At 69.8% G+C, this 55,137-nt stretch carries 55 protein-coding genes and 2 pseudogenes (2 of these 57 only partly in view); 25 read left to right on the top strand and 32 right to left on the bottom strand.

The annotated features are described in order from the left end of the window. The 3 genes from A3CQ_RS0102760 to A3CQ_RS0102770 all read right to left on the bottom strand — a co-directional run. A protein-coding gene (locus tag A3CQ_RS0102760; protein ID WP_040431259.1) for a glycoside hydrolase family 36 protein crosses the window boundary here: on the bottom strand, positions 1–1,655 show its 5' portion. The gene continues 427 nt to the left of window position 1, outside the view; the window shows 1,655 of its 2,082 coding nt (coding positions 1–1,655); the start codon lies at positions 1,653–1,655; its stop codon lies beyond the left edge, outside the window. Between the two features lie 18 nt (positions 1,656–1,673). After that, on the bottom strand, positions 1,674–3,830 hold the full coding sequence (locus A3CQ_RS0102765; protein WP_020509381.1) for a carbohydrate-binding protein: 2,157 nt from the start codon (positions 3,828–3,830) through the stop codon (positions 1,674–1,676). A gap of 219 nt (positions 3,831–4,049) precedes the next feature. Beyond that, positions 4,050–5,135, bottom strand: a complete 1,086-nt coding sequence (locus A3CQ_RS0102770; RefSeq protein WP_342663635.1) for a LacI family DNA-binding transcriptional regulator — start codon at positions 5,133–5,135, stop codon at positions 4,050–4,052. A 479-nt stretch (positions 5,136–5,614) separates the two neighbouring features. Between A3CQ_RS0102770 and A3CQ_RS0102775 the strand changes: the two genes are divergently transcribed. Beyond that, positions 5,615–5,947: a hypothetical protein gene (locus A3CQ_RS0102775; RefSeq protein ID WP_020509383.1), complete on the top strand. Its 333-nt coding sequence runs from the start codon at positions 5,615–5,617 to the stop codon at positions 5,945–5,947. Between the two features lie 328 nt (positions 5,948–6,275). On the opposite strand, the gene A3CQ_RS0102780 is transcribed toward A3CQ_RS0102775, so the two are convergent. From A3CQ_RS0102780 to A3CQ_RS0102795, 4 genes are read right to left on the bottom strand one after another with little or no spacing between them, the layout of a single operon-like run. Next, positions 6,276–6,737, bottom strand: a complete 462-nt coding sequence (locus tag A3CQ_RS0102780) for a DUF3291 domain-containing protein (RefSeq protein WP_020509384.1) — start codon at positions 6,735–6,737, stop codon at positions 6,276–6,278. A gap of 40 nt (positions 6,738–6,777) precedes the next feature. After that, positions 6,778–7,425, bottom strand: a complete 648-nt coding sequence (locus A3CQ_RS0102785) for a helix-turn-helix transcriptional regulator (protein WP_020509385.1) — start codon at positions 7,423–7,425, stop codon at positions 6,778–6,780. 37 nt (positions 7,426–7,462) lie between these two features. Continuing rightward, positions 7,463–8,023: a dihydrofolate reductase family protein gene (locus A3CQ_RS0102790; RefSeq protein WP_020509386.1), complete on the bottom strand. Its 561-nt coding sequence runs from the start codon at positions 8,021–8,023 to the stop codon at positions 7,463–7,465. 56 nt (positions 8,024–8,079) lie between these two features. Then, positions 8,080–9,015, bottom strand: a complete 936-nt coding sequence (locus tag A3CQ_RS0102795) for a sigma-70 family RNA polymerase sigma factor (RefSeq protein WP_020509387.1) — start codon at positions 9,013–9,015, stop codon at positions 8,080–8,082. A gap of 112 nt (positions 9,016–9,127) precedes the next feature. Between A3CQ_RS0102795 and A3CQ_RS0102800 the strand changes: the two genes are divergently transcribed. Genes A3CQ_RS0102800 through A3CQ_RS0102820 form a run of 5 tightly spaced genes read left to right on the top strand, consistent with a single transcriptional unit; the run spans position 9,128 to position 14,551 of the window. Continuing rightward, positions 9,128–10,000 (top strand): nucleoside hydrolase, encoded by an 873-nt coding sequence (locus A3CQ_RS0102800; protein ID WP_020509388.1) that lies wholly within the window; start codon positions 9,128–9,130, stop codon positions 9,998–10,000. Continuing rightward, positions 10,001–11,281: an ABC transporter substrate-binding protein gene (locus A3CQ_RS0102805; protein ID WP_020509389.1), complete on the top strand. Its 1,281-nt coding sequence runs from the start codon at positions 10,001–10,003 to the stop codon at positions 11,279–11,281. Then, on the top strand, positions 11,278–12,153 hold the full coding sequence (locus A3CQ_RS0102810) for a carbohydrate ABC transporter permease (protein ID WP_026205226.1): 876 nt from the start codon (positions 11,278–11,280) through the stop codon (positions 12,151–12,153). Before A3CQ_RS0102805 ends, A3CQ_RS0102810 begins: the two co-directional genes overlap by 4 nt. Next, positions 12,150–13,037, top strand: a complete 888-nt coding sequence (locus tag A3CQ_RS0102815) for a carbohydrate ABC transporter permease (RefSeq protein ID WP_020509391.1) — start codon at positions 12,150–12,152, stop codon at positions 13,035–13,037. Before A3CQ_RS0102810 ends, A3CQ_RS0102815 begins: the two co-directional genes overlap by 4 nt. After that, positions 13,034–14,551, top strand: coding sequence for a glycoside hydrolase family 140 protein (locus A3CQ_RS0102820; protein ID WP_020509392.1), 1,518 nt, complete (start codon positions 13,034–13,036; stop codon positions 14,549–14,551). The genes A3CQ_RS0102815 and A3CQ_RS0102820 overlap by 4 nt, the downstream gene beginning before the upstream one ends. Before the next feature lie 3 nt (positions 14,552–14,554). Here the strand turns inward: A3CQ_RS0102820 and A3CQ_RS51195 are convergent, their stop codons facing one another. Further along, the gene (locus A3CQ_RS51195; protein ID WP_020509393.1) at positions 14,555–15,220 is read right to left on the bottom strand and encodes a DNA-3-methyladenine glycosylase family protein; all 666 of its coding nucleotides are present in this window, start codon (positions 15,218–15,220) and stop codon (positions 14,555–14,557) included. 70 nt (positions 15,221–15,290) lie between these two features. Between A3CQ_RS51195 and A3CQ_RS0102830 the strand changes: the two genes are divergently transcribed. The 3 genes and pseudogenes from A3CQ_RS0102830 to A3CQ_RS63985 form a co-directional block, all read left to right on the top strand. Then, positions 15,291–16,307 carry an NADPH:quinone reductase gene (locus A3CQ_RS0102830; protein ID WP_020509394.1) on the top strand — a complete coding sequence of 339 codons (1,017 nt, stop codon included), beginning with the start codon at positions 15,291–15,293 and terminating at the stop codon, positions 16,305–16,307. Positions 16,308–16,396: 89 nt separating this feature from the next. Continuing rightward, positions 16,397–16,606, top strand: coding sequence for a hypothetical protein (locus A3CQ_RS60440; protein ID WP_370657603.1), 210 nt, complete (start codon positions 16,397–16,399; stop codon positions 16,604–16,606). A 772-nt stretch (positions 16,607–17,378) separates the two neighbouring features. Next, a pseudogene (locus tag A3CQ_RS63985) lies at positions 17,379–17,540 on the top strand (cation-transporting P-type ATPase); the annotation flags it as partial. A gap of 52 nt (positions 17,541–17,592) precedes the next feature. Here the strand turns inward: A3CQ_RS63985 and A3CQ_RS63990 are convergent. From A3CQ_RS63990 to A3CQ_RS58670, 7 genes and pseudogenes are all read right to left on the bottom strand, one after another. Next, entirely contained in the window at positions 17,593–17,682 is a 90-nt protein-coding gene (locus A3CQ_RS63990) for a universal stress protein (RefSeq protein ID WP_369076485.1), read from the bottom strand. Continuing rightward, a complete protein-coding gene (locus A3CQ_RS60010; protein ID WP_020509396.1) occupies positions 17,679–18,047 on the bottom strand; it encodes a universal stress protein in 369 nt (122 codons plus the stop codon). Before A3CQ_RS60010 ends, A3CQ_RS63990 begins: the two co-directional genes overlap by 4 nt. A 335-nt stretch (positions 18,048–18,382) precedes the next feature. After that, on the bottom strand, positions 18,383–18,727 hold the full coding sequence (locus A3CQ_RS62495) for an oxidoreductase C-terminal domain-containing protein (RefSeq protein WP_281171438.1): 345 nt from the start codon (positions 18,725–18,727) through the stop codon (positions 18,383–18,385). A gap of 30 nt (positions 18,728–18,757) precedes the next feature. Next, positions 18,758–19,654 (bottom strand): annotated as a pseudogene (locus A3CQ_RS51200) (NAD(P)/FAD-dependent oxidoreductase); the annotation flags it as partial. A 61-nt stretch (positions 19,655–19,715) separates the two neighbouring features. After that, entirely contained in the window at positions 19,716–20,150 is a 435-nt protein-coding gene (locus A3CQ_RS0102850; protein WP_040431577.1) for a cupin domain-containing protein, read from the bottom strand. A gap of 198 nt (positions 20,151–20,348) precedes the next feature. After that, complete coding sequence (locus A3CQ_RS0102855) at positions 20,349–20,669, bottom strand: TraR/DksA family transcriptional regulator (protein ID WP_245576977.1); 321 nt, start codon at positions 20,667–20,669, stop codon at positions 20,349–20,351. 741 nt (positions 20,670–21,410) lie between these two features. Further along, positions 21,411–21,680 (bottom strand): OsmC family peroxiredoxin, encoded by a 270-nt coding sequence (locus tag A3CQ_RS58670; RefSeq protein ID WP_084698873.1) that lies wholly within the window; start codon positions 21,678–21,680, stop codon positions 21,411–21,413. Positions 21,681–22,064: 384 nt separating this feature from the next. Between A3CQ_RS58670 and A3CQ_RS51205 the strand changes: the two genes are divergently transcribed. Both A3CQ_RS51205 and A3CQ_RS0102875 read left to right on the top strand, forming a co-directional pair. Then, on the top strand, positions 22,065–22,529 hold the full coding sequence (locus A3CQ_RS51205) for a DUF488 domain-containing protein (protein ID WP_020509402.1): 465 nt from the start codon (positions 22,065–22,067) through the stop codon (positions 22,527–22,529). Continuing rightward, positions 22,526–23,560, top strand: coding sequence for an Acg family FMN-binding oxidoreductase (locus A3CQ_RS0102875; protein WP_370657601.1), 1,035 nt, complete (start codon positions 22,526–22,528; stop codon positions 23,558–23,560). The genes A3CQ_RS51205 and A3CQ_RS0102875 overlap by 4 nt, the downstream gene beginning before the upstream one ends. A 935-nt stretch (positions 23,561–24,495) precedes the next feature. Here the strand turns inward: A3CQ_RS0102875 and A3CQ_RS60015 are convergent. Then, the gene (locus A3CQ_RS60015; RefSeq protein ID WP_157295213.1) at positions 24,496–25,467 is read right to left on the bottom strand and encodes a DNA-3-methyladenine glycosylase family protein; all 972 of its coding nucleotides are present in this window, start codon (positions 25,465–25,467) and stop codon (positions 24,496–24,498) included. 296 nt (positions 25,468–25,763) lie between these two features. Between A3CQ_RS60015 and A3CQ_RS0102885 the strand changes: the two genes are divergently transcribed. The 4 genes from A3CQ_RS0102885 to A3CQ_RS60450 all read left to right on the top strand — a co-directional run bounded on the left by A3CQ_RS0102885 (position 25,764) and on the right by A3CQ_RS60450 (position 28,414). Next, positions 25,764–26,636, top strand: a complete 873-nt coding sequence (locus A3CQ_RS0102885; protein ID WP_026205228.1) for a universal stress protein — start codon at positions 25,764–25,766, stop codon at positions 26,634–26,636. 314 nt (positions 26,637–26,950) lie between these two features. Further along, the gene (locus A3CQ_RS51210; protein ID WP_157295215.1) at positions 26,951–27,442 is read left to right on the top strand and encodes a TraR/DksA family transcriptional regulator; all 492 of its coding nucleotides are present in this window, start codon (positions 26,951–26,953) and stop codon (positions 27,440–27,442) included. Between the two features lie 7 nt (positions 27,443–27,449). Next, positions 27,450–28,271, top strand: a complete 822-nt coding sequence (locus A3CQ_RS51215) for a rod shape-determining protein (protein ID WP_020509407.1) — start codon at positions 27,450–27,452, stop codon at positions 28,269–28,271. Next, positions 28,268–28,414 (top strand): hypothetical protein, encoded by a 147-nt coding sequence (locus tag A3CQ_RS60450; protein ID WP_020509408.1) that lies wholly within the window; start codon positions 28,268–28,270, stop codon positions 28,412–28,414. Before A3CQ_RS51215 ends, A3CQ_RS60450 begins: the two co-directional genes overlap by 4 nt. Positions 28,415–28,644: 230 nt before the next feature. Here the strand turns inward: A3CQ_RS60450 and A3CQ_RS0102905 are convergent, their stop codons facing one another. Next, positions 28,645–29,319: a helix-turn-helix transcriptional regulator gene (locus A3CQ_RS0102905; protein WP_020509409.1), complete on the bottom strand. Its 675-nt coding sequence runs from the start codon at positions 29,317–29,319 to the stop codon at positions 28,645–28,647. A gap of 99 nt (positions 29,320–29,418) precedes the next feature. On the opposite strand from A3CQ_RS0102905, the gene A3CQ_RS0102910 reads away from it, so the two are divergent. Then, on the top strand, positions 29,419–29,859 hold the full coding sequence (locus A3CQ_RS0102910) for a DoxX family membrane protein (protein ID WP_020509410.1): 441 nt from the start codon (positions 29,419–29,421) through the stop codon (positions 29,857–29,859). Positions 29,860–29,915: 56 nt separating this feature from the next. Continuing rightward, positions 29,916–31,022, top strand: coding sequence for a transaldolase (gene tal / locus A3CQ_RS0102915; RefSeq protein WP_020509411.1), 1,107 nt, complete (start codon positions 29,916–29,918; stop codon positions 31,020–31,022). 477 nt (positions 31,023–31,499) lie between these two features. Here the strand turns inward: tal and fdxA are convergent, their stop codons facing one another. Further along, entirely contained in the window at positions 31,500–31,838 is a 339-nt protein-coding gene (gene fdxA, locus A3CQ_RS0102920) for a ferredoxin (protein ID WP_020509412.1), read from the bottom strand. A gap of 77 nt (positions 31,839–31,915) precedes the next feature. On the opposite strand from fdxA, the gene A3CQ_RS51220 reads away from it, so the two are divergent. Then, complete coding sequence (locus A3CQ_RS51220) at positions 31,916–32,650, top strand: helix-turn-helix transcriptional regulator (RefSeq protein ID WP_084698875.1); 735 nt, start codon at positions 31,916–31,918, stop codon at positions 32,648–32,650. Positions 32,651–33,076: 426 nt separating this feature from the next. After that, positions 33,077–35,821: a pyruvate dehydrogenase (acetyl-transferring), homodimeric type gene (gene aceE / locus A3CQ_RS0102930; protein WP_020509414.1), complete on the top strand. Its 2,745-nt coding sequence runs from the start codon at positions 33,077–33,079 to the stop codon at positions 35,819–35,821. Positions 35,822–36,539: 718 nt separating this feature from the next. On the opposite strand, the gene A3CQ_RS51225 is transcribed toward aceE, so the two are convergent. Next, complete coding sequence (locus A3CQ_RS51225) at positions 36,540–37,349, bottom strand: CBS domain-containing protein (RefSeq protein ID WP_084698876.1); 810 nt, start codon at positions 37,347–37,349, stop codon at positions 36,540–36,542. Between the two features lie 536 nt (positions 37,350–37,885). Between A3CQ_RS51225 and A3CQ_RS0102950 the strand changes: the two genes are divergently transcribed. The 3 genes from A3CQ_RS0102950 (at position 37,886) to A3CQ_RS51230 (ending at position 40,663) form a co-directional block, all read left to right on the top strand. After that, positions 37,886–39,130, top strand: coding sequence for a PucR family transcriptional regulator (locus A3CQ_RS0102950; RefSeq protein ID WP_026205229.1), 1,245 nt, complete (start codon positions 37,886–37,888; stop codon positions 39,128–39,130). Positions 39,131–39,433: 303 nt separating this feature from the next. After that, the gene (locus tag A3CQ_RS0102955; protein WP_020509419.1) at positions 39,434–40,135 is read left to right on the top strand and encodes a CBS domain-containing protein; all 702 of its coding nucleotides are present in this window, start codon (positions 39,434–39,436) and stop codon (positions 40,133–40,135) included. A gap of 60 nt (positions 40,136–40,195) precedes the next feature. Further along, positions 40,196–40,663 (top strand): ATP dependent DNA ligase, encoded by a 468-nt coding sequence (locus tag A3CQ_RS51230; protein ID WP_245576978.1) that lies wholly within the window; start codon positions 40,196–40,198, stop codon positions 40,661–40,663. Here A3CQ_RS51230 and A3CQ_RS0102965 read toward each other — a convergent pair. Both A3CQ_RS0102965 and A3CQ_RS0102970 read right to left on the bottom strand, forming a co-directional pair. Next, a complete protein-coding gene (locus tag A3CQ_RS0102965; RefSeq protein WP_020509421.1) occupies positions 40,660–41,454 on the bottom strand; it encodes an alpha/beta fold hydrolase in 795 nt (264 codons plus the stop codon). The two genes, A3CQ_RS51230 and A3CQ_RS0102965, sit on opposite strands and share 4 nt — an antisense overlap. 181 nt (positions 41,455–41,635) lie before the next feature. Then, complete coding sequence (locus tag A3CQ_RS0102970) at positions 41,636–42,415, bottom strand: enoyl-CoA hydratase/isomerase family protein (RefSeq protein WP_020509422.1); 780 nt, start codon at positions 42,413–42,415, stop codon at positions 41,636–41,638. Positions 42,416–42,525: 110 nt separating this feature from the next. On the opposite strand from A3CQ_RS0102970, the gene A3CQ_RS56985 reads away from it, so the two are divergent. Beyond that, positions 42,526–42,993 carry an allene oxide cyclase barrel-like domain-containing protein gene (locus A3CQ_RS56985; protein ID WP_020509423.1) on the top strand — a complete coding sequence of 156 codons (468 nt, stop codon included), beginning with the start codon at positions 42,526–42,528 and terminating at the stop codon, positions 42,991–42,993. 19 nt (positions 42,994–43,012) lie between these two features. Here A3CQ_RS56985 and A3CQ_RS0102980 read toward each other — a convergent pair whose 3' ends face one another. From A3CQ_RS0102980 to A3CQ_RS0103020, 9 genes are all read right to left on the bottom strand, one after another. Continuing rightward, complete coding sequence (locus A3CQ_RS0102980; RefSeq protein WP_020509424.1) at positions 43,013–43,768, bottom strand: phosphotransferase; 756 nt, start codon at positions 43,766–43,768, stop codon at positions 43,013–43,015. Positions 43,769–43,943: 175 nt separating this feature from the next. Continuing rightward, a complete protein-coding gene (locus A3CQ_RS0102985; protein ID WP_020509425.1) occupies positions 43,944–44,930 on the bottom strand; it encodes a Gfo/Idh/MocA family protein in 987 nt (328 codons plus the stop codon). Beyond that, entirely contained in the window at positions 44,927–45,871 is a 945-nt protein-coding gene (locus A3CQ_RS0102990; RefSeq protein ID WP_026205230.1) for an aldo/keto reductase, read from the bottom strand. The genes A3CQ_RS0102985 and A3CQ_RS0102990 overlap by 4 nt, the downstream gene beginning before the upstream one ends. Continuing rightward, on the bottom strand, positions 45,868–46,875 hold the full coding sequence (locus tag A3CQ_RS0102995; protein WP_020509427.1) for an NAD-dependent epimerase/dehydratase family protein: 1,008 nt from the start codon (positions 46,873–46,875) through the stop codon (positions 45,868–45,870). Before A3CQ_RS0102995 ends, A3CQ_RS0102990 begins: the two co-directional genes overlap by 4 nt. A 10-nt stretch (positions 46,876–46,885) precedes the next feature. Next, on the bottom strand, positions 46,886–47,245 hold the full coding sequence (locus A3CQ_RS0103000; protein WP_020509428.1) for a tautomerase family protein: 360 nt from the start codon (positions 47,243–47,245) through the stop codon (positions 46,886–46,888). A 17-nt stretch (positions 47,246–47,262) separates the two neighbouring features. Further along, positions 47,263–48,051 (bottom strand): carbohydrate ABC transporter permease, encoded by a 789-nt coding sequence (locus A3CQ_RS0103005; protein ID WP_020509429.1) that lies wholly within the window; start codon positions 48,049–48,051, stop codon positions 47,263–47,265. Next, a complete protein-coding gene (locus A3CQ_RS0103010; RefSeq protein ID WP_020509430.1) occupies positions 48,051–48,977 on the bottom strand; it encodes a carbohydrate ABC transporter permease in 927 nt (308 codons plus the stop codon). The genes A3CQ_RS0103005 and A3CQ_RS0103010 overlap by 1 nt, the downstream gene beginning before the upstream one ends. After that, entirely contained in the window at positions 48,974–50,344 is a 1,371-nt protein-coding gene (locus A3CQ_RS51240) for an ABC transporter substrate-binding protein (RefSeq protein ID WP_020509431.1), read from the bottom strand. Before A3CQ_RS51240 ends, A3CQ_RS0103010 begins: the two co-directional genes overlap by 4 nt. Positions 50,345–50,466: 122 nt before the next feature. Next, entirely contained in the window at positions 50,467–51,492 is a 1,026-nt protein-coding gene (locus A3CQ_RS0103020) for a LacI family DNA-binding transcriptional regulator (RefSeq protein WP_040431592.1), read from the bottom strand. Positions 51,493–51,599: 107 nt separating this feature from the next. Here A3CQ_RS0103020 and A3CQ_RS51245 point away from each other — a divergent pair, with 107 nt between their 5' ends. Further along, positions 51,600–52,835 carry an endo-1,4-beta-xylanase gene (locus A3CQ_RS51245; RefSeq protein WP_040431263.1) on the top strand — a complete coding sequence of 412 codons (1,236 nt, stop codon included), beginning with the start codon at positions 51,600–51,602 and terminating at the stop codon, positions 52,833–52,835. A 49-nt stretch (positions 52,836–52,884) separates the two neighbouring features. Here A3CQ_RS51245 and A3CQ_RS0103030 read toward each other — a convergent pair whose 3' ends face one another. Both A3CQ_RS0103030 and A3CQ_RS0103035 read right to left on the bottom strand, forming a co-directional pair. Continuing rightward, the gene (locus tag A3CQ_RS0103030) at positions 52,885–53,283 is read right to left on the bottom strand and encodes a hypothetical protein (RefSeq protein ID WP_020509434.1); all 399 of its coding nucleotides are present in this window, start codon (positions 53,281–53,283) and stop codon (positions 52,885–52,887) included. Positions 53,284–53,388: 105 nt separating this feature from the next. Further along, positions 53,389–54,621 (bottom strand): carbohydrate-binding protein, encoded by a 1,233-nt coding sequence (locus A3CQ_RS0103035; RefSeq protein ID WP_084698880.1) that lies wholly within the window; start codon positions 54,619–54,621, stop codon positions 53,389–53,391. Between the two features lie 291 nt (positions 54,622–54,912). Here A3CQ_RS0103035 and A3CQ_RS51250 point away from each other — a divergent pair, with 291 nt between their 5' ends. Beyond that, on the top strand, positions 54,913–55,137 hold the 5' end (the start) of the coding sequence (locus tag A3CQ_RS51250) for a DMT family transporter (RefSeq protein WP_020509436.1). It continues 678 nt past the right edge of the window; the window shows 225 of its 903 coding nt (coding positions 1–225); the start codon lies at positions 54,913–54,915; its stop codon lies off the right edge, out of view.

The following is a 55,137-nucleotide window of genomic DNA, read 5'->3' on the forward strand; positions in this document are numbered from 1 at the left end:
ATCTCCTCGTCGGACATGCCGGGCTGCGGGTACGCCCAGCTCGCCGCCTGCTCCGGCACGATCGACATCGGCGCCGCCACCGCGATCGGCGGGTAGAGGCGGTGGTCCTGCTGGTCGCTGGTCGACTGCAGTTGCATCCGGGCGAGCAGCGCGTAGTCGGCACGCATCCCGCCCGAGGCACAGTTCTCGAGGATCAGGTCTGGGTGTCGGTCCAACAGACGGTCCAGCCATTCCAGGTGTGCGCGGTTGTGCCCGAGCAGGCCCGCCCCGGCACTGGACGAGTCAATATCCGTACCGGCGCCGGGGTCGATGTTGTAATCGAGCTTCAGATAGCCGACGCCCAGCTCCTCGACGAGCCGGTTCACGACGTCGTCCAGGTGCTCGACGGCGGCCGGATGGCGCAGGTCCAGGTGGTAGCGGCCGTGCTCGACCAGGCGTACGCCGCCGCGCCGCAGGAACGCCTCGTCGGGCAGCTTTTCGGCCATCGGGCTGCGCACGCCGATCACCTCGGGCTCCAGCCACAGCCCGGCCACCAGCCCCCGCTCGCGGATGTGGGCGAGGACCTCCTCGATGCCGCGGGGGAAGCGGGTCTGCGACGGCTGCCATTCGCCGACGCTGTCCCACCAAGCGGCGCCGTTGTCGTACCAGCCGGCGTCGATGCAGAAGACCTCGGCGCCGGCGTTCGCGGCCGCGTCGATCAGCGGCAGCAGTTTGGCCGTGGTCGGGTCGCCCATCAGCGTGTTCATGTAGTCGTTGAAGATCACCGGCCGCGTCGCATTGTCGGGGTGCGGGCGGCGCAGGGCCCGGCGGTGCGCGGTGAGCACGGCCACCGCGCCCTCCAGGCCGTCGCGGGAGACCGCAAGCGACGCCGGCACGGTGGTGAACGACTCCCCCGGCCGCAGCTCGTGACTCCACTGGTGGTCGATGTCGGTGGGGCCGAGCAGGCCGACATACGCGTCGTCGACCCGCTCGCCGACCTCCCACCGCCACGGTCCGTTGTGCTCGACCTGCCACAGCCACGCGTGCCCGCGCTCCCGATCGGTCAGTCCACCGACCGGGAGATGGGTGCCCGTCGACCAGGTGCCGGTGCTGCGCAGGGCGTACTGGCCGCGGCCGTCCTGTCCGTGCATCCGCAGGTTGATGTCGGGGACGAGAGCGCGCAGGGGCCGCCGGGTCCAGCGGTTCTCGCCGAGCCACTCGCTGTCGGCCGAGATCAGGTCGAGGTCGCCGACCGGATGCCCGGGCAGGCCGAGGGCGAGCGAGGTGACGCCGAGCAGCAGGATCGGCTCGGCGCCCTCGTTGGTGACGGTCGTGCTGACCTGGAACGCGGGCACGCCGTCCGACGACCGGAGCCGCACCTCGGCGACCAGGCCGGTCTCCCGGTCACTTTCGGTGAGCCGCAGCTCGTGCCAGGAGCCGTCGATCGAGCGCTCGCTTCCGGTCAGCCGCAGGCGCCGGCCGACGACCGTCTCGGAGAAGCGGTGTGAGACGTGGCCGCGGCCTTCCCGGGCGGTGAGGATCTCCACCAGGGGCTGGCCGTCCGCCGCGTCGCCGTCGGCGAAGGTCCGCAGGGTGGCGGGCCCGTCCTTCGGCGCGGTGATCTCCAGTTGCAGCCCCGAGTGGCCCCACACCAGGCTGGTGCCTGCTGAATTCACTTGTGCTCCCTTGCCTGGTTATGCGGTCGGGGCCGCGATGTGAATACGGTCGATGTTCGGCGCGTATCCGCTGGAGGAATTGCCGAAGGTGATCGTGTTGGCGCCGGCGGCCAGATCCACGTCGACGACGGTGGTCCAATAGTTCGACCATCCGAGCGTGTTACGGAAGAACACCTTTTTCGCTGCGCCGCCGTTGACGCTGATCTGCGCGTACCGGTCGACGATGTTGCTGTTGTAGTTGGTGGCGCCGGCGCCGAGCTCGCCGTTCGCGTAGCCGACGATCATCCGGTAACGCCCGGCCGCCGCGACATTCACGCCGTTGAATCGCAGCGTGTTGGCGGCGCCGGCGCCGATCCAGCCGACGTACTTGCCGCCCGAGGCGGCGGAATCATTGACCACCACGGCGGTTCCGCTGAGCGTGTTTCCCGAGCCTTCTCCCTCGTACGCCGTGACGGCGCCGGTCGAGGCCGCGACGTCGAGGTAGTCGAGGTTGACCGCGTCCCGGTCGTCGGAGGCATAGGCGTTGTACTCCACTCGGCTGATGCCGGCCGGGAGATAGACCTTTGTGGTGGCGGTCTTCCAGGTGTTCCAGTCGGCGGTGCCGGGCAATGTCACGGTGGTCAGGTCGGAGCCGTTGAGCCGCAGCCGGATCGACCGGTCGGCCGGCGCGCCGGTGTAGGGCCCGGCCGCATAGCGCAGGCTGAGGTTGTAGTAACCGTCGCTCGGCACCGTGACGACGAAGCGGGTGCTCGCCGTCGTGCTCGCGCCGTAGCCCTCGACGAAATAGGTCCCGGAATAGCCGGTGTTGCCGCCGTAGGTCACCTTGGCGGTGCCGCCGAGGGCGGCGTACTCCGCCTCGTAGCGGTTGGCCGAGGCCGCGGTCAGGTCGCTGTTTGGTGTGACGATTATCTGGTACGCCGATTGGCCCTTCAGCCCGGTAAGTGGCACGGTGATCTGGCCATTGGCCGCGCTGTAGTCGCCCTCCTTGACGACATACGGGCCGGAGGAGGCGTTGAGCCCGGAGTTGTCGACGCCCCAGACCGTGGCGTGCACCGTGCTGCCGATCGCGGCAATGCCCTTGACCACGACGTTGGTGTCGTAGGTCCCGGTCGCAGGGTTGTTGCCGCCGAAGACGACCCGCGCCTGGTGCTTGCCGGTGTCGAGGGCGGCCAGGCCCTGCAGCGAGCCGCTCGCCGAGGGCGGCGTGACCGCGACGGTGTTACCGGTCAGCTCGCCATACCATTTGTAGAGCCACCACCCGCCGGTCGCCTGATTGTTGTGGGTGACCAGGTCGTTGAGCCCGCCGGCCGTCGTCCAGTACGCGAGGCAGCCGTCCACCTTGCTGTTCTCGAACTTGGCGACGTACTGCACGAGGTTGCCCGGCACGCCGAGATCGCCGGAGGAGCGCCCGTACTCGTTGATGGTGATCGGCCGGGCGCTGACGCCGACACTCGTTTCGATGGACCGATAGTCGTTGTAATGGTCCTGCCAGCTCGAGTAGAAGTCGTTGCCCAGCTCGTGCCAGGTCATGACGTCCGGGAGCACGCCGTTGGCCTTGGCGTAGGTGAGGAACGAGCGCAGGTCGGCGGAGCGGTACGAGGAGAAGTTCGGACCGGCGATCCGGGCCGTGGAGTCGATCGAGCGAATCTTCTGAACGACTGTCTTCCAGTCCGTTTCCAGGCCGGCGAGGTTGCCCGCGTACCAGATCTGGTCGGGCTCGTTGAACGGCACGTAGACGTAGGAGCTGCGGTACGGGTCGGCGACCACCTTTCGGGTCATCGTGTCGACCTTGGCGAGGTAGTCCGCGATCCCGTTGTTCTCGTACGGCCACTGCTGGTAGACGTCCTGCATGTAGATCTGGATGTCGCGGCCACCGGTGCGCTTGAACATCGGGGCGATCTTCAGCGCGTCGCCGTTGGGGTGCTGCAGGCCGTCGGGGGCCTTCTGGGCGGTGACCTGCGGCTTGAGCGCGGCGAGCATCGTTTCGTTGGGGATTCCCTCGTCGCCGAGCCCGTAGAGGAAGCCGGTCGCGCCGTAGCGCAGGGCGCCGGTGCCGGTCGCGAGGTCGACGGTCAGCTGGGAGGCCGCGGCCTGGGCGGGCAGGCTCGGCAGCAGGGCGCTGCAAGCCACCACCGCGATGGCGCCGCCCAGGACTTTTCGAACCGGGGATCTCATGTCAGGGGAACCTCCTTTTCGGCCGGTGGCCGACTGGCGTTGGGGGCGGCCGCCGAGGGAGGAGCTCGGCGACCCGCACAGAGCGGGTGAATGTGACCGGTCACATTCGGCGTCGCACGAGCAGTGTTACCGGTCACACCGGCCTAGGAAAAGAGTGCGTTACGGTTTTGTTACCTCCGGCGGGCGTCACCGCCGTCGCATATCGCCCGCGCCGCTGTGTCACTCGCGCCGCGTTGTCACCCTCGCTGTGGATTCCCGCACGATCAGCCGCGGGGCCTCCAGTGCTGGGAATTCGCCACCGACGACAGCGGCCACGCAGGCGCGCCCCAGCGCCGCGAAGTCCATCCGCACCGTGGTCAGCGCGGGCGTCCAATACGCGGCGCCGGGCACGTCATCGAAACCGACGATGCTCACGTCGCCGGGCACGTCACGGCCGGCCTCGTACAGGGCCCGGCGTACCGCCAGGGCGGTGTCGTCGTTGCCGCAGAGGATCGCCGTCACCGAGGGGTCCGCGGCCAGCCGCCGGCCGGCCTCGTGCGCGGACCGGGCGTCCCAGCCGGCCGACACCACCTCGGGCACCGCGGCACCCGCCGCCAGCAAAGCGTCCCGCCAGCCACTTTGGCGTGCGCTGGCCGGCGCCTCCGAGGGAATCGCCACGTGGTGCACGGTCGCGTGCCCGAGCCCGAGCAAATGGCGGGTGGCGTCGGCGGCCGCCTCCCGCTCGTCCAGGTAGATCATCGGCCGGTCCACCCCGGCCAGCCCACCGGCCTCGGTCGCCGCCACCACCGGCACGACCTCCGGCAATGCTCGCAGCACCCCCGTGCCCGCCGGGTCGAAGGCCACGACGACGACCCACCCCGCGCTGGGATCGCCGAGATACTCCACGGTCTCGCGAATCTCGTCGGCGCTGTCCGACTTGACCACCCGGATGCCGACCGTGAGCCCCTGAACCCGGGCCGCCTCCTCGACGCCCTGCAGCAGGCTCGCGTACCCGTAAAGCACCGTATCGGCGGTCACCACCGTGATGCCCCCGGCCCGCCCCGACCCCAATGCCCGCGCGGCCCGGTTGGGCCGATACCGCAGCCGCTCCATCGCCTCGAGCACCAGCTGCCGGGTGGCGGGCCGCACCTTGGGCGAATTGTTCAACACCCGCGACACCGTCTGATGGGACACGCCCGCCGCCACCGCGACATCACGGATCTGCGGACCCGACTCACCCCGGGCCCGCCCCCGCCGATCCTCCTGTCCCACGTCACTAGTTGTATACGAACCGCCCCAGCACCGGCGGCCCGGCCCAGCTCGCACAGCCCAACCCGAGCGGCATGCACCCCCGCCACCTGCGCACCCGAGCCACCCCCCGCACCCGAGCCACCCCCGCGCCGCCGGCGCACCCGATCCGCCCGCGCCGCCCGCACCGCCCCCCGCACCCGTGCCACCCGTGCCACCCGCGCCACCCGCGCCACCCGCGCCACCCGCGCCACCCGCGCCGCCCCCGCACCCGTGCCACCCGCGCTGCCCGCGCCACCCGCGCTGCCCGCGCTGCCCGCGCCACCCGCGCTGCCCGCGCTGCCCGCGCCGCCCGGGCCGCGACGCCTCCGCGGCCTTACGCGTGCAGCCATGTCCGCGATTGGCCAACGTTGAAGAGAAAACGCGCGGAGCGAACAGGAAGTCGCCTTCGTTGCGCCACCCCTTGCCGACCTAGCAGAGGAACTGTCCGGAGCGAACGGAAGCTCTCCATCCGTCGCCGGCGGAAAATGTCAGAGGCCGTTGCTACGGTGCGGCGCATGGACGTGGAGGAACGCTTCGAGCTCCTGGTGGACGAGTTCGTCAAGGTCGACGGCGTCGCCCCGCCCTCACCCGGCCGCGGTTTCGGCTCGTCGGCGCTGAGATACCGCGGCAAGATCTTCGCCATGCTGGTCCGCGGTCACCTCGTCGTCAAGCTGCCCAAAGCCCGCGTGACCGCCCTGGTCGAGGCCGGCGAGGGCATTCATTTCGACGCCAACAAGGGCACCCCGATGAAGGAGTGGTTCACCCTCGGCGAACCCTCCGGCCTCGACTGGTCGCCCCTGACTCAGGAGGCGCTCGACCACGCCACCGGCGCCCCGCCCACCCGCTGAGCGACGACAAGCACCGCCAGCACCCGGGACTTTTGCGACCTCGTCGAAATGTGCAGGCAGGGAGCGCACGCGGCGCGGGTGAGGTGCGCATGCGGAGCAGGCAGCGCAGGCAAGGCGCGCTAGCGGCGCGCCGGTGAGGTGCACACGCGGCACGGGTGGGGGCGCGTGCACACGCGGCACAGGTGGGGGCGCGTGCACACGCGACACAGGTGGGGGCGCGTGCACACGCGGCACGGGTGGGAGCGCGCCGAGGCGCGGGCACGAAGCGCAGGCAAGGGGCGGCCGACTCGCGCTTGACCCCGTGAGCCGGCGACCGAGCCGTGCCCGGTCAGCGGCGGGTCAGTTCGGGGGCGGGAAAGAGCTGGCGAAACGTGAAGGCCTCCGCCGTGGGTCCACCCGCGTTGAGCCGGCCCAGCCGCGAAATACCCTGCCGCAAGGTGGGAATCGTGCCGGCCGGGATCCACCACAGGACCAGCGCGGCCTGCTGCCCGTGCGGGAAGAACCAGTCGCGGCGGCGGCGCAAATACTCCAAGTGCTCGGACTGGTAGACGAAGGCCCGCAGATGCTCGGGCGACTCCCAGACCGAGAGCGTGTAGATGTGGCTGGGATCGGACGGGGCGGCGATCGTGCCGTCGCCGCTGTCGCCGACCAGACGCCAGACGAAGCCGGGCGAACGGTCGGCCAGCGCGTTCATCAGTGAGATGCCCTCGGCGAAATCGATCATCGAGGGGTCTTCCAGCGGGGCTCGGAGGCGGGCGGAGTTCATCTGGGCCAGGTGGAAGTCGCTCATGACGTCAGCTCACCAGCTCCGCCTTCTATTGTCAATCGAATTACTTTTTAGAGAGCGTCACGCAGCAGCGGCCGGGAGCGGCGTCCATGCGCGCGGCCCACGTCTCGTCCAGGCCGGCGCCCGAGAGCAGGCCGCTGACCAGGGCGTGGTTCATGCCGCAGATCACCGGCGGGAACTGCTCGGCCAGCAGGTGGAACGGGCAGTTGCGCAGCTCGATCCGGTCGGGGCCGTCGGCCACCGGCGCGTAGCCCTGCCCGGCCAGCAACGCGGTCACGTCGGAGCTGGCCGGCGCGCCCCGGCCGTGCCGCGCGGCCACCCTGTACAGGGTCTCCTCGGCGCCGGCCTGCTCCAGCGCCTCCGCCAGCAACTCGGCCGCCGCGCGATAGGACCGCGGCGGCACGCTCACCGCGTGCTCCGCCGCGGCGACCTGGTACAGCTTCGCGGGACGTCCCGCTCCGGGGCCGGTCCTTCCCGACCTTCGCGCGTACGAGACCTCGAGCAGCCCTGCCGTCACGAGTTTGTCCAGGTGGAACGCGGCCAGCGTCCGGCCCACGCCGAGCGCCTCGGCGACCTCGTCCCGCCCGACCGGCCCGGCGCCGTCGGCGACCACCCGATACGCCTGGCGCCTCACTCGGTCGGTGAGGCTGGCCAGGGCATCGAGGTCGTGCAGGTCTTCGGAGGTCGTCACGCCGCAATCGTATTACCAACGCAGCTTGTCAAAAGAACTAACCAACCCGGCCGTACCGGCTGAGCACCGCCGGCCCCACTCGCTCAGAAGACAGCGTCTCCAGGTCGAACTGCGACTCGGCAGCGGCAGCGGGGAAGAGCCGCCGGCCCGACCCCAGCACCGTCGGGAGCACGCTCAGCCGGTACTCGTCGATCAGGTCGTGGGCCATCAGGGTGTGCACCAGGCTGAGGCTGCCGGTGATGACGATGTCCCGCCGCTCCTGCTTGACGAAGTCGACGACGTCACCCTCGAGAAGCCGGGAGTTGGCCCACGCCGACGTGTCGGTGAGCGTGCGCGACGCGACCAGCTTCGACATCCCGTTCATCTTCCGCGAGAACGGGTCGTCGCGCGTCGGCCAGAGTCCGGAGAACAGCTGCCACGTGGTGCGCCCCAGCAGCATGACCCCGTCGTCCATGACGCTGCCGAGGCGGAACTTGTCGCCGGCGACGACCTCGGGGCCGTGGTGGAACAACCAGCCACCGCCGGGTGTGCCGCCCTTCCCGTCCGGGTCCTCGATGACGCCGTCCAGGGTGACGTACTGAATGACGATGACGCTCATGGTGGATGTCCTCTCGCTCGATGGTCGCCGGTACATACCGGCGCCACCGGGTGGACTCATCGCGGCGAGCGAGAAATTTCCTCCGGAAAATCAAAAGGAAGACCAAACGATTTGAGTACGGCCGGATCGGCGAACACGAGATTGCTGGTGACCAGGCCGCCGACCACGCTGAAGACCTGCAACGTGTGCAGGTGAAGCCCCCCGTTCGAGGGCGCATAGGCGGCCAGCGCCGGCTGCCCGTTGGCGGTCAGCCGGGTCATCGCCCAGCCCGGCCCCCACATCCCGAAGACCCGGTCCATGAACCGCCCGTAGTAGTCGCGGCCGCGGAACCACAGCGGGACCGGCGGCATCTCCATGATCGCCTGGTCGGTCACCAGCCGGACCAGCGCCGGCACATCCGCCGCCTCGAACGCCCGCACGTACCGGTCGATGACCGCCCGCACCTCCGGATCGTCCGGCTCGGTGACCTCGCCCAGATCGCCCACCTCGGCGAGAGCCCCGCGCGCCCGCTGCAGAGCGCTGTTGACCGCCGGCACCGTCGTCTCCAGCTGCGAGGCGACCTCGGCCGCGGTGAAGTCGAGCACCTCCCGCAGCACGAGCACGGCCCGCTGCCGGGCGGGCAGGGTCTGCATCGCCGCCACCAGCGCCAGCCGCAGGTCGGCCCGCACGTCGGCGTCGACCTGAGCGTCCGGGAACGGCTGGAGCCACGGAATGTCCAGCGCCGGCGTGAGCGGCGCCCCGGGATCCTTGCTCGGCGCGCCCAGCCCCGACGGCAGCGGCCGCCGCGCCCCGCCCTCCAGCGCGGTCAGGCACACGTTGGTGGCGATCCGGTAGAGCCAGGTCCGCACCGAGGCGCGCGACGGGTCGTACCGGTCGCGGGCCTTCCATGCCCGCAGCATGGTCTCCTGCACCAGGTCCTCGGCCTCGTGGAACGACCCCAGCATCCGGTAGCAGTAGGCGATCAGCTCGCCCCGATAAGGCTCCAGGTCCACACCCCAATCCTGGCAAACGAAGGCCGACCCAACCCGTTGACAAGCCGGACATCGAGCGTTCACAGTATTTGCATGGCAAGTCGGCCGTGAATATCTATTCCATGGAGGAGCCATGCGCCGCGTCATCGTCAACACCGACGCCAAGAACGAGGCCGACGACCAGTTCGCCATCGTGCACGCCCTGCTCTCGCCGACGCTGGACGTTCGCGGGCTGATCCCGGCCCACTTCGGACGGCACCGCAGCGACCGCAGCATGGAGGAGTCCCGCGAGGAGATCGACCTGCTGCTGCGACTCATGGACCTGACCGGCCGGGTCCCGGTCGCCGATGGAGCGGCCGAGCCGATCCCCGACGAGTCGACGCCGCGCGACAGCCCCGGCGCCCGGCTGATCATCGAGGAGAGCAAGGGGCCGGGCACCCTCTACGTCGCGTTCCTCGGCCCGCTCACCGACATGGCCTCCGCGATCCTGCTCGATCCGGCCATCGTCGAGCGCGACGTCGTGGTGATCTGGATCGGCGGCGTCGCGTACGGCGGCATCGACGCGGCGTACCCCGGCCTCGAGTTCAATCTCGGCAACGACATCGCGGCGGCCAATGTGGTCTTCGGCTCCGGGATCACGGTCTGGCAGGTGCCCTCCAACGTGTACTCGCTCGTCTCGGTCGGCTACGCCGAGCTCGAGGAGAAGATCGGCGGCACCTCCGACCTCGCCGACTACCTGATCAAGCAGCTCGTCGAGTGGAACGCGACGTACCACCCGGAACCCATCGAGTCCCGGTCGCTGGGCGACTCCCCGGCGATCGCGCTGATGCTCTACCCGCGCGGCGCCCAGTCCCGCACCGTGCCGGCTCCCCGCTTCGGGCGGGAGGGCCACTACCTGCCGGGCACCGGCAATCCCATCCGGGTCGTCGAGGCCGTCGACGTCCGGTTCCTCCTCGAGGACATGTTCGCCAAGATCCGCCGCTTCGGGCGGCAAAAGGAGATATAGATGATTAATCGCCGCAAGTTCCTGGGTCTCAGCGGAGGCGCCGCGATAGCGGCCGGGCTGGCCGCGTGCACCGGCACGAGCAGCGACAGCGGAAGCACCACGAGCACCGGCTCGAAGGAACTGCGCCTGTTCACGTACGAGGACAACTCGACGATCGATCTGCTCAAGGAGCAGGTCAAGAAGTTCGACACGCAGAACGGCACGACCACCACCGTCGACTCGCTGCCCGGCTCCGGCGCCGCCGTCTATCCCGACAAGCTGCGCACCGAGTTGCTCGGCGGGAAGGGCCCGGACGTGTGGCGGATCTGGGGCGGCCAGATCGGCGCCCCGTTCGTCAAGGCCAAGCAGGCCATGGACCTCAGCACGTACTACCAGAAGTACGGCTGGGACTCGAAGATCAACCCGGCCGCGGTCGAGGGCATGACCTTCGACGGGGTGAAGGGCGGCATGCCGTTCATCGCGCTCGGCATCGGCGGCTGGTACAGCAAGGCGGCGTTCGCCAAGGCCGGGGTCACCGCGCCGCCGAAGACGTACGCCGAGCTCGAGGAGGCCAACGCCAAGCTGCTGAAGTCCGGCATCACCCCGCTCGGCACGGGCGGCAAGTACGGCTGGCACGTCATGCGCCTGTTCGAGTACCTGCTCGAGACGAGTGCCGGGCCCGACCTGCACGACAAGCTGCTCACCGGCGACGAGAGCTGGGACCGGCCCGAGGTGGTCACCGCCTTCACCAACTTCAAGAAGTGGCAGGACCAGAAGTGGATCCCCGACGGCGCGGTCGGCCTCGACCCGGCCGAGGTCGAGCTCTGGTACGTGCAGGGAAAGTCGGCGTACACGATCACCGGCCCCTGGACCGAGGCCCAGGGCATCCAGGCCGGCGGCAAGAAGTCGGAGGACTTCGGCGTCTTCGAGTTCCCCACCGACCACGACCCGCTGCGGCACTCCGGCTTCGTCGAGGGCTACATGATCAACGCGAAGACCGGGAACCCGGACATGGCCGCCGCGCTGCTCGACTTCCTGAACCAGCCGGAAACGCACAAGGCGCTCAAGATCACCGCCTCGGTGGTCGCCGGCGCCGAGCCCGACCAGGCGACGCTGCCGCTGTCCTACGAGTGGGCGCAGGGCCCGGCCAAGAAGCCGTTCTACACCATCCAGGACCAGGCCTTCCCCAAGAAGGAGGCGGACCAGTACTTCGCGATCCAGAGTGACGTGCTGCAGGGCAAGACCAGCCCGGCCGACGCTGCCAAGAAGATGCAGGACGTCATCAAGGCCATGAAGAAATGAGACGCGGAGGGGGCGCGGTGGCCTGGGTGTTCGCCGCGCCCGCCCTGCTCGTCTACGTCGTCTTCCTGGTCTACCCGGCGCTGTCGTCGCTGTGGTTCAGCTTCACCGACTGGGACGGCCTCAGCGCCACCTACAACGTGGTCGGCCTTCAGAACTACAAGGACATGCCGCACGATCCGGTGGTCGTCCAGGCCGCGATCAACAACCTGATCTGGGCCGTGGTGACCGTCGTCGTGCCCGTGGTCCTCGGGCTCACGCTCGCGGTCGTGCTCAACGGCAAGGTCCGCGGCAAGCCCTTCCTACGACTGATCTTCTACACGCCGGCCGTGCTCCCGCTGGTCTCGGTCGCCTCGATCTGGGGCTGGCTCTACAACCCGCAGTACGGCGCGATCAACGCGTTCCTGCGCGCGGTCGGCCTGGACAGCCTGGCCCAGCCGTGGCTCGGCCAGGACTCGACGGCGCTCGGCGCGACCATGGTGGCCGCGATCTGGCTGCGGGTCGGCTTCCCGATGCTGCTCTACCTGGCCGCGCTGCAGGGCATCTCCCCCGACCTGTACGAGGCCGCGACCGTCGACGGCGCCGGCAAGTGGCAGCAGTTCTGGCACATCACGATGCCCGGCCTGCGTCCCGCGCACTACGTCGTCATCGCGCTCTCGGTGATCGACTCGTTCAAGGTGTTCGACCTGATCTACGCGATGACCTACGGCGGCCCCGGCACGGCCACCCAGGTCATGGGCACCTGGATGTACTTCAACGTCTTCCAGTACAACCAGGCCGGCTACGGCACCGCGATCGCCGTCGTGATCACTCTGGTGGCCGTCGTGGTCAGCGTCCCGTACGTCCGCTCGCAGACGAAGGAGCACGCGGTATGACCTCGGTAGTGCCCACCGCCGCGCTCCCGGACACGATCGTGACCACCGGCGAAAAGAACAAACCGAAGAACCAAGGCATCGGCACGACCATTGTGATGGTCCTCGCCGCCCTGGTGTGGATCTCGCCGCTGGTGCTGCTGGTGATCACGGCGCTGCGGCCGCTGTCCGACTTCGTCGCGCACGGCCCGCTCTCCTGGCCGGGCGAGCTCACGGTCAAGAACTTCACCCAGGCCTGGGACATCGGCAACTTCGCGACGACCTACCGCAACAGCACCATCGTGCTGATCTTGAAGGTCCCGCTGGGCGTCTTCGTCTCGGCCATGCTCGCGTACGCCCTGGCCAAGCTGCGCATCCGGTTCGGCGCGGCGATCATGTACACGGTGTTCCTCGGGCTCACGATCCCGATCTACATCACGATCGTGCCGGTGTTCGTCATGGCCCGCAGCGCCGGCATCACCGACAGCCTGGTCGGCCTGATCGGGCCGTACCTGGCATTTGGTATTCCCTTCGAAGTCCTGGTCCTTCAGTCGTTCATACGGCAGATCCCGGACGAGATCGTCGAGGCGGCCCGGATCGACGGCGCCGGCGCGTGGCGGATCTTCCTGACCATCGTGCTGCCGCTCTCGGCACCGGCCCTGGTCACCGTGCTGATCCTGGACGCGGTGGCGACCTGGAACGAGTTCCTCTTCGCCCTGATCCTGCTCAACTCGGACGCGCACAAGACGATCCCGGTCGGCCTGCTCAACTTCCAGGGCCAGTTCTCCAACAACAGCACGGGCCTGGCCGCGGGCATCCTCATCGCCGTCGTGCCGATCCTGATCGCGTACACCTTCCTGCAACGCTGGATCGTCGGCGGCCTCACCGCGGGAGCATCGAAAGGATGAAAGAACAGGAAATCACCCTGACCTCAGACCAAGACCTTCCCGATCCGTACGCGTCGGTGGAGCTCTGGGCGACGTTCACGCACGACGACGGCACCGTCCTGCGCAGGCCGGCCTTCCACGACGGCGGCCGGGTGTGGCGGGTCCGGTTCGCCTCGCCGGTCGGGCACGGCGCCTGGCACTGGAAGATCACCGCGAACGTGCCCGACCCCGGTCTCGAGGCCACCGGCACGCTGCCGGTCGAGCCGGGCGACGACGCCAATCCGTTCCACCGGCACGGCTTCTGGCGCATGTCGCCGGGCGGCCGCAGCCTCGTCCACGCCGACGGCACCCCGGCGATCCTGGTCGCCGACACCGCGTGGGCCCTGCCCTGGCGCGCCACCGAGGACGACGTGCTCGACTACGCCCGCGACCGCCGGGCCAAGGGCTTCAACGCCGTCCTGCTGATGTCGGTGCAACCCGACATGCGCGCGTCCGGCCCCCGCGATCGTACGGCCGACGAAGGTTTTGCCGTGGGTTTCGAGGACCTGCCGACCGGGCGGCTGAACAGGCCGAACTACGCCTACTTCCGGTACCTCGACCGGTTGCTCGGCATCCTCGCCGAGCACGGCATCGTCCCGGTCCTGCAGCCGGTCTTCCAGGGCTTCGGCTGGAAAGGGCTGGACGTGGCCGGCACGGTCGTGCCGCCGCCGGAGTACGCCCGCTACTGCCGCTACCTCGTCGCCCGCTACGGCGCCCGCCCCGCGATCTACCTCGTCGGCGCCGACGGCTCCGGCGCCGAGCCGCAGATCGAGGCGGGCGGGCGCGAGGTGCACGACGCCGACTGCTACGGCCAGCCCACCGGCATCCACTACCGCCCGCACGCCCGCGCCACCGCCCACCAGGCCGCGGACTGGCTCGACTTCCAGTGGTGCCAGACCGGCCACGGCGGCGAGCACGTACCGGAACGCGTGGCCGACATGTGGCGGGAGACGCCGGTCAAGGCGGTCGCCAACGGCGAGCCGACTTATGAGCGAACCGGCGGCCCCGGCGTTGCGACCGGGTGGTGGCAGGGACACGAGGCGTGGAGCAACCTCTGCGCCGGCTCCACCATGGGCGTCGTCTACGGCGCCGCGAACATCTGGCAGTGGGTGCACCACGACGGCGAGCCCGGCCATGCCCCGTACTTCCTGGGCCCGGGCGGCGGCTGGCGGGAGGCCCTCGACTACGAGGGCTCCACCTACGTCGGCCTCCTCGGCCGGATCCTGGCGGGCCTGCCCACGACCGACATGCGGCCGGAATGGGAGACCTTCATCGGCCCGCGTGGCCTGAGCGTGCCCGGCGAACTGCACATCGTCTATCAGGAGAGCGGCGTCCGGCTGCCGATGATGCAGGAGCGCGGCACCCCGCCCGCGTACCGGATCGTCGACCCGCGCACCGGCGAGGTGCTGTCCACCGGCCGGTTACGCCCGGGCGAGACCATCGAGGCCGATCCCGGCCGTCGCCCCCGCGTGGTGATCTTCCATCGGGACGCGTGAGAGTCAGGAGCTCACCGGGACCGGCGCGGTCTCGAGGCTTCGCCACAGATAGAGGCAGGCACGCGTCCGATGTGGACGCCAGGGCTCGGCGAGGCGCGTCACGGTGGTCGCGTCGGGCAGACCTCCGAGGCCGTACGCGTCCCGCACGCCTTTGCGGATGCCGAGGTCGTTGGCGAGGAGCACGTCGGGCCGGTGCAGGGTGAACAGGAGGAACACGCCCGCCGTCCAGTCCCCGATGCCGTCGACCGCGACCAGTTGGCGCCGCACCTCGTCGTCGGGCAGACCGGGCAGGCCGTCGAGGTCGAGCGCGCCCGACTCGATGTGCTCGGCCAGCGAGCGGATGGCCCGGGCCTTCGCGTGCGAGAGGCCAGCCGCGACGCGCAGCTCGTCGAGGTCGGTGGCGAGCAGCTCGGCGGGCGTGGGGAGCCGGCCGCTGTACTGGCCCATGATCCGGTCGAACATGGCCCGGGCCGCACGGGTCGAGAACTGCTGGCTGACGATCGCCAGGATCAGCGAGCCGAAATGCTCCCGGCTCGCCTCGGGCAGCTCGACCTCGGCGACCGGTCCCCACCGCGCGATCAGGCCGCGCATCGCCGGGTCGGCCGCCGCCAGATGCCGGTCGGCCGCGTCCAGCGGTGTGCCGTCGGGGTAGCTGTCTGATCGCGCCATGTCCGGACCGTCCCCTGAATCACTGCGCCATTGGCGTGGTCAATAGTGCCGGACGGGGAAGAATCACGGTATGAAGGCCATCATCTACCGCGACAACGGCGGCCCCGACGTCCTCGACCTGCTCGACCGTGAGGTGCCCGCGCCCGGCCCCGGCGAGGTTCGCGTGCGGGTAGCCGTGTCGGGGGTCAACCCGACCGACTGGAAGACCCGCTCGGGCGCCACCAACCCCAAGGTGCACCCCGAGATCATCCCGCACCTGGACGGCGCCGGCGTGATCGACGCCGTCGGCGCGGGCGTCGACGAGAGCCGGGTCGGCCAGCGCGTGTGGCTGTTCCTGGCCGGGGCCGGCCTGCCCGCGGGCACCGCCGCCGAGTACACGGTCGTGCCCGCCGACCGGGCGGTGCCGCTGCCCGGCGAGGCCAGTTTCGAGCTCGGCGCCGCGCTCGGCGTGCCCGCGCTCACCGCGCACCGCGCGCTCACCGTGGCCGAGGACGGGCCGAGCCGCCTGGCGCCCGGCGCTCTCGACGGCAAGGTGGTGCTGGCCGCGGGCGGCGCCGGCGCGGTCGGGCACGCGGCGATCCAGCTCGCCCGCTGGGCCGGCGCCACCGTGATCACCACGATCAGCGGCCCCGAGAAGGCGCGGCTGGCCACCGCGGCCGGCGCCCACCACGTGATCAACTACCGCGAGGGCGACCCGGTCGCCGAGATCCGCGCGATCGCCCCGGACGGCGTCGACATCATCGCCGAGGTGGCGCTGGGCGCGAACCTGGCGCTCGACCTCGCCGTGCTGCGCACCCGGGGCACGATCGCGACGTACGCGAACGACGGCGCCCGGCGGGTCGAGCTGGACGTGCGGCAGAACATGACGCTGAACACCCGCTTCCAGTTCATGGTGCTCTACACGGTCGGGGACAAGGCGCTGGCCGCCGGCGCCCAGGACGTCGCGGCCGCGGTCGCCGACGGTGCCCTGCCGGTCGGCGAGGAGCACGGCCTGCCGCTGGTCCGGTTCCCGCTCGCCCGCACGGCCGACGCGCACCGCGCGGTCGAGAGCGGAGCGGTCGGCAAGGTCTTGGTCGACGTGTCATGACGTTTCCCGCCCCGGTGCCCCCGATGCTGGCCGCGCTCGGCACGCTGCCGAGCGGTGGCGGCTGGGCCTACGAGTACAAGTGGGACGGCGTGCGCGCCGTCGTCTACGTGCGCGGGGAGGACGTGCGCATCCTCAGCCGCAACGAGCGGGACGTGACTCGACTACGCCGACGATCAGGTGGAACGAGCGGTGCACGGCAAGCGTTGGCGGCGTACCGGGACGCCACCTTGTTCAAGGTGATCTACGCCTGGGGGCGAAACGGGGCGGTCAGCCGCGTCGCCGCAACGTCGTCTCCGTGATGGCCCGGGCAGTCGAGGCGGTCGGCGACTACGTTGACAACATTCGCCCTCGGTTCGGGTGTGCGCAGCACCCGGCACTGTGGGTGACGGAGCGCGGCGACCGCATCAACCCGGTCGATCCGCCGCCGCACCCGCGACGTCATCGCGTTCCTGGACCTGCTCGCCACCCACGACCAGGCGCTGAACTTGCCGTGCCTGTCGCTGGCCGGGGCTTGAAGACGTAGGCGACGGGCGCCGGCGCCAACTAACCTCCGTTCTCGGTCGGACGGTCCGCCAGGCACAACACCGACACACAACACAGACCGCTCGGCTCCGGTCGCCCGATACCGTCGGAAATGGACCGGCGGCGCTACAGAGGAGGCCGGCGGCAAGGACGCCGGCCAGGGCCGTCGGACCTGTCGGCTCCCCACTCCCGGGCTGGGGGCATCACCGCCGAGGCGACGGCATGCCGTGGCGACTGGCGGCGGCGCGCCACCAGGACCCGGGGGGAGGGCCGGTGGCCACGCTGCCACGGCGCTTTCAACCCAAGCCGTGAATGCTCCTGCCGCGCCGGTGGTCAGCCTTCAGGTCCGACGCCTACGTGAAATGGTTCCGCGCGCTGGGGGTCGACCACCATGCATGTCAGCCGCAACAAGCGATGTGGTTTCTTGCTGGCTGTCGGCAAGCTCGGTCGATCACGCGTCGGCCGGTCTTCCTGCCGGAGGCGGCTCCAGGTGGCTGGCGCCGCCGAAGGTGCGCGGCTGGTCGGGGCAATGTCGTGAAAGATGAGGTGATGAGTGAGCCCCGATCGATTCGACGCTGTAGCACGCGCGTCCGGGCCGACGAAGTCGCCCGTCATTTCGGGGTGGAGCCGGGCGCCGGCGGTCATTCGGCGGCGGAGGCTGGGCGCAGGCTGGAGCGGTACGGTCCGAACCGGCTCGTCGAGGCGCCGAGGGCGCCGTGGTGGTACGGGACGGCGTTAGATCCTGTCCTCGGAACGCTACCGGTCACGGCTGTTCCGGGTGGACGATCATCACCGGGCAGTCGGCATGGTGCAGTAGCTGCTGGCCGACCGAGCCGAGAAGGGTGCCGATCAGCGGGCCGTGGCGGCCGCGTCCTGGTCGTAGGTCTCCAGCGGCATATCCATTCCGTACAGCGACATCGGCACCGGATAGCAGCGAACCGCGAGCAGTCCGCTGCCGCGCCGCTGCGCTTCGTCGAATCCAAGCGCCAGAGCGCGCTGCGCCGAGGCCGAGCCGTCGACACCGACCGTGACCGGGCCGGACGGGGTTTCGCGTCGGCCGCGGAATACCACGACGGGCCCGGCCATTTGGGTGGCGACCTGCTGACCGACCGAGCCGAGCAGCAGGCTGGCGAAGCCACCGCGCCCGCGGTTACCCACCACCAGCATGCCCGCGCCGCGGGCGGCGTCCAACAGGACTGATGCCGGATCGCCGATCACGGCGGCGCCGGAGACCTCGATGCCCGCTCCAGGAGTAGGCACTAATGACCTTTAGCGGGGCGGCGCGTAGCCGGTCCTCGGCGGCCTACCGCACAGCGGCCATGGCCTGCTCGGAGCCGTCGGTGCCGACGACGATGTCGAGGTGTCTCATCTGTGCCTTCAGAAAGGGGACGATTACCCGTCGTTCCGTTGCACGACGAACAACGGTCGACGTCGGATGCCGCAACCGGTCACCTGGCCGACCGTCCGGCCGCTTGCCGGGCGGCCAAGTCCAGAGCGTGCCGGCTGGGCGGCAGCCGTCGAGGCCTACCACGATCGCGGCGGGCGGTCTCTGGTCATGATCTGTTGCTCCTTCCGGCGGCGAAGGGCTGGGATTCGATGGGTGTGAGGTCGTCGAGGGCGATGTCGGGGTCGGCGAGTCGGGCGAGGTCGACCGGCTTGTTGCTGCGGATCAGGGCCTCGATCTGCGGTGTGGTGTCCCAGACGTTGACGTTCATGCCGGCCATCACCCGACCGCCGGTGGTCCAGAACGCGACGAACTCCCGCTCGGCGACGTCGCCGCGCACCACGACGGTGTCGTACCTGCCGGGCGGGGCGTAGCCGGTGTATTCCATGCCCAGGTCGTACTGGTCGGTGTAGAAGTAGGGCAGCCGGTCGTAGACGACCTCGGCGCCCAGCATGGACTGGGCGGCGGCGGGACCGGAGTGCAGCGCGGTTGCCCAGTGCTCGACCCGCAGATGCGTGTCATACAGCGGGTGGTAGGCGTTGGCGATGTCCCCGGCAGCGTAGATTCGGGGGTCGCTGCTGCGTAGCGCCCGGTCGACGACGACGCCGTTGTCGACCGTCAGTCCTGCCTGTTCGGCGAGAGCCACGTTGGGATCGACGCCGACGCCGGCGACGACCGCGTCGGCCGGCAGTTCGGTGCCGTCGCCCAGCAGTACCGCGGACACCCGGCCGTCGCCGCGGAACGCCTGCACGACGGCACCGAGGCGGAAGGTGACGCCGTGGTCGCGGTGCAGGTCGGCGAAGACCCGGGCGATGCCCGGGCCGAGCACGCGCAGCAACGGCAGTTCGGAACGTTCCACGACGGTGACCGTGACGCCACGCCGGCGGGCGGCGGCGGCGACTTCCAGCCCGATCCAGCCGGCACCGACGACCACGAGGTGGCTGCCGTCGACGAGCGCGGCTGCGATCCGGTCGCTGTCGGGCAGGGTCCGCAATCCCAGCACCCCGTCGAGGTCGGCGCCGGGGACGGCCAAGCGGCGAGGTGTCGCACCGGTGGCCAGCAGCAGCGCGTCGTAGCCGACGCGTTCGCCGCCGGCCAGCTCGACCTGCCGGGTGTCGCGGTCGATCGCGACCGCCCGGACGCCGGTACGCAGGTCCACGTCGTGCGCCGCGTACTAGCCGGGCTCGTGCACGAACACCGACTCCCGCTCGGCCGTGCCCAGCAACAGGCCCTTGGACAATGGCGGCCGTTCATAAGGGCGTTCGGGTTCCTCCCCGAGCAGCACGATCTCGCCGCCGAAGCCGGTCTCGCGCAGCGTCTGCGCGGCCTTCGCCCCGGCCAAGCCGGCCCCGACGATGACGAACACCTGTGAGTCTTTCATCGATTCGTCTCCCTGCGTTGCGTCGTCGTGGCTAGGCGATCTGCGACCGTGTCGTGCGTGACTAGGGCAAAGATGCGTTCACGGGCCAGCGTCGGCGCCCGTTCCGGCGCTGGCGCTGGTTTGAAGCGGTCATATCGGTCTCCAGCGCATCGGCCGTGACCCGCGTCGGACGTTTCGCGTTGGTGAGCAGCACGACCGCGTCTTCCTGTGCGGTCAACGTGTGCCGGGCGCCGGGCACGATCAGCAACTGTCCGGGGAAGCCGTCCGTCGCGTCATCGCCGGCCGTGACCCGCACCCGGCCGCGCAGCACCTGCACGGTCGCCTCACCCGGGTTGTCGTGCTCGTCCAACCTCTGCCCCCGGGCCAACGCGATCATGGTCTGGTGGGGCAGGTGCGGACGTCCGCCACCGAAGGTCCGCATGCCGCGGCCGCTCGACGCGCTCAACGCATAGCTCAGCAATCCATCGGCGAGTGCCGTCAACGACCACTTCTCCATCACCAAACTCCTGTCCGGGTGAGCCGAACACACCGCCGGTCGATCCGGCGGCGGTCCGCACTTCGCTGGCCTTCTCGATAGCGCGCAGATCGGCGTAAGCGCGTTGCTCGCATGGCTACCAGGGCGCCGATGCCAGCGCTGTATGCCGATGTCCTGTGGCGTCGCCCTCCTGTGCGCGCTCGCCGTCGGTGTCGGCGGTCAGCCGGTCTGCCTGCATTGGCAGGGCACGCAGAACCGGGCGTGCGGCAGAATCTCCAGCCGCTGCAGCGGGATGTCGACGGCGCAGCGTTCGCAGGTGCCGTAGCTGCCCTCGGCCATGCGCTTCAGCGCGTGAGCGGTTTCCGACACCGTCTGGCGAGCCGACGCGATCAGCGCTGCGAGCGTGTCGTGGTCATAGCCGCCGAAGCCCCGCTGCCGGCTGCGCAGGGTAAGTTCGGCGAGTTGGTCAGTGCTCCGCTGAAACTGCTCCTCCAAGCAGTTGCGGAGTAGTTCGATCGGTTCCTGCACGGTGCTGGTCACCTCAAGGGTCCTTTCCGCGTTCGGGAAACAAGTGCGGATGCCGACAACCCCGTACGGAAGCCCGCCTGGGTGTGGCACCACGATGGTGTGAGCGATACCCATCGCAGGGCCTATCGGCCCTCGATGGTGGGTTGCCGGCTCAGCGATTCGACGAGGCGGAAGCCGTCGTAGCCGCCGTGTCAGACGTTCCGCAACCGGGCCTGACCGTGTCCGCGATCGCCGTTCGCGTGTCCTTATCGGATACGACCGGCGACGCGTCCCCGGGCAAATACCGGCGGCGGAGCGCCAGTCTCGGTGAGGCGCAGGCGCTCGGTACCAGGGTCAGCATGTGACTCGCCACCAATGCCTCCCGGCTCGCTTCCGGACAACCTGTCGCGTCCAGCCTGCTCCTTCCCGAGCGGCGATGGCACGGGGGCGCCCCGGTCAACACTGGGGCGCGTGGTTGCCGATCGTCGGCAAACACATAGTTCGTTGCACGGACCGGTAGTAGCGGCTCCCGGTTCGAGGTTGTTCACCACTCGCCGTGCCCCGGCACACGTACGGCTTCGGTCGATACCTGTCGGCTGCGATCGCCGAGACGAAGTCCGCTTGGTGCAACGCGATATCCGGATCGTCGATCATCACAGCGGGGCGACACGCCGGCTGCTGAGAGCGCCCACAATGATGACGGCCTGGCAGCTGCAGGTCCGCGTTGCCACAGTGCCCCGGGTCGCTTCGCCGCCCACGTGATGACCGGTGTGATCAGCTCGGCTGCAAGGTGGCCTCGACGCTGAGGCGCTGCGGTGGTGTGTGGGCCTTGCCGAGCACCAGCGTCAGCGCCATCGCGAAACACGACGAGTGAGCGGCGGCCGCCAACTCCTCCGGACTGGTCCTACCGCCGGGCGCCTCCGTCCGCGCCGCCCAGGTCACCTCCAGCCCGTCGAGTGCACTACTACCCGAGCGGATCGCTCCGCCACCGGCGGACAACGAGCCTTCCCAGACAGTTTCTGCGGTTCGTTGAGCAATACTCATATCCGGCTCCCTCGGGATCGGCGCCTGCGCAGATGCCGCGGCCGGTCGGTCTGATCGCCGGAACCTGCTGACGCTCGGCAGTGCGGCCGATCAGGAATCCGCGATGCGCTTCGTCGGGCACCAGGCGAACCCGATCGGCTCGGTGGTGCGACCGGCCGCTGCCCAAGTCACCGGGACACCGCGCAGTTCGACCGCTACCGGGATCGGGCAACCGATCCGCCGATGCGGCGTTGCCGGGATCCGGCAATCCGGGAAGGTCGTAGATGCTGGCCGGACACCTGTCCGGCGACCAGCGCACCGCGCAAGCATTGAGGACGACACCTCGCACCATGGCCGTAGCGGGCGGCCACGAACGATCCACGCGACCCACATCGAGGAGGACCCATGAAAACGCAGGTACGGCTCCGCCGGGTCTACGAGGGTCCCTCCCCCGAGGACGGCGTTCGGGTGCTGGTCGACCGGGTATGGCCGCGCGGTCTGACCAAAGCTGCGGTCCACCTCGACGAATGGGTGAAGGACATCGCGCCGTCCACACAGTTGCGCCGCTGGTACGGTCACCAACCCGAGCGGTACACCGAATTCCGTCGTCGCTATCTGATCGAGCTGCGCGACGCTCAACCCGCAGCCACCATCGACCGGCTCCGGAAACTGGCCCGCACCGGGCCCGTCACGCTGCTGACTGCGACCAAGGACGTCGAACACAGCCAGGCTGCCGTCCTCATCGAGGTACTGCGCGACGACCGGACAGTCCAGGAGCCGGCACCGGATGGCGCCGGCGCGGCGCCACTCGCCCGCCTCGTGAACGCCGGGCGTCCGCAGCACAGGGACTCCCGGGAGGCCCGAGCATGAGGCACCAGACGACTGCCGTCGACCGGCCACCCGCCGTCGCGTACATGGACGCCGCGACGGTGGCCTGCAACGCCCCGTCGATCCTCAACACCCAACCGTGGCGCTGGCGGGTACGCCCGGATGGACTGGACCTGGTCGCCGATCGCAGCCGCCAGCTGGTGGCCGGAGATCCTCAAGGCCGGCAGATGGTGCTCAGCTGCGGCGCCGCGCTGCACCACGCCCGGATCGAACTCGCCGCCGACGGCTGGGCGACGCAGGTGACCAGGTTGCCGGCGGCAAATGATCCTGACCTGCTGGCAACGCTCATGGTGAATGGCCGCGCTCCGGTAACGATGGAGGCGCTGCGCCTCGCGTACGCGACGCGCATCCGGCACACCGACCGGCGGCCCGTCAGCGAGCGGCCCATACCCGACGTAGCGTTGCAAGCCATCGCGGCCGCGGCCCGCGCGGAAGGCAACCTGCACGTCCTCACCTCCGAGAACGTGGCCGACCTGGGTTCCGCGGCATGCCGGGCCGCCGCCGTCGAAGCCGGCGACGCGCAGATCGCCGCGGAGCTGACGTACTGGACCGGCCGAGCCAGGCTGTCGGGCACCGGACTCCCCGCGGGCGTGCTGCCCGACCATCCCACGCAGACCACCGTGCCCAGCCGCGACTTCGGCCGGCCCGGGACACTGCCGGTCGGCGCCGGCCACGACTGGGCCGCGGTCTACGCACTGCTGTTCGGCGACGGGGACGACCCACGGGACTGGCTACGCGCCGGCGAGGCACTGTCCGCGGCCTGGTTGACCGCCACCACCATCGGCATGTCGGTGGTGCCGCTCAGCGGTGTCGTCGAGGTCGCCGGCACCTGGCACACCTTGCGGCGCCTGCTCGCCAACCTCGGCCATCCCTACCTCGCGCTGCGGCTGGGAATCGCCGACCCGGAACAGCACGGACGACCGCCGCGAACACCACGGCTTCCCCTCGCGCAAGTCGTCGACACCTCGGCGATGCCGGCACCGCACCCTCTGACGGCACGCGGGCCGAAATGAACGGGCGATGGCGCACCGCGGCTGCGCGGCGACCCGAGCCCTGACCGGGTCCGCACCACGGTCGTCGACAGCAGCGGTTCGACAACCGAGACGCCCAAGCACGCCTCGCACCGTGGCGCTACGACGCCGTTTCAGGTGATCGCGTACCGAGGTCATCAGGCAGCCCCGCTTCGCACTTCGCACAAGGCCGGGTGGGCGCAGGAAAAACCCCCGGCCGGGGTGGCGGCCACCGCTGATCGTCGGCGCTGTGCTGAGTCTGATCGTCGCCGTGGTCGGTGCGGTGTACGCCTGGCGGAACTGGTCAGGTGGTTCGGCGCTCAGCGAACCGCGCCATGCGGCGCTACGGCATAATCGTCGGCGCGCACTTCTGGCCGATGGCGCCGGTGCTGAAGAGCCCGTCCCTCGTTGGGCTGGGGCCGCGCCGGATCCTCGCGGTCGTCGAGATACATGGGGATAACCGTGCGGAGGAATATGCGCGACCCGTTCCTATTGCGGTAACGCAGAGTCGGATACGGCGGTCATCAGGTTCCGCTTCCGTTGGGCGAACCCCTCAGTTTCCGCTCGAACGGTCGTGGGCAGCTCGCTTGCGTTTGCGTTGCTCCCGAGTGTAGTCCTTACGATGTTCCAGATCGTGCTCCCATCGCTCGCGCGTAGCTGGCGCGGTGCCGTCGACTGGCTTGTCGACTTGGGCGGGCCCGAGCAAATACCTGAAGGACCAGTCGTCGAATGTCCGGTGCAGCCAGCGTGAGAACCGACCCGGCTTCCGCCCGTTCTTGTTTCTCAGCATGGCTATCAGCCTCCTTGACGCGGAGCTTTGCCTCCGATGCCCTTTAGCGTGCAACGCTTGTACCTCCAACTATCACCCCTTACACGATCTGCGGGAAAGGGCCGACGACGGCGATGAACGAAGTCGGGCCTTGCCGGGCTTCGGCAAGTCATAGAGCGCCGTTCGCACGCAGCTTGTCCAGCAGTAGGTGAAAATAGACGACGCCTTCGTAGGGATGCCACGGCGAGCTCAACTGCCGAATACGGTCGTAGTCCGGTTTGCCGGCAAGGTGAAACAATCGTTGCAGGTTGTTCTGCGCCCCGACGTCGTCGCCCGGAAAGGTGTCCAGTCTCCCCAGCCCTCGCAGCAGTACGTATTCCGCAGACCAGCGACCGATGCCATGAATGCGGGACAGCTCGACGACAGCCTGGTCGTTGTCCAACCCCTCCAGCCGCACCAGATCCACACTCCGGTCGACGACATGAGCGGCGAGTTGCAGTACCGCTCGCGTCTTCTGGCGGCTGAACCCGAGCTCCCGGATCGAATCCTCGGGGACGCCGGCCAGATCGGGCGCTGCAGCGAACGCGTGCAGCTCGACACCTTGATCAACAAAGGATGGTCCGAATCGTTGCGACAACCGGGCCGTTATCCCACTGGTCGACAGTGTTTCGGTGTCGTCGCCGCAACGCCCAGACCGTGAGGTCCAGCCGAAAGGGATGAAGCGTAGGCAAAACCATTGTGGCACGAGCCATATCGAATCTCGAATACTGTCGTGGCGGGCAGAGGCGTACCGTTTCTGGTGATCGCCGATAAGCGCTGCGGCGTGCCGGAACCGCTCGCCGTAGCGGGTCGCGATGGTGTGGCCGTTGCCTGTGACCGGCAATTCCGGGCTGCCAACGTGTCCGCCGCCGCCCCTGTCGGCACGGCGCAGACGTGCCCATCGTTGAGGAAAGCGCGGCGCGGCGAAAAAACAGCAGGGGGACGCGCGCTGGCCGCCCCATGACCGCGGGCGGCGTCGGCGGAACTGGGCGTGGGTGAGCTCACGCCGGCTGCCGTACTGGATCTCGCCGACGGGCCGGTTCCCGCAAACGACGCCGCCGTCGCCGTCCGCGCCGGTCGAGCATCGCCGCGGATGACCCACGAACGCCGCTCGCGCAAGCGTGTGGCGACACCACGCCGGCGCGACCAACGGAGACCGGACCTGATCGCCTCCGAAACACCTTCAGAAAGGGAAATCATGCGTTCCTATCGGCAACGACCGGCCTCGCCGCGGGCAGCGACGGCGAACCAGCCGCCGACAGTCGGGCTTCCTGCCGCGGGAGGCGATACCGGCCGGTCGCGCAGGCTCGCTGCCGACTACGGCGACGTGAGACTCGTGACCTACTACCTGCCGCGCGGACGATCGCTCAGCACCGACGCGACGACGGAGGTCTTTCGATGAGCAGGCCCGTGATTGTCGGCTTCGACGGTTCGGCTACGGCACGATCCGCAGTTCTTTACGGCGCGCGGGAGGCGCTGCGGCGCGGCTGCGGCCTGCGCATCGTGCACGCTTTCGGTTGGCCGGTGATCCTTCCGCCCTTCTACGCCCCGTACGATCAGCACGGCAAAGGTCCCCGATTGGCGATGCTGGACCTGCTGGCGCAGTCCGCACAGGAGGTCCGCGCCGATCACCCTTCCCTGCCGGTGACCACCGACCTGATCGACGGTTCGCCCGGCGGGGTACTGGTCGACGTTTCACGCGATGCTCAGCTGCTTGTGGTCGGGCATCGCGGCCTGGGCGGGTTCGCGGGACTCCTGGTGGGCTCGGTGGCCGCCCAGACCTCAGCGCACGCTCGTTGCCCGGTCGTGGTCGTACGCGGCGACACCCCACCCGATGGCGCGCCGGTCGTGCTCGGCACCGATGGTTCACCCGGGGCGAACAGGGCAGCAGAGATCGCCTTCGCGCAAGCGCAACTGCGCGACGTCGAGCTGATCCTCGCGCATCATCAGCCGGCTCGCCGCAGCACTGCGGGCGCGATCGCGGCGGGCGACCCCGGGTTCTGGGCCACGGTCGGCGATCCTGCGGCAGGCGCGCTCGGCGTCGGGGCGCGATATCCGGATGTCAAATATCGCACCGAGCTCGTTTCGGGCGATTCCGTCGCCTCCGCGTTGATCACCTTCGCTCGCCGCAACTCTGCCGGGCTACTGATCGTCGGCTCGCGGGGACTCGGAGGATTCCGTGGGCTGGTGATGGGCTCGACGTCGCGGAACGTGATCGAGCACGCCCCGTGCCCGGTGATGGTGGTCCCCGCGGCCCCCGACATGGTTTGACGTCTTGCCGCGCTGCCGATGTGTCGATCCAGCCCGGTCGGCTGTCCACCGGCTCTCGGACGATTCCGCAGAGGTCAGTCCTCGGATCACACCAGCCGCCCTGGCGACACCACAGCGCATTTTCCTGATTGTTGGCGCCGGTGTGGCCGCGCCGCTGCACGGTCGGCTCGCACCGGGTCATTCCGGCACCGATCCCTTTGGTTGCCGGGCGCCGGAAGGCCAACGCCGGCTGTTCTGCCCGCGACGGCCGCTGTCGTTCCGCAGTCACCCACGCACGCTTGACCTACCGCGTTCCCGCACGTGAGGAGGCAATGATGACGACGCAAGCGGCCCCTTCCAGCCCCACCGTCGATGCCACGTTCGCCCGCCCGGTCCACCCGACCACGCCGATCCGGGCCACGCCGATCCGGGCCAGACGGTCGGACCTGGCGCCACCGATGCTCGCTGATATGCAACGCGATGCGGTGGCCCTCACCTGGGACCTGACGGTCCATCAGCTGCATCAGGCGTTCGCAGACTCCTTGGCCACCCCGTCGACCGAACTGCTGGATGCCGCCGGGTCGCAAGAGTTGGCCCGGACTCGGCTCGCCGCGGCGAGGCATGCCATCGACGACATCCAAGCCGCGCTGGGTCGCATGGCCCGCGGCACCTACGGCAGGTGCCAGCAATGCGGCCAGAGGATCACCGCTGATCGTCTGCAGGCTTCACCCACCGCCCGCTGGTGTGCCGCCTGCCAGGGGCAACCGGCCGAAGTCTCTCGTACGCCGCCGCGCGGCGTGACCGTCCTTTCGAGCCCGCAGAAATGAGGTCGGCATGTTCGTATCCACCGCGGTGGCATCCGGTCAGCACCCCTCCATCCGACCGGCGGCCGAGCCGCCCGTCGATACCCAGGCGACCGCCGAGACCTCGCCCACTGCGATAGCCGTCATCCTCGGCAGCAGCCAAACCCATCTGTGGGTGGCCGGCCGCGGCGGCGTGAGTTGCCCGAGTAGCGAGACCGCCGGAACCCATGCGGCGGTGCGCCGGGGACGTGTCGCCGACGGATCCGGCTGCGTCGGCGTGCTGACGCAGCTGACCCGCCAGCACCGCGATCCGATCCCGGCCGACCCGGTCGTGGTCGTCTGCCGGCCCGTGCTCGCGACCATGGCGGAGCAGTACGCGCTGCGCCGGGTCGCGACAGCGGTGTTCGCCCCGTCGCGGGTGCTTTTCATCGACACCGTACGCGCGGCGGCCATCGGGGCCGGGGCCGCGACGGGTGGACTGCTCATCGCTGACATCGGTGCCGAACTCAGCGAGGTGGCGGTCCTGCAGGACGGTCGGGTGGCGGCGGCGCGGCGCACGGACCTCGGCACCCGTGACCTCAAGCGCGGTACCCCCACCGAAGTGCTTGCCCAGGCCACCACCCGGATGGTCGGCGAGCTGCGCCGCGACCCTGCCGCGCCGGCCTTGGTCCCCGCCGCGTTGACCCGCGGCCTCATGGTGGTGGGCGACGGCGCCATGACGCCCAGCCTGATGTCGCAGATCGCGACGGACCTGCGCGTCCTGGTGCGGTCGGCGGCCGCGCCATGGACCGCCGCGCTCAACGGTGCCGGCCTCGCCGCGATGGCGGCAGCCCGCCACCCTGCGATCCGATGACCTGCCGGCGCGGCGACGCCCGCGCCTACCAGCCGGCGGTGAACGAGAACAGGCCCGCGATCACCGCGGCGAACCGTCCCCGGGAACTGCTGCGCGGCATGCTCGAGGAGCAACGTCGAACCCTCACCATCTGGCTCACCTAGCTCATGAACTGCGGTCAGCCGCCCCGGGTCACGGGCCATGACAGAGCCACCGTCGACGCATCGGTTGCCCTGGCCCGGCAAGGTGTCGCGGACACACAGGCCCTGCGCCGCGTGGAGCAGGGCACGTACGGGCGTCTGTGGAGCATGGGGAATGAACATTCCCGTCGCGCGGCTACGGAACCGGCCGTACGCCCGGTTCTGTGTCCCCTTGTCAACGCCGCGCCGCCACGTCACTGTGCAGCCGGGCGCAGCCGTACGCAGCAGCGGCCCGGGCCAGGGTCGAGCTCAGTGAGACAGGAGGAGTCACCGGCACCGTCAGCGACGCCGCGCAACAACTGCAGGTTCACCCCGCAGACCAATGCCGTGTACTGCCGGGCGAGCCGGTGGAACGGGCAGTTGCCCAGCACGACAGCGCCACTGTCATGATCCTGCTGCCGTGGCTCGTACCCGGCTTCCTCCAGCGCCGCGAGCAGGCTGCCGGTGGCCTTGCCAGTGGCCTTGCCGACGTCATAAGCGACCCGGTGCAGCACCTCCTGCACTTGGCCGCCGGTATCGATCGACTCGGCCACGGCCGCGGCGAGCAACCCACCGACCAGGTCGTAGTGCCGTTCGGGCACCGACACCGCGACCTCATCCTCGACCCGCCGATACAGCTTCGCCGGACGACCGGCCCCGGGACCGCTCCGCCCCGGCGGCCGGCGGTACTCGACGGCGAGCAGCCCCTGGTCGGCAAGGTGGTCGAGATGGTAGGCGGCGACCCGCCGGCTCAGGCCGAGGGCGTCCGCCGCCGCGTCGCGGCTCACCGCCGTTGTGGAGCGGGCGACGAAGTCGAACACGGTGCGCCGGACCGGATCGTCGAGGGCGGCCAGAGCGGCGACGCGGTCGGGTAACGAGCGAATGGCCATGACCAAGTGTAAAACACGAAAACCTTGACTTTAGAAGAGACAGGGGCCTAGCTTTCTAACGTACGGGAAACCTGTTTTTAGAAGATCGGAGCACATGTGATGAGCGTCAACGCACCGGGTTCGGCAACGATCTCCCGGCTGACCCGCCGAGTCGGGGATCCGGCTCAGCAGGCGCTGCTGCTGCTACGCACCGTCTTCACGGTGGCGCCGATCGCGTTCGGCCTGGACAAGTTCTTCAATCTGTTGACCGACTGGCCGGGCTACCTGGCACCGTTCGTCGATCGGCTCGTCCCGGGCACGGCGCAGCAGGCGATGTACGTCGTCGGCGTGATCGAGATCGCGGCCGGGCTCCTCGTGGCGGTCCGGCCGAGGTACGGCGCCCTCGTGGTGTCCGCCTGGCTGGCCGGGATCATCATCAACCTGCTGATCCTGGGCGACTACTACGACGTCGCACTGCGCGACTTCGGCCTGCTCGTCGCTGCTCTCGCGCTGTGGCGGCTGGCCGGACGGACGGCAGACCCGGCCGAGCCCCGCCGGTAGCGCACCGCGGGTTCGACCGGCACCCTTCACGACCCTTCCAGCTGAAAGGCAGGCCGATGACCGCCCTGCAGCGTCTCTACGCCGAGTACGGCCAGAGCCCTTGGCTCGACAACCTCACCCGCGGCTATCTGCGCGACGGCACCCTGAAGCAGATGGTCGCCAACGGTATCCGCGGGGTGACCGCCAACCCGACCATCTTCGCCAAGGCCGTCCTCGGCTCGACCGACTACGACGGACAGTTCGCGGCGCTGACCGCGGCCGGGGTGCCGCTCGAGGATGCGTACTGGCAGCTGGTCGTCGACGACACCACCGCGGCGCTGGCCGTGCTGCGCCCGGTCTTCGACGGCAGCGGCGGCACCGATGGATTCGTCTCCGTCGAGGTCGCCGCCGAGTTGGCCCGCGACACCCAGGCCACGCTGGTGGCCGCCCGCGCGCTGCACGAGCGGATCGCCGCGCCCAACCTGTTCGTGAAGATCCCGGCGACCGCCGAGGGCATCCCCGCGATTCAGGCGATGACCGCCGAAGGTCACAGCATCAACATCACGCTGATCTTCTCCCTCGCCCGCTACGAGCAGGTCATCGAGGCGTACCTGTCCGGTCTCGAAGCCTTCGCCGAGCGCGGCGGCGATCCTTCGCGCGTGCACAGCGTCGCCTCGTTCTTCGTCAGCAGGGTCGACACTGAGGTCGACCGCCGCCTGGAGACGACCGGCACCGAGGACGCGCTGACGCTGCGCGGACAAGCGGCGATCGCCCAGGCCAAGCTCGCCTACCGGCTGTTCCGGGAACGTTTCGCGGACGAGCGGTGGCAGCGCCTGGCCGCGCACGGGGCACACCCGCAACGGCCGCTGTGGGCCTCCACCTCCACCAAGAATCCGGCCTACCCCGACACCCGCTACGTCGACGAGCTCATCGGGCCCGACACGGTCAACACCCTGCCCGAGGCCACCATCGCCGCGTTCAACGACCACGGCACGCCGGCCCGCACCATCGACACCGCAGTGGACGAAGCCGCCGAAGTGATGCGCCGGCTCGCCCGGGCCGGCGTCGACCTGGACGACGTCGGGCAGACCTTGGAAGACGGGGGCGTCGCCGCCTTCCACACCTCACATCAGCAGGTACTCGCCGCGCTTGCGGCCAAGGCCGACCAGCTCAGCCGCCGCTGAGATGGACTGGGCCGGATGGGCGTTGTTCGGGCTGCTCGCCACGGGCGCCTGACCGCGGTGATGATCGCTGCCCAGCGGCCGGCCTGACCTGCCTCGACCTTCCCTCGTGCTGGGCCCGCATTCCGCACATGGCTGATTCTCGGCACCGCCACATGTAACCAACGGCTCGGCTGGTCCGTGTACGGCGAGGAAGAGGACTACCTGAGGTTAAGGCACCGGCCTATGCACATCGCGCTGATCGACTGCTGACCCGGCCGCCGACCGCGGAGCATCGCTCTACGTGCGTTCGTATCGCCAGGAACGGGCTACGCCGATGAATGACACACACGACATGACGGCTGACCTGGCGGTCCCGCCGGATGGCGAAACCTTCGACGGCCGCCGGTTAGTTCCTTGGTTTACGAAGCCTCGCGATAGAGGCTGTCGGCCGCTGTGATGCCGCACGACCCGTGCACGTTCCCTTCGATGAGGCTGCGGTCATGGGGCCGGGTGCCGGGCGACGAGCGGAGTGTCCACCCCCACCCGGCCGAGCTTGGCTGCCCCACCCGGGGAGTCCAAGGCTGTCACCGCGCCGGGCAGCGGCTCGGCGAAGAACCGGGCGTTGTCGTCGGTGAACACCGACCACTGGGCGGGAAGGTCATCCTCGTAGTAGATCGCCTCGACCGGGCAGACCGGCTCGCAGGCGCCGCAGTCCACGCACTCGTCGGGCTGGATGTACAGCGCCCGGTCTCCTTCGTAGATGCAGTCGACCGGGCATTCCTCGACGCAGGCCCGGTCGACGACGTCGATGCATGGCTCAGCGATCACGTACGTCATGTCGGCCCCTCCTTCCACGGCGGGTGTTTGTTCACCGGATTTTAGACTATCAGCATCATTTCTATTAGGCTGGGGGCATGAACGAGGATCGAGCAGGGGAGCGCAGCCAAACGCATGGGGCACTGGCCGTCGCGAGCCGACTACGGCTACTGGATGCGCTGCGCGCCAGCGAGCGGCCGTTGGACGTGCGTGAGCTCGCCGCCGCGTGCGGGTTGCACATCACGACGGTCCGGTTCCACCTGGATGTGCTCACCGACGCCGGCCTGGTGATCAGCCAGGCCGGCCGGTCCGGCACACGAGGGCGGCCGCGCCGGCTCTACCTGCCGGCCGGCCACGGCGCCGGCGGGTCGTCCGGCTACGAGTTGCTCTCCGAGATCCTCGCCGCACATTGGGCCGGGGATGGCGACGAACGGGCGCGGCGGGCCGAACGGGCCGGCTGGGATTGGGCTGGGCCACCGGAATCCCGGCCGGCGGCAACCGCGGCGACGCTGGCCGAAGCGGCGGTGCACGTGAACGCGGTGTTCGCCGAGTTGGGCTTCGACCCTGATCTCGTTCGCGACGGCGACAGCCTCGAGATCCGGCTGCATTCCTGCCCGTTTCGCGCCGTCGCCGCCGCGCACTCGGATGTGGTCTGCTCGGTGCATCTGGGTCTGCTTCGGCGGACTCTGGCCGACATCGATGCCCCACCCGCGGCGGTCAGCCTGAAGCCGTTCGTCGAGCCGCATCTGTGCCTTGCCCAGATCGCCCCCGCGACGGCGCCGATCCCAGCACGGCGGATCCTGCCGCCACCGGGCGTCGAGGCACAGCCGTGACCGCCCCGCTCGCGATCGTGCCACTCGGTGTCCCGTTCCTCTGGCTGGGCATGGTCCTTGCGATCTCCTTCGTGGAGACACCGTTGAAGTTCCGCGCCAGGCATCACCGTGCCGCTCGGGCTGGGCATCGGCCGACTGGTCTTCCGCGTGCTCAACGCCGCGGAGCTCGCTCTCGCCGCCACCCTGACGCTGGCCGCGATCGCACCTTCATCTCGCCTACATCGCCGCCGAATGCGCCAAAGTCCTGCTCCTGCCCGCCTTCGGGATCCTGCTCGCGCTGCGGCTGATGCCATGAGCTCGCTACCCGATGCCAGTCCATCGGTCAACGAACCGTCTGCGGCTCCCCTGGGTCGCCGACCGCGGGGCGTTATCCGATCAAGCCATCGCCACAATGTCACCTCAACGCGGTGAGAAAGGCGTTACGCCATGACCGCAGAAATCCACCGGCAGCCGTTGATCAGCGACGGGCTGCCCAGCCAGCTGTACGACCTGGACCCCGCCGAGACTCAGGAATGGCGGGAGTCGCTCGACGCGGTCGTGGAACACGCCGGAACGAATCGCGCGCGATACCTGATGCTCGACTTGCTGCAACGGGCCCGTGAACAGCACGTCGGCGTGCCCGGTCTGCACAGCACCGACTACCTCAACACCATCCCGCCCGCTCTGGAGCCGCCGTTCCCCGGCGACGAAGACATCGAACGGCGCATCCGCGCCCACATCAGGTGGAACGCCGCGATCATGGTGCACCGCGCGCAGCGCCCCGGGATCGAGGTCGGCGGACACATCTCGACCTACGCCTCGGCCGCGTCGCTGTACGAGGTCGGGTTCAACCACTTCTTCCACGGCCGCGCGGCCGGCGGCGGCGACCAGATCTTCTTCCAGGGCCACGCCTCCCCGGGCATCTACGCGCGGGCCTTCCTGGAGGGCCGGTTGACCGAGCAGCAGCTCGACGGTTTCCGGCAGGAACTGTCGCATCCTGGCGGGCTGCCGTCCTACCCGCACCCGCGACTGATGCCGACCTTCTGGCAGTTCCCGACCGTCTCGATGGGCCTCGGCGCAATCAATGCGATCTACCAGGCTCGGTTCAACCGCTACCTGCACCACCGCGGTCTCAAGGACACCAGCGGCCAGCACGTCTGGGCGTTCCTCGGCGACGGTGAGATGGACGAGGTCGAAGCGCTCGGCGCGCTCGGGGTAGCCGCCCGCGAGGAACTGGACAACCTCACCTTCGTCGTCAACTGCAACCTGCAGCGCCTCGACGGGCCGGTCCGCGGCAACGGCAAGATCATCCAGGAGCTGGAGTCGTTCTTCCGCGGCGCCGGGTGGAACGTCATCAAGGTGATCTGGGGCCGGCAGTGGGACCCGCTGCTGGCCGCCGACACCGACGGCGCGCTGGTCAACCTGATGAACGTCACCCCGGACGGCGACTACCAGACCTACAAGGCCGAATCCGGGGCGTTCGTGCGGGAACACTTCTTCGGCCGTGATCCGCGCACCGCAGCCCTGGTCGCGCACCTGTCCGACGAGCAGATCTGGGGGCTCACCCGGGGCGGCCACGACTATCGCAAGCTGTACGCGGCGTACCAGGCCGCCGTTACGCACACCGGCCAGCCGACCGTGATCCTCGCCAAGACGATCAAAGGGTGGACGCTCGGGTCGCATTTCGAGGGCCGTAACGCCACCCACCAGATGAAGAAACTCACCCTCGACGACCTCAAGGGCTTCCGGGACCGGCTGCACCTCGACATTCCCGACGCGGCGCTCGACGAGACCCTGCCGCCCTACCACCGGCTGCCCGACCGGTCCCCGGAGCTGGAATACCTGCACGAGCGACGCAGCGCCCTGGGTGGCTACCTACCGGCTCGGAGCGTGCAAAGCCGGCCGCTTGCGCTACCGCCCACCGAGGCGTACGCGGTCGCCGCCCGCGGTTCAGGTCGGCAACAGGTCGCCACCACAATGGCGTTCGTACGGCTGCTCAAAGACCTGATGAAAGACCCGCACATCGGTCACCGGTTCGTGCCGATCATCCCGGACGAAGCCCGCACCTTCGGCCTGGACGCCCTGTTCCGGTCCAAGAAGATCTACTCACCGCACGGGCAGCACTACCTGTCCGTCGACCGGGAACTCATGCTCAGCTACCAGGAAGACACCACGGGTGTCCTGCTGCACGAGGGCATCACCGAAGCCGGCGCCGTGGCGTCCTGGACTGCGGCCGGTACCTCCTACGCCACCCACGGCAAACCGATGATCCCGGTCTACATCTTCTACTCCATGTTCGGGTTCCAGCGCACCGGCGACGGCCTGTGGGCGGCCGCCGATCAGATGACCCGGGGCTTCCTGCTCGGCGCCACCGCCGGCCGGACCACCCTCAACGGCGAAGGCCTGCAACACCAAGACGGCCACTCGATGATGCTGGCCTCCACCAATCCCGCCTGCGTCGCCTACGACGCCGCGTTCGCCTTCGAGCTCAGCCACATCACCGGCGACGGCCTGCGCCGCATGTACGGCGAGCCCCGCGACGGTGAGGATCCCAACGTCTTCTACTACCTCACCCTCTACAACGAACCAATCACCCAGCCCGCCCAGCCGGCCGACGTGGACGTCGACGGCATCCTTGCCGGCATGCACCGCTACCGCCCCGCCGACGACCTCGACGGGCCGCGAGCACAGATCCTGGCCTCCGGCATCGCCATGCAGTGGGCGTTGCAGGCACAACAGCTGCTGCGCGACGACTGGGGCGTAGCCGCCGACGTCTGGTCGGTGACCTCCTGGACCGAACTGCGCCGCGAGGCCCTCGCCGCCGATGCCTGGAACCTCACCCATCCCGGTCAGCCACGCAGAACCCCGTACGTCACCCGCCGCCTGGCGTCCACGCCGGGCCCGGTCACCGCCGTGTCCGACTGGATGCGGGCCGTCCCCGACCAGATCGCACCCTTCGTGCCCGGCCAGTGGTCCTCATTGGGCACCGACGGGTTCGGGCACTCCGACACCCGCCGAGCGCTGCGCCGCCACTTCCGTGTCGACGCACCCTCCATCGTGCTGCGGGTGCTCTCTCAACTGGCCGACGCCGCAGAGATCGACGAGTCCGCGCCACACAAGGCGATCGCGTTGTACCGGCTGAACGAGATCGACGCGGCCGCCCCGGACGGCGCCGAAGGCTCCGCCGAGTAGAGAGGGACCGGACGAGTCCGATGATGGCGTACGCCCGACGCCGGCACGCAGGGTCGCGGCGACAGAGCCGAATCGTCCGCTGCGGTGCCGCCACGGTCGGCGAGGAAGGCATGCACCTGTGGCGGGCGGCGCGGCATGGTGAGCCACACCGCCAGTGGGAGCCCGTCGAGTTGGACCTGGTCGAGCCCGGCCTGGGTGCCATGGAATAGCCGGATCTCGTCCTGGCTGAGCGTCAGGACGTAGAAATGTCCGCCGGCGCTCAAGAGAGCTGCAGCAGCGGCCGAACCGCGAACCTGTCGCCGATGGTGACCAAGTTCGGGCAACCGCAACGGAACCCGCACGTGGTCGGGACTATCCGGTCCAAGGGACAATGCCAGACCGTCGCTGGGCTGGTCCCACAGCCTCACCAGGTTGGGGAGGCGATGTCCCGGCTCGAGCATCGCGTCAATCCGGGCATTGCCAGGTTGGGCCTGCGAGCTCCGTCGGTACCTGCGGCGGCGGTGACGTGACTACCAGTTGCCCGGCGGGTCGCTGGCCGGAAATGATTGCCGGCCCCACTCGTCAACAATGTCGCCGACGAACCCACCGAGGTCGTCGTCGACCTTCGGCGGCCACGGCACATCGGGTGCTCGGCCGCGCGAGTCCACGATCGCGGAATGGCGTTCACCCTCCGGCCGCGATGACATCGACGCCGGGGACCGTCCCGCGGGCGGCGTGATCATTGCAATGCCGCCGCTCGGGCCACGGTCCGCTCGTCGTGGGTGCCGGTCCGGTCTGCGGGGACCAGGGCGCCCGACCAAGCGGGAGTGCGTCCGATCCACCAGCCGAGCAGTGGGTCCCGTTCGGCCGCTTTACGGGCGGGCGCGGCTGCAGCAGTGTCGTCGACGGCAAAGGTGAGCTGGTCGACGACACCGACGACGCCGGGAACCGCCTCGGTCAGCTGGGCGGCGGCGACTGCGGTCATCTTGCGGGCAGTGCGCCCCGTGAGGCTGACGACACCGTCGTCGACGGTGGCCTGGACATCTCCCGGCGGGATCATCAGCGTGCGGTGCAGGACCCGGTGGATCACGTCGTCACGGATGACGGAGTCGAGCCGGGCGTGGACCTTCAACAGGTCCGATCGGGTGACGATGCCACGCAGCCGGTTGTCGCCGTCGACGACGAGCAGCCGGCCGACCTCGCTGCGATACATCATCCGGGCGGCAGCCGACAGCGACGCGTCGGCGCCGATGGTCAGCGCCGGTCCGCTCATCACCTCAACCGCTGTGCCCTCCGGCCATTGCGCCAGCGACGGCGCCCACCGGCGCCGCCAACCGACATGCGGCTCGCCGTCCGGCAGACGAATGTCGATCTTGTCCCGAAGGTCGGTCCAGGAGACCACGCCCAGCACCACATCGAACCTGTCGACGATCGGCACGGCGGTGATCTGCCGGTCGGTGAGCACTGCGACGATTTCCGCGACCGACGCGTCGTCGGGTGCGGTGATCACGTCCGTGGTCATCACATCACGTACTTGCCACTGCGTCATGGTGCCCCTTTCTTGTGGCCACCGATCTTGCGGATCCGCACGGCGGCGAACCCGGTTCGGTGGTGACGATCGTTCGTGGGACGGGAATGGTGTCGTCGGTGTGGCGGGTTGACGAGCTGCTGTCTGCGTGAGCTCCGTCGTGCGTGGTGGTCACCGGTACCCACATGCACGGCCGCACCTTCACGTCCGCTCGCGAACATGACATTTCACGATCGCCGGCGTGGACGGCCGACGAACTTGCCTGGCCTGTCCGCGCCTATGTGAGCGTGCGCCCGCGCCGGCTAGCGGGCGCAGCGACCCCGGGTTCCAGCTCTATCGTCGCCTCGCTGACCTGAGTGCGGCAGAGCTACGGTGCACAGACACAGCGGGTTTAAACTGCCGACTGTCGGCAACAATGGCCGATGTAGATCCTGGCACCGCCAGGTCGTACGCGCGCCCCGGCCGAACGGAAGCCGCGCCGGTGAGACTGTGGTTGTCTCGGCCAGGCACGGCTGGGAGGTGCCCTGGCATTGGCGGTTCGGGAAGGCGAGGCGGGGATGACCGACAGCATGCGCCAGCGAGGTGGGCGCCGGCCTGCCACGCCCGGCCCGGAGGATGTGTGGCTGGTAGAGGTCGCCGAAGGAGCCAGCCGCGACGCCGGCGGCGTTCCGGTGGAGTTGCTCGGCGACTACCTGCCGCTGCTGGCCGACGCGGCGATCAAGGGACGCCGAGCCAAGCGTGGTGAGCTGGACGCGGTCGGTCTGCTTGGCCGGCGCGCCGCCGAGCAGGGGATCTCCGCGGGACGAGTCGTGCAGCTGTACCTGTCCGCTGCGCGCCGGCTGTGGCAGGACCTGCCGATGGTGGTGCGGTCCCGCGACCGGGAAGCGGTCCGCGCTGCCGCCGGCGCCGTCCTGCAGGTCGTCGACGACGCGGTCGCGACGCTTGCCGAGGGCTACGCGGTGGCCCGCCGCGACCTGGTCCGCCGGGAGGAGACCCTGCGCCGTGAGCTGATCGACGACCTGCTCCGCGGCGACTCCGACCTCGGCACCCTCGTGGAACGCGCCGAACCGTTCGGGCTCGACCTCGCCCGCGTCCACCAGGTGGCGTTGGCCGCACCGAGCCGGCGGCTACCGGACGCCGACGCGGCGATCAGCGCCCTGGAAGCGGTCGTGTTCGACCGGCTCGGCGACCGCGACGTCCTCGTCGCGACCAAGGACGGCCTGCTCGTCGTGCTGGCGCCGGCCGACGCCGGAGCAGCCGGCCGGCTGCCCTCCACGCTGGACGCGAGAAACGAACTTGGCCAGCTCATGTACCGCGAGCTGAGCCGGCTGCCCCGTGGAAAGCCATGGCGGGTTGCCGTCGGCCGGGCTCACCCCGGCCTGTACGGCATCGCTCGCTCCTACGAGGAGGCTCGCGAGGCGCTCACCATGGCCGGCCGGCTCAAAGCGGACACCCCCGTCATCAACGCCCACGACATACTCATCTACCGAGTCCTACTGCGCGACCAACCCGCCATCGTCGACCTGGTCCAGGCCGTCCTCAGCCCACTCACCCAGGCCCGCGGCGGCGCCGGCCCGCTGCTCGACACCTTGCACGCCTACTTCGCCACCGGTGCGGTGGCCACCGAGTCGGCCAAGCGGCTGCACATGTCGGTCCGTACCGTCACCTACCGCCTGGCCCGGGTCAAGACGTTGACCGGCTACGACCCGGCCGACCCCGCCCACCGCTTCACCCTGCAGGCGGCGGTGCTCGGCGCCAAGGTCCTCAACTGGCCGCAGGAACCCCTGCCCAATCCTGTCTGACCTCAGGGTGTCGACGGACACGGGCACCCGGCCGGCCGGCACCACACGTTCTGACCAGCCGTGCCCTCGGGCGCGGAGTTGCCGGCGAGCCGGCCTCCCGCGCGATATGCCCTCACCTTGAGCTGGTGCTGCCAACGCCCTCTGTCTGGTTGCCGACTGTCGGCAACCAGAGGGCGCGAACACTTGCCGCCGCGAACCCTGGCCGGCTTCTGCCTTTCACGACACGCTGGAGTCAAAGCATTCGTCGCCTATCCCACGCCTTTGCGGGTGGTTCGAGATGACGGAAAGAGGAGGTGCGCGACCGTGCAGGAGTGGAAGGTCAGCGACGTGATGACCACCCCAGTGATTACGACCCTGGAGCACACACCCGTCGGGGAACTTGTCGGCATCATGTCCACCCACCGGGTCAGCGCTGTTCCGATCGTCGGCGACGACGACCGAGTGGTGGGTGTCGTGTCGGAGGCCGACCTGCTGCCCAAGGCCGCGGCCGCCGGAGTGACCGGCGCCCGGGGAGCCCGCTGGCGTACTGCGGTCAAAGCTGCCGCCGCCTCGGCCCGTGACCTGATGAGTACGCCCGCGTTGAGTATCGGCGTGGATGCGTCGCTGTCCGCAGCCGCGAAGAAGATGCAGGCCAAGAACGTCAATCGGCTTCTCGTCACCGACAGCTCCGGTCAACTGCGCGGCATCGTGTCCCGCGCCGATCTGCTACGCCCCTACACACGGCCTGACTCGGATATCCGGCAAGACGTGATCGACCACGTCTTACGGCGCGTCCTGTGGATCGACACCAGCCAAGTCCAAGTCCACGTCGACGCCGGAACAGTCACCCTCACCGGCGCCGTCGGCCGGCGAACAACCGCCGCCATCGCCGCACGACTGGCCGCACGCGTGCCGGGGGTCACCGCCGTCGTCAACCACATCCGTGACACCTTCGACGACACCGCCCTGGCCCGATCGCGGGCCCACCGCACGCACCCGTTCAGCGCCGAACCGTTCAACCCCTGACAACGGCCAGACGACGGCCTCCAGCTGACGCCGTCGTTCGTCCAGGACACGCCCGACTCGGTGGTGGCCGAGTCCCGCCGGAGGGGGCTCGAGGGCGTCATCGCCAAGCGGCTGGACTCCCCCTACTCCCCCGGTCGTCGGTCACTGGATTGGATCAAGGCCCCGTTCATCCGTACGCAAGAAGTGGTGATCCTGGGTTTCAAGGAGGGTGAGGGCCGCCGGGCCGGAACGATCGGCGCGCTGCTGGTGGGGCTGTACCGATCGGGGAGGCTGTCGTTCGCCGGCGGTGTCGGCACCGGCTTCACCGACGCCGCCCTGCACGCGCTGCAGGCTCAGCTGACGCCGCTGATAACGGCGGAGCCGGCGGCCGGCGACGTCCCCCGTCACGACGCCCGCGGCGCCATCTGGGTCGAGCCGTCGGTGGTCGGCGAGGTGGAGTACCGGAGCTTCACCGACGACGGCCGGCTCCGGCACTCCTCCTGGCGTGGCCTGCGCCCCGATCGCCGCCCGGAGGAGGCCACGGGTTAGGCCCGGGTCAGCGCGGCGACCTCGCGCACGGCGTCGGCGATGGCGTGGTAGTCCTTCTTCAGGATCGCGCCGTGGTTGCTGGGGACCTTCGCGCTGAGCTTGATGTTCGGGTTGCGCGCGAGCACCGCGTCGAGGCTCGCGCGGATCTTCTCCTGCTCGTCGCCGCGGCTGCCGAGAGAGGTGCCCGAGGCGAGCACGTACCGGGTCGGGACGACGATGCGGTCGAGCACCGGACCCAGCGCGCTCTCGCGGGAGATCTTGCCGAGCTCGATGTTGCACTCGGCCTGCTGGGCGGCGCTCATCCGCGGGGTCAGGCCGGTCGGGCGCAGCAGCGGGGTGAACCAGCCCATCCGCCGGAACAGCTTGCGGATCCGCTGCTCCATGGCGTCGTCCAGCCAGTCGTACGGCTCGGCGCCGTCGACCAGGACCGCGCCGATCGTGCGGTCCGGGTTCCGGCTGGCCCAGTGCGCGCCGAGGAAGGCCCCGTAGGACCAGCCCACCAGCAGCGCCCGGTCGACGCCCCGCGCCGCGAGAACGGCGTCGACGTCGCGGAGGGCGGCCTCGAAGGAGTAGTCGGCCGAGCGGCCGGACTTGCGGCCCCGGGCCCGCTCGTCGTAGGTGATGTGCCGGAAGCCCGTCCCCAGGTCGGCGACGACCCGCCGCCAGTACCCCTGGGTGGCGAACTGGCCGTTGAGGTAGACGACCGGGATGCCGGAGCCGCCGGTGTCGGTGGTGGCCAGGGCGGTGTCGTCGACCGGCACCATGCCGGTCCAGGTCGCATCGGTGCTCATCGTGCTCTCCTCGCGCGTTCGCTGTTTCTGATATCGGAAACGCTACGTTGCGTTCGAGGATCCTGCAACACCGTCGTTGCGCACTTATCGCGTTTATGCAGCTCAACGTCGTCAGATTGTTGCAACCGTCGTGAATTCAACGCAACGATCGTTGCGTTGGCGGAGAAATGAACGCTACGGCCTACTCGCCCCGGAACACCGGGGAGCGGCGCTGGAGACTCGCCTCGATGCCCTCGGCGCTGTCCCGGGTCGCCCACAGCGCGCGCTGTTCGGCCAGCTCGTGGTCGAGCGCCCGCCGCACCCGTGCCGCCAGGTCACCCCGCAGCGTGGCCCGGATCGACCGCACCGCCAGCGGCGCCGACGCCGCGATCTGGCCGGCCAGCTCGCGCGCGGTCTCCCGGACCCGGCCCGGCTCCGCGAGCCGGTCGGCGAGCCCGAGGCGCACGGCCTCCTCGCCACCGACCCGCCGCGCGGTGAGCAGCATGTCGGCCGCGGCCTGCCGCCCCACCAGCTCGGGCAGCGTGACGCTGAGCCCGAACCCCTGGTGAAACCCGAGCCGCGCGAAGTTGGCCATGAACCGGGTCGACGCCTCCGCCACCCGGAAGTCGGCGGCGCACGCCAGCCCGAGGCCGCCGCCCACGGCGCTCCCCTGCACCGCCGCGATCACCGGGGTCCGCACCTCGAACAGCTTCAATGCGTGCCGATACAGCCCCTGCGCGGCGGCCGCCCGGTCCTTGACGAACTCACCCTCGCCGAGATCGGCCCCGGCGCAGAAATGCTTGCCCGCCGACGCCAGGATCATCACCCGGCAGGCGGGATCGTCGTCCAGCGCCGAGGCGGCCTCGACGATCCGTGCCAGCAGTGCCTCATCGACGTGGTTGGCCGGCGGGCGGCGCATCTCGAGCAGCGCCACCCCGTCCGCGACGGTGACCGCCAGATCGGTGCCGGTTTCCGAACCCACCGCAGACCTCCGCGAGCGACGACGACCCGGTCCACGAAACCGTATCGGGATGAACAGCCAATGGTGTGACCAATGTCCGAAGCGGAGGATCAGACCGTCAAGGAGGCGCCATGAAACGTCCGGTCTTGATCGCTTTTGCCGTGTCCACCACCGTGGGGCTGATGGTTGCCGCCGCCGGGTCCACGCCGGCCGCCGCCACCGACTCCTCGCGGGCGACGCTGCAGTTCCGGGTGCAGTTCAGCCCGTTCTTCTTCCTCGACCTCGGCACACCCGGCCCTAGCATGGGAGACCAGATCATCTCCCACGACCTGCTCTTCGACGCCGCCGGCCGTCAGGTCGGGCACGACGGCGTCGCCTGCACCATCACCGATCCCGACGGCGGGCCGGAGGCGCAGTGCACGGCGACGTTCGCGCTGCCCGGCGGCCAGCTGACCACCCAGTTCCTGAACGCGCCGCCACCGGTGAAGCACTTCGCGGTGACCGGCGGCACCGGGGCTTACCGCAAGGCCCGCGGCGATGCCGTCCTCGTGGAGAACGGCGACGGAACCGGGAGCCTGACCTTCAGCCTCATCTCGTGACGGCACGGGGCGCGGCGGATCAGGACGCGGGTGAGTGCATGCGGGATCTGAGGACGTCGACCTCGCAGCCCGGCGCGAACGGGTCGAAGCCGTGTTCGGCGAGCCAGCGGACGTTGAGGAGACTGCGCAAGGACCACCAGGCGCGGATGGCGGCGAGGTCGGCGGCGGGCCCGTAGCCGGCGAGGAGGTCGGCGAGGCGTTCCTCGTGGCCCAGCGTCAGCGTGGCGAGGTCGAACATCGGGTCGCCGTGGCCGGCCTCGGACCAGTCGAGCACGCCCGTGACCCGATCACCGTCGGTGAAGACGTGGCTGAGCTGCAGGTCGCCGTGGGCGAACACCGGGGTGAACGGCCGGAAAGCGGCCTCGGCGACCGCGCGGTTTCGGGCGACCAGGTCGGCCGGGAGCAGACCCTTCGCGACGAGCAGCTCGCACTCGGATTCCAACTCGGCCCGGACCAGCGAGTCGGCGCGGCGGCCGGGCCGCTTGGGCAGTGGCGCGTCGTGCAGGGTGCGGACGGCGGCACCGGCGGCGGCCCAGGCCGCGGGCGAGGCGGGCGACGGCTCGCCGAGGCGGCCGAGGGCCCGGCCGGGGAGGGCGCCGAACGCGATCACCGACGGTTGGCGCCACAGGATCGGGGCCGTCGGGACGGGCGCCGCGGCCATCGCCTCGGCCTCGGCGTCCAGGCGCGCCGGGTCGCCGTCGACCTTGAGGAAGACGTCGCCGACGCGCAGCGTCACCCGCTCGGAGTGAGCGACCACCACCTTGACCTCGTCCACGCGGGCCAGTATCGCGGAAAGCCCGCGCGGCGGCCCCCGCTTTATCGCCCCGGTCGGCCACCGGCGGGACGGTACGCGAACGCACCGTCCCGCCGGCCGGCGGCGCGGGGGACGAGCTGACCGTGCAGGAACGGCAGATCGGCCCGCGCACGGTGGAATGGCGTCGGCGGGAGGGCTACTCCCAGGCGGAGCGGTCGAAGCCGGCCGCCTCGTAGATGGCGTCGATGACGGTCATGGTGGCGATCGAGTCGTCGCCCTCGGTCGGCAGCGGCGACCCGGTGCGCAGCGCGTCGAGCACGGCCTCCAGCTGGTGGTCGTAGGTCGTGCGGCCGGCCACCGTGGACACCCGGGGCACGCCGTCGAGCTCGAGCGTGATGCTGTGGCCGGCCGACGGGAAGACGATGTTGTCGACCAGCAGGGTGCCGCGCTCGCCGGTCAGGGTCAGCGCCGACTTCAGCGACACTCCCTCGACCATCGAGGCCTCGACCGTGGCTTGCACCCCGCCGGAGAAGGGGAAGACCAGCTCGGCCCGCATCGACAGGTCGGCGCCGGACGGGTTCGTCGTCGCCGAGGCCGAGGTGACCGTCGGCGTGCCCGGGAAGATGGACCGCAGCCAGTGCACCGGGTAGCAGCCGAGGTCCATCAGGGCGCCGCCGCCCAGTTCCGGCTCGTGCCGCAGGGTGCCGCGGACGTACGGGTTGGAGCCGTCGAACACGGCCTCGGCGCGGTGGATGCGGCCGAGGACGCCGTCGGCGACCGTGCGGCGGATGAAGGCGCTCAGCGGGTGGTAGTGGTCGTGGAACGCCTCGATCACGCGCCGCCCGGACGAGGCGGCCGCCGCGATGACCCGGCGGGCCTGGGCCGCGTTCATCGTGAACGGCTTCTCGCAGAGCACGTCCTTGCCGGCCCGCAGCGCGGCGACCGTCCAGTCCGCGTGCATCGACGGGGGCAGCGCGTTGTAGACCAGGTCGACGCCGGGGTCGGCCAGCAGCTCGTCGTACGAGTCGTACGCCCGCTCGATGTTGTTCTCCGCGGCGTACGCCTTGGCGGCGGAACGGGACGCGACCGCCGCGACCACCACATCGTCGCGGCGGAGCACCGGGAGCAGCACCGCGGCGCGGGCGATGCCGGCGCCGCCGAGGAGCCCGATCGTCGTGGTCATCGCGGGTCCAGCCACAGCTCCTCCAAAGGCGCCAGCGCGTCCAGCTCGGCCCAGAGCTCGTCCGGGATCGGCGTCGCGGCCAGCTCGAGCGTCTCGGCCACCCGGGACGGCGAGGAGACACCGACGACGGTCGAGTCGACGAACGGCGCGCGCAGCGAGAATTGTAAGGCCGCCGCGGCCAGCGGGACCCCGGCGCGGGCGGCGGCCTCCCGCATCGCGATCGCGGCCGCCGCTATCCGGTCGTCGCGCTGCCCGTAGGCGTACCGCTGCTGCTTTTCCGGTCCTTTGACCAGCATGCCGCCGCCGTACGGCGCGGCGTTGAGCACCCCGATGCCGCGCTCGTGCGCGGCCTGGAAAAGGCCGGCCGCCGACCGGTCGAGCAGCGTGTAGCGGTTGTGGGTGAGGACCACCTCGAAGACGCCGGTGTCGAGGTACCGCTGCATCAGGCCGACCGGGCCGCCGGCCACCCCGAGATGCTCGGCGATCCCCTCCCGCTTGAGCTCGGCGAGCGCGTCCACCGGGCCGCCGGGCTCGGTCGCCGCGTCGAAGCTGATCCGCTCGGGGTCGTGCAGGTGCAGCACCGGGATCCGGTCGAGGCCGAGCCGTTCCAGGCTCTCCTCGACCGACGCCCGCACCCGCTTGCCGGAGAAGTCGCCGGTACGCGGGTCCGGATCGACCTTCGTGGCGAGGACGAGACCGGCCGGCACACCGCCGCGGGCCCGTAGAGCGAGTCCGATCCGCTTCTCGGCCGAGCCGTCCTCGCCGTACCCGTTGGAAGTGTCGATGAAGTTGATCTCGTCACTGTCGAACACCGCGTCGACGGTCGCGATGGCCTGTTCCTCGGTCACCGCGTAGCCGTACAGGAAAGGCATGCTGGCCAGCGGGCTGGTGCCGACGCAGATCGGCGACACCCGCAGGCCCGTGCGTCCCAGATTTCTCATGCGGCCGCCTTGGTGAACACATCCCGCGCGGCGTGGTAGGCCGCGACGATCCGGTCGAGCACGGCGTCAGTCTCGTCGTTGTCGGCGATCTTCGCCGGGCGATGGGCCATCATCCGGGCGGCGGCGCGGTGGAACGTGAGCTTCGGCGCGAAGCCCGGCACGAACGTGCGGATCTTGGTGGTGTCGAAGACCGCGCTGTGCCCGATGTCGCCGACCGCATCGCCCGACCAGAACCACTCCGGCGCGATCAGCGGGAACATCTCCGAGGCGACGTGCACGAGCCGGGCCTCGACGCCGAGCGCCTCCGCGACGATCGTGTAGATCTGATCCCAGGTGTAGATGTCGGACCCGGTGATGTTGAAGGTCTCGCCGACCGCCCGCGGGTTGCCGAGCAGCCCGACCAGGCCCTGAGCGAAGTCCTCGGCGTGGGTGAGCGTCCACAGCGAGGTGCCGTCGCCGTGCACCGGAATCTCCTCGCCCCGCGCGATCCGCTCGACCGTGGCCCAGCCGCCGGGCAGGGGCGGGTTCCGGTCGTCGTAGGTGTGCGACGGCCGCACGATGGTGACCGGCAGGTCGCGCAGGGCCTGCTCGGCCTCCCATTTCGCGGTGGCGTAGGGCAGCGGCGGGTTCGGCCCGACCGGCGTCGACTCGGTGATCGGCGTCTGCCAGACCGGCTTCGAGTAGATCGAGGCCGAGCTGATGTGCACGTACTGCCTGGTCCGGGACGCGAAGAACGCCGCCTTGCGACGCGCGTCGTCGGCGTCGTAGGAGACGAAGTTGACGACCGCGTCGAAGGTCCGGTCCCCCAGGGCGGAGGTCAGCGACGCCTCGTCTGCGACATCGGCGACCAGTGCCTCGGTCCCGCTCGGCGTTTCCCTCTTTCCCCGATTGAGTACGGTGGTGTGCTGCCCGGACGCGACCGAGAGGCCCACGCACGAGGTGCTGATGGTGCCCGTGCCGCCGAGGTAGAGCACCCGGAGCGGGGCTGAGTCGAAGTGGAGCATCGGTTTCCCCTCAGAGCTTTCCGGCGTACCAGTCTTCGAAGCCGTTCTCGGTCAGGCTGATCAGCACGTCCTCGGGCCGGATGCCCAGCGGTACGAGCCGGTCGACCACGGCCTGGAAGAAGCGCCGCTTGGTCGCCACGTCGTACATGTGGACCGCCGTGACCCGGATGACGAGCAGGTTCTGCCGGTCGACGTCGTTGTAGCCGGGATCGAACTTGAGCTCGCCGTCGTCGTGCGGCTGGAAGATCTGGAACCGGTCGTCGGCCGGGATGCCCAGGGCCGCGATCTGCGCGTCGTGGATCGCGTGGCCGATCTTCTCGTGGTGGGCGTCGAAGGTTTCCCGGGCAAGGTGGACCTGGATGAGGGGCACTATGGCCACCTTTCTCGTTACTTGATGGCGCCGGCCGAGAGGCCGCGCTCGAAGAGGCGCTGGAGGCTGAGGTACGCGACGATCTCGGGGATCGCCGTGATCACCGCCGACGCGAGGATCTTGGTCTGGTCGTTGCTGAACTCGCCGACGAAGAACTGCGGAACCAGCGTGATCGTCTGCAGCTCGGGCGACTGCAGGAAGACCAGCGGGAACAGGTAGTCGTTCCAGGACGCGACCAGGGTGAAGATGAGCACCGCGGCGGCGATCGGCCGGGTCAGCGGGATGACCAGGTGGACGAAGCCGCGGTACGAGTTGGCGCCGTCCACGCGGGCCGCCTCGAACAGCTCGTCCGGCAGGCTGTTGATGAAGTTGCGGGTCAGCAGCACCGCGAACGGCACCTGCAGTGCGGCCAGCGGCAGAATCACCGCCCAGTACGTGTCGTACAGGCCGAGCCGGGTGTCGGTGGCGAACAGCGGTGCCAGCAGCACCACCTCGGGCAGCGTCAGGCAGGCCAGCAGCAGCCAGAAGTAGACCTCCCGGAACCGGATGTGCAGCTTGGCGAAGCCGAACGCGGCCATCATCGTGACGACGTAGACCAGGACGATGACCGCCGCCGACACGATGATGCTGTTGACGAAGAAGCGGCCGAAGCCCGGCACCCGCAGGACCGCGGCGAAGTTGTGCACGCCCTCCCCGGCGAAGGCGCCCTTGACCATCACGACCAGCGGGAACAGGTACGGGATGATCAGCAGGGTGGCGACCACCTGGAGCAGCGTCTTTCCCCACCGGGTACGGATCTCGAACATCAGCGGCCCTTCCGCTCCCGGCCGGCGAACTGCAGCGCCAGCGCCATGATCAGGGCGACCACCAGCAGGATGATCGAGAGCGCCGCGCCGTACCCGACGTGACTCAGCGGGATCGTCATCCGGTAGATGTAGGTGCCGAGGAACTCGGTGGCGTAGTTCGGTCCGCCGATCGTCACCAGGTACGGCACGTCGAAGGTCTTGAGCGCCCCGATCGCGCCGAGCATGGCCAGCGCGACCGTGGTGCCGCGCAGGTCCGGCCAGATGATACTGACCAGGGTGCGCATGTTGCCGGCGCCGTCCATCCGGGCCGCCTCGAGCACCGACGGGTCGACCTGCGTCATCGCCGCGTAGTAGAGGACGAACGTGACGCCGGTCCACTCCCAGATCGTGATGAACATGATCACGGGCAGCGCGGTGCTGGTCTGCCCGATCCAGGGCTGGGCGAGACCGCCCAGCCCCACGTGCCGCAGCACCGCGTTGAGCTCGCCGTCCGGCGCGAACATGTGCCGGAAGACCGGGGCCATGATGGCCGGGGCCAGCACCACCGGGACGAAGACGATCACCTTGTAGATCGCGGCCAGCCGCAGTTTCGCGTGCAGGATGACCGCGAACGCCAGGCCGAGGATCGTCTGGATCACGAAGGTGACGACGAAGAACACCAGCGTGTGCCGCACCGCGTCCCAGAAGACCGGGTCGTGGAAGATCCGGGTGTAGTTGTGCGCGCCCACGTGCTCGGCGCCCGGGCTGAGACCGTCCCAGTTGAGCGTCGAGATGTACCCGGTGTAACCGATCCCGTAGTAGATCAGCCCGACGCTGAGCACCAGGGCGGGGAGGATCCAGGGCAGGCCCGGCGGCTTCTTCATCCGGCCGCTGCCCTGGACCACCGCCTTACGCTCCGGGCGGACCCGGGTCGTCGTCGCGGTCATTTAAAGGTCACTCCCGCCGCCTCCGCGGCCTGCTGCAGGGTCTTGGTGGCGTCCTCGGGGCTGGCCTTGCCGGTCGCCACCGAGGTGGCCGCGGCCAGGATGCCGTTCTGCACGTCCGAGCTGAGCAGCGACTCCCGCGGCTCGGTGATCGAGGCGGCCTTGGTGATCAGGTCCTGGACGGGGCCCTTCTGGGAGGCCGCGTCGACGAGCTGGATCTGGTCGAAGTTCGGCGTCACGCCCTTGACCGAGGGCAGGTCGTTGAGCTGGTCGGCGATCGCCTGCTGGCCCTCGGTCGAGGTGGCCATCCACTTCACGAAGGTCTCGGCCGCCGCCTTGGACTGGCTCTTGGTCGAGATCGCCAGACCGAAGTCGGCGTCGCCGTACATCTCGCTGGTGTTGCCGGCGCCGGCCACGTCGGGGAAGGCGATCGGCAGGATCGGGAACGGCTTGGCCCCGCTGACCCCGGCCGCCGAGAGCGCCGCGGTCATCGCCTTGCCGGTGGCGTACTGGGTGTACCAGGTGCCCATCATGACCATGCCGTACTTGCCGGTCAGGAAGTCGTTGTTGGCGTCCGGGTACTGCTGGTAGCCGACCGCGCCCTCCTGCATGATGCCGCTGTCGAACAGCTGCTTCCAGATCTGGAACGTCTTGACGATGCCGGGGTCGGTCCACTTGGCGTCGCCGGTCGAGACCTTGGTCCACAGGCCGGGCTGCACCGAGTTGGCGATCGACTGGAGGGTGTCCTGGTCGAAGCCCTCCTGGGCGGCGCCCTGCACGAAGCAGCCGACCTTGTTCTGCTTGAGCACCTGGCAGACGTGCTGCCACTCGCTCAGCGTCGTCGGCGGCTTCAGGTTGTACTTCTTGAAGATGTCGCCGTTGATCCAGAGCATGCCGGCGTAGACCGAGCCGACCGACATCGCGGTGAGCTTGCCGTCGGCGGTCAGGCCGCTGATCCCGATCGGGGCGATCTTGTCCTTCCAGCCCGCGCCCAGCGCCTGCTCGGCCAGCGGGGTCTGGTCCTCGGCGAATGACTTGAACTGCGTGACGTACGCGCCGGGCTGCATGTCGAAGACGTCCGGGCCCTTGCCGGAGGCGAGCGCGGGGCGCAGCGCGGCCACCCAGTCCGAGATGTTGACCAGCTTGTAGTTGACCTTGATGTCCGGGTACTTCTTGTTGAACTCCGCGATGTACCCATTGGCGGTCGCGGTGTCGGTCGGCGTCCAGCCCCACCAGTTGACGGTGCCGGAGGTCGCGGTCGAGGCGTCGGACGACTTGTCGGAACCGCCTCCGCAGGCGGCCAGGCCGGTGACGGCCAGGGTCGCGGCGACGAGGACGGACAGAGACTTCAGGGACGACAGAGAGCGCATGGAGTCCTCTCCACTCTGCATGGAGCAAGGGAAATGTTTTGAGGAAAACCCGATGCGCCCGAGGCTAAGCTCGACGAAACATTCTCGTCAAGGTTTCCTGATCAGTTGGAAATGTTTCGCGCTCAACTTGCCCGGATCGGGGCGGTGCTGGCCCGTACGACCAGGGTGGTGTCGATGTCGATCCGGCTGAACGCCAGCTCGGGCTCGTCGCCCAGGCGCATCACCAGGTGGACGGCCTGTTCGGCCATCGCGACCAGCGGCACGTGCACGGTGGTCAGCGGCGGGCCGGCCCACTGGGCGATCCGCAGGTCGTCGTAGCCGACCACGGAGAGGTCGCCGGGGATCGTCATTCCCAGCGAGCGGGCGGCCTCGTAGACGCCCAGCGCGTACAGGTCGGAGGAGGCGAAGATCGCGGTGGGCCGGTCGGGCAGCTGGAGCAGGGCCCGCCCCTGCTCGAGGCCGTCGGCGTGGTGGAAGTGGCCGGGCCGGATCAGCTCGGGCTCGCTGCTCAGGCCGGCCGAGTCGAGCGCGGCGCGGTAGCCGGACAGGCGGGCCGTCGAGGCCATCATGTCGGTCGGGCCGGTGATGATCCCGATCCGGGTGTGCCCGAGGTCGATCAGGTGCCGGGTGGCCTGGTAGCCGCCGTTCCAGTCGGCCGAGCCGATCGACGGCACGTCGGGCGCCGGCGTGCCGGCCGGGTCGACCATGACCAGCGGGATGTTGCGCGAGCGCAGCCGCTGCCGGTCGTCGGCCGAGAGCTTGCAGGCGATCAGCACCACGCCGACCGGCTGGCGGCGCAGCACGTCGTCGAGCCAATGTTCGTACGGGGTGCTCTGCTCGGTGGCGCCGGTCAGCACCATGCCGATCCGCCGCTGCCGGGCCGACTGCTCGATGCTGGCCACCACCTCGCTGCCGAACGGGCTGTCCACCTCGTAGCAGAGCACGTCGATCAGCGGCGCGGCCGGGCGCTTCGCGGTCCGCTGCTGGTAGCGGTGGTCCTGCAGGAGTGCCTCGATGCGCGCGCGGGTCTCGTCGGAGACGCCCGACCGGCCGTTGAGCACCTTGGAGACGGTCGACACCGACACGTCGGCCTGTGCGGCGACCTCGTGGAGAGTCGCGCGGGAACGTGAACCGTCCTCGGCGGGCATGCGCATCACCCTATCTGTGCTGTTGACCCGCGAGCGCGGGCAGACCTATGCTGCCGTTCACCACGACACTTTCGCAATCGGCAGCGAAAACTTTCCTTGAGGTAGGCATGGCAGACGACATGCGGCATCGGACCGGCGAGGTCACGCTCACGGTGCTCACGCCCGACCGGCAACCGCTCGCCGACCAGGTGATCACGGTCGCCCAGCAGCGGCACGACTTCGCCTTCGGCAACATCGGGTTCGATTTCGTACGCCTGGTGGGCGGCCCCTCGGACACGGCGGGCGTTTTCGGCGATGCCGAGCACCTGGGGCTGGACGTGCTCGCCGACGCCTGGCTCGGCCTGTTCAACACCGCGACGCTGCCGTTCTACTGGGGCGGCTACGAGCCCAAACGGGGCGAGACCGACTCGCGCCGGCTGACGGCGACCGCCCGCTGGCTGGCCGAGCGCGGCGTGACGGTCAAGGGGCATCCGCTCGTCTGGCACACGGTGCAGCCGGACTGGCTGCTCGGCCTCCCGCTCGACGAGGTCGAGCAGCTGGCCCGCGCCCGGATCCGGGAGCTGGCCGGCGGGTTCGCCGGGCTCATCGACGTGTGGGACGCGATCAACGAGACCGTGATCATGCCGGTCTTCGCGAACGGGGACAACGCGATCACCCCGCTGGCCTGGGCCCGCGGCCGGATCGCCATGGTGCGGATGGCGTTCGAGGAGGCGCGGGCGGCGAACCCGTCGGCCACCCTGGTCCTCAACGACTTCGACCTCAGCACGGCGTACGAATGCCTGATCGAGGGTGTTCTCGAGGCCGGCATCAGGATCGACGCCATCGGCCTGCAGACCCACATGCACCAGGGCTACCGCGGCGAGGAGTACATGCAGCGCACCCTCGATCGGTTCGCGCGGTACGGCCTGCCGCTGCACATGACCGAGACCACGCTGCTCTCGGGGCACCTCATGCCGCCCGAGATCACCGACCTGAACGACTACCAGATCCCGTCCTGGCCGTCGACGCCCGAGGGCGAGCAGCGGCAGGCCGAGGAGATCGTCCGGCACTACCGGTCGCTGGTCGGGCACCCGGCCGTCCAGTCGATCAACTACTGGGGCATCACCGACGACGGCGCCTGGCTGGGCGCGCCGGTCGGGCTGCTGCGCGCCGACGGCAGCCGCAAGCCGTCGTACGACGCGCTGGCCGGCCTGATCAAGGGCGAGTGGTGGCTGCCGCCGACCGAGATGCGCACGGCCGCCGACGGCACCGTCACCGTGGCCGGTTTCCACGGCGACTACACCGCCGGCGGCGTGCCCTTCACCATCAAGCCCGGCCGGACTTCCGCGACCGTCGTTCTGTGACGCGCGAGCGGGCGCGGCGTCGGGCCGCCGCGCGGCCGGTCGTTGCGGATCAGCCGGTGACGGTGAGCCCGAAACTCGCCGACGTTCCGATCGGGTCGCTGCTGATGGTGATGGCAGTGATGGTCACCGCGGCGGCCCCGGCCGGCGTCGACCGCGAGGTCGTCAGCAACAGCACCGACCTGCCGCTGAGCTTGGGCGTCGGCGGGATGAACCGGGCCGTGACCCCGCGGGGCAGGCCGGTCGCGCTCAGCGTGACCCGGGTCCCGTCCAGGTAGGGCTCCGCCTCGAACGAGATGACGGCCGCGGTCGTGCCGCCCGGCGCCACCGCGGCCGAGGCCGAGCTGAGGTCCATCGTGTATTCGGTCTCCGGGCCGGCGACCGCGGCCGTCGACCCGGCGAGGACCAGCGCCAGCGCCACCGGCACCGCGCCTCCGAGAATGCGCACCATGTCGCTCCCTTGCCGTTGCGAGGCGGCGCCGATCCCGGTGCCACCGTCAGCCTGACGATGGCACCGGGCGCTGGAACGAGCCTGACGCGACGCTGAAGCGGCGGGTCAGCCGTTGTATCCGGCGAAGATCTTGCTGAACTCGTACGGCTGCTGGGCGATGTTCGTGCACATGTAGAGCGCCCCGTTGCAGGCGTTCTTGTCGCGGCCGAGCTCCCAGAAGCTCAGCATGCCGAGGTGCTTGCCCTGGGCGAAGCTGACCAGCTGCCGGGCGTCGGCCTGGTCGTAGATGTGGCCGTCGTCGTTCTGGCCGAGCATCGGCGTCACGCCGACCATCTTCCAGACCTGGGCGTCGGTGTATCCGGGGTAGAGCGACTTGAGCTGGCCGAAGGTCGCGTTGGCGGCGGCGACCGCGAAATCGCCGTAGTCGCCGCTGCGGTAGTAGTCCATGGCCATGACGTTGACCAGGTTCACGCTGACGCCGGCGTCGCGGGCCGAGCGGACCACATTCAGCCCGTCGGCGGTCAGGCCCTCGGGCAGCACCGGCAGCGTGAACGACACCTTCAGCCCCGGGTTGGCCCGCTGCAGGCCGGCCAGCGCCTGCGAGCGCCGGGAGACCGAGGCGGGGTCGGCGGTCGCGCTGCCCTCGATGTCGAGGTCGATGTACTTCAGGCTGTAGGCGCTGACCACGGCCTGGTACTCGGCCTGCAGCGCGGAGACGCTGGAGCACGCCTGCGCCAGCTCGATGCCGGTGGCGCCGCCGAACGAGATCTTCACGTCGCCGCCGCGAGCGCGGACGGCGTCGATCTGGTCGCGGGCCCAGGCCTGCCGCGGGTCGTACGCGTTGAACCACATGGCCTTGCAGGCGGACGCCGTGATGAACGCGAGCGTGACGTTCTTGAGGTTTCCGCTGCTCACCATCGTCGGCAGGCTCGGGGTCGGCCAGGCGCCCATGTCGACGTACGGGGCATGGGGAAGCCCGCCGGTGGACGGCGGCGGGTTGGTGGGGGGTGTGGTCGGGGGCGTGGTGGGCGGTGTGGTCGGAGGCGTGGTGCTGCCGCAGGCACCGAGGTCCTCCCAGAGGGAGGCCGCCGCCACGGGATTCCAGCCGGCGCCGACCGGCGGGGTGTGCGCGACCCGGGCCCGGTAGAGGCGCCCGTTGTAGGTGACCAGCGCGCCGGCGGCGTAGCTGGTGCCCTCGGCCCAGGCCGGCGCCGAGCAGGCCACCATCACGGTCGCGCCGGACGGCGCGGCGGCGAAGACGGCCGGGGACGTCACGATTCCCGCCGCGACGGTGATGGCGCCCGCGGCCAGCGCCACCCAGCGGTGCAAATGCCTCATCGCATCTCCTTCGGCTCAAGCGATTTCATCGAGCCTGATGGATGTGGCAACAAACTGTCAACACTCTTAACCATTTCGCTGGGAATTTCGGTGGCCGCCGAAGGGACCGCCTCTTAGGGTCTGTGTCGGAGTGGGGGCCGGAGTGAGGCGAGGTTCAGGTGTTGTCTGGGTGTGCGCCGTGGGCGCCCGAATACCGGGGTTGTATTCGGGTGTTCGCGGCGTGCGGCCAGGCGGCGGCTGGGCCACGCCGCAGCCCGTCTCCCACTCCGACACAGACCCTAAGTTCGTTCCATGAGTGATCGACAGCCCGCCGGCGCCCTGCTGGCCGCGGCCGTGACCGTGCTCTTCTGGTCGTCCGCGTTCGTCTCCATCCGCAGCGCGGGCGCCGCCTACTCGCCGGGCGCGCTGGCGCTCGGCCGGCTGGCGGTCGCGGCGCTGTTGCTGGGCGGGTTCGCCCTGGTCCGCCGGGTCGGCTGGCCCGACCGCCGGGCCTGGCCGGGCATCCTCACCTCGGGG

Source organism: Paractinoplanes globisporus DSM 43857, assembly GCF_000379645.1.
Taxonomy (GTDB): Bacteria; Actinomycetota; Actinomycetes; order Mycobacteriales; family Micromonosporaceae; genus Actinoplanes; species Actinoplanes globisporus.

Bases quoted from the DNA above. Each gene is read 5' to 3' on its own strand.
- A3CQ_RS0102765 (WP_020509381.1), bottom strand. From the start codon at position 3,830: ATGAGATCCCCGGTTCGAAAAGTCCTGGGCGGCGCCATCGCGGTGGTG.
- A3CQ_RS0102775 (WP_020509383.1), top strand. From the start codon at position 5,615: ATGGACGTGGAGGAACGCTTCGAGCTCCTGGTGGACGAGTTCGTCAAG.
- A3CQ_RS0102780 (WP_020509384.1), bottom strand. From the start codon at position 6,737: ATGAGCGACTTCCACCTGGCCCAGATGAACTCCGCCCGCCTCCGAGCC.
- A3CQ_RS0102790 (WP_020509386.1), bottom strand. From the start codon at position 8,023: ATGAGCGTCATCGTCATTCAGTACGTCACCCTGGACGGCGTCATCGAG.
- A3CQ_RS0102800 (WP_020509388.1), top strand. From the start codon at position 9,128: ATGCGCCGCGTCATCGTCAACACCGACGCCAAGAACGAGGCCGACGAC.
- A3CQ_RS0102805 (WP_020509389.1), top strand. From the start codon at position 10,001: ATGATTAATCGCCGCAAGTTCCTGGGTCTCAGCGGAGGCGCCGCGATA.
- A3CQ_RS0102810 (WP_026205226.1), top strand. From the start codon at position 11,278: ATGAGACGCGGAGGGGGCGCGGTGGCCTGGGTGTTCGCCGCGCCCGCC.
- A3CQ_RS0102815 (WP_020509391.1), top strand. From the start codon at position 12,150: ATGACCTCGGTAGTGCCCACCGCCGCGCTCCCGGACACGATCGTGACC.
- A3CQ_RS0102820 (WP_020509392.1), top strand. From the start codon at position 13,034: ATGAAAGAACAGGAAATCACCCTGACCTCAGACCAAGACCTTCCCGAT.
- A3CQ_RS51195 (WP_020509393.1), bottom strand. From the start codon at position 15,220: ATGGCGCGATCAGACAGCTACCCCGACGGCACACCGCTGGACGCGGCC.
- A3CQ_RS0102830 (WP_020509394.1), top strand. From the start codon at position 15,291: ATGAAGGCCATCATCTACCGCGACAACGGCGGCCCCGACGTCCTCGAC.
- A3CQ_RS62495 (WP_281171438.1), bottom strand. From the start codon at position 18,727: ATGCTGGGCGCCGAGGTCGTCTACGACCGGCTGCCCTACTTCTACACC.
- A3CQ_RS0102850 (WP_040431577.1), bottom strand. From the start codon at position 20,150: ATGGAGAAGTGGTCGTTGACGGCACTCGCCGATGGATTGCTGAGCTAT.
- A3CQ_RS58670 (WP_084698873.1), bottom strand. From the start codon at position 21,680: ATGAGTATTGCTCAACGAACCGCAGAAACTGTCTGGGAAGGCTCGTTG.
- A3CQ_RS51205 (WP_020509402.1), top strand. From the start codon at position 22,065: ATGAAAACGCAGGTACGGCTCCGCCGGGTCTACGAGGGTCCCTCCCCC.
- A3CQ_RS0102875 (WP_370657601.1), top strand. From the start codon at position 22,526: ATGAGGCACCAGACGACTGCCGTCGACCGGCCACCCGCCGTCGCGTAC.
- A3CQ_RS0102885 (WP_026205228.1), top strand. From the start codon at position 25,764: ATGAGCAGGCCCGTGATTGTCGGCTTCGACGGTTCGGCTACGGCACGA.
- A3CQ_RS51210 (WP_157295215.1), top strand. From the start codon at position 26,951: ATGACGACGCAAGCGGCCCCTTCCAGCCCCACCGTCGATGCCACGTTC.
- A3CQ_RS51215 (WP_020509407.1), top strand. From the start codon at position 27,450: ATGTTCGTATCCACCGCGGTGGCATCCGGTCAGCACCCCTCCATCCGA.
- A3CQ_RS60450 (WP_020509408.1), top strand. From the start codon at position 28,268: ATGACCTGCCGGCGCGGCGACGCCCGCGCCTACCAGCCGGCGGTGAAC.
- A3CQ_RS0102905 (WP_020509409.1), bottom strand. From the start codon at position 29,319: ATGGCCATTCGCTCGTTACCCGACCGCGTCGCCGCTCTGGCCGCCCTC.
- A3CQ_RS0102910 (WP_020509410.1), top strand. From the start codon at position 29,419: ATGAGCGTCAACGCACCGGGTTCGGCAACGATCTCCCGGCTGACCCGC.
- tal (WP_020509411.1), top strand. From the start codon at position 29,916: ATGACCGCCCTGCAGCGTCTCTACGCCGAGTACGGCCAGAGCCCTTGG.
- fdxA (WP_020509412.1), bottom strand. From the start codon at position 31,838: ATGACGTACGTGATCGCTGAGCCATGCATCGACGTCGTCGACCGGGCC.
- A3CQ_RS51220 (WP_084698875.1), top strand. From the start codon at position 31,916: ATGAACGAGGATCGAGCAGGGGAGCGCAGCCAAACGCATGGGGCACTG.
- aceE (WP_020509414.1), top strand. From the start codon at position 33,077: ATGACCGCAGAAATCCACCGGCAGCCGTTGATCAGCGACGGGCTGCCC.
- A3CQ_RS51225 (WP_084698876.1), bottom strand. From the start codon at position 37,349: ATGACGCAGTGGCAAGTACGTGATGTGATGACCACGGACGTGATCACC.
- A3CQ_RS0102950 (WP_026205229.1), top strand. From the start codon at position 37,886: ATGACCGACAGCATGCGCCAGCGAGGTGGGCGCCGGCCTGCCACGCCC.
- A3CQ_RS0102965 (WP_020509421.1), bottom strand. From the start codon at position 41,454: ATGAGCACCGATGCGACCTGGACCGGCATGGTGCCGGTCGACGACACC.
- A3CQ_RS56985 (WP_020509423.1), top strand. From the start codon at position 42,526: ATGAAACGTCCGGTCTTGATCGCTTTTGCCGTGTCCACCACCGTGGGG.
- A3CQ_RS0102985 (WP_020509425.1), bottom strand. From the start codon at position 44,930: ATGACCACGACGATCGGGCTCCTCGGCGGCGCCGGCATCGCCCGCGCC.
- A3CQ_RS0102990 (WP_026205230.1), bottom strand. From the start codon at position 45,871: ATGAGAAATCTGGGACGCACGGGCCTGCGGGTGTCGCCGATCTGCGTC.
- A3CQ_RS0102995 (WP_020509427.1), bottom strand. From the start codon at position 46,875: ATGCTCCACTTCGACTCAGCCCCGCTCCGGGTGCTCTACCTCGGCGGC.
- A3CQ_RS0103005 (WP_020509429.1), bottom strand. From the start codon at position 48,051: ATGTTCGAGATCCGTACCCGGTGGGGAAAGACGCTGCTCCAGGTGGTC.
- A3CQ_RS0103010 (WP_020509430.1), bottom strand. From the start codon at position 48,977: ATGACCGCGACGACGACCCGGGTCCGCCCGGAGCGTAAGGCGGTGGTC.
- A3CQ_RS51240 (WP_020509431.1), bottom strand. From the start codon at position 50,344: ATGCGCTCTCTGTCGTCCCTGAAGTCTCTGTCCGTCCTCGTCGCCGCG.
- A3CQ_RS0103020 (WP_040431592.1), bottom strand. From the start codon at position 51,492: ATGCCCGCCGAGGACGGTTCACGTTCCCGCGCGACTCTCCACGAGGTC.
- A3CQ_RS51245 (WP_040431263.1), top strand. From the start codon at position 51,600: ATGGCAGACGACATGCGGCATCGGACCGGCGAGGTCACGCTCACGGTG.
- A3CQ_RS0103030 (WP_020509434.1), bottom strand. From the start codon at position 53,283: ATGGTGCGCATTCTCGGAGGCGCGGTGCCGGTGGCGCTGGCGCTGGTC.
- A3CQ_RS0103035 (WP_084698880.1), bottom strand. From the start codon at position 54,621: ATGAGGCATTTGCACCGCTGGGTGGCGCTGGCCGCGGGCGCCATCACC.